The organism is Anaerovorax odorimutans DSM 5092 (assembly GCF_000426305.1).
Lineage (GTDB): Bacteria > Bacillota > Clostridia > Peptostreptococcales > Anaerovoracaceae > Anaerovorax > Anaerovorax odorimutans.
In genome coordinates, this window is record NZ_AUFC01000009.1 from 57,672 (window position 1) to 115,342 (window position 57,671).

Genomic DNA, 57,671 nt, shown 5'->3' on the forward strand with positions numbered 1-57,671 from the left:
CAATTGAGAATAGCCCTTATGCTAAATTGGAGGATGCTTATCTTTGGTATACAGATGAGGAGGTATCAGAAAATGAAAACCTTTAATACAATGCTGAAAACAGAAATCAAATTATCACTTCGTGGTATGGATATGTTTATTTTCGCTATTTGCATGCCTATTATTGTTCTTGTGATGCTTGGTATTATTTATGGTAACAAGCCAGCCTTTGCAGGTGCTGACTACACGTTTTTAGAGCAGTCATTTGGAGCGATAGCTACTATTGCTATTTGTGCAGGTGGATTTATGGGATTACCTTTAGTGGTGTCGGATTACCGCAGTAAGCATATTCTGAAAAGGTTTAAGGTAACACCTATAAAACCTACAATAATTTTGCTTGTGCAGGTTACAATCTACGCACTGTATTCTTTAGTATCGTTAATTACACTGCTTACTGTTGCAACTATATTTTTCAAATTTCGTATACAAGGTAGTATTTCTCAATTTATTATCGGTTGGCTATTAGTTATGGTTTCTATGTTTTCTATTGGCATGATGGTGGGAGGTATTTCAAAGAACTCAAAAACAGCAGGAATTGCCGCAAGTCTACTATACTTCCCCATGCTAATTTTTTCCGGAGCTACACTTCCGTATGAAGTGATGCCGTTGGCTATGCAGAAAACTGTTGATATACTCCCTCTTACCCAAGGTATAAAGATACTTAAATCGTCCACTCTTGGATTGCCAACAGTCAGCATTATATTTCCAATTTGTATTTTGGCTATAATTACTGTAATCTGTTCTACGGTAGCAATTAAGTTCTTTAAATGGGAATGATTTAAAAATATTGCGTAAAATTACAAAGAACAAGTTAATAATTCTTTCATCCGTCTCGCTCTTGGAATTTACACCATTAAAGCCAGACTGCCCAATCACCGTAATTAAAAGTACCGCTACCATGATGTAGTCTACCATCGACTTTCAACTGTCGAAAAGTGTTTCTCATACGAATCAGAATTTCGGGCTGAATGTCCAGACTGTGATGAGCAGGAAATACTCCTTTAACGGGCAGCAACGCAATCTTCTCAAGCGACGTAAGATATAACTGCGGATCGGTGGAAGGATAGTACGCAAACAACGTGTCCTTGTAGACAAGATCTCCGGTAAATAAATATCCCCTTTCCGATTCCCAAAAGCATAGATGCCCCGGAGAATGTCCCGGTGTATGCAGTACAGTGATCATGCGCCCACCCAGATTAATGGTCTCTCCATCATGTAGTACCTGCGTCGGTATTCCCTGAAAGAACTTATAAGTATTGACGTCATAGCCCTTCGGTAAATCGCAACGGTCTATAACCATATTACGGATAGTATCTATCGTCAACGGAAATTCACCATTCAGCCAGTTTAATTCCGCCTCGTGTGCGTAGAAATCTGGATAGTATTCATGCCCTCCAATATGATCCCAATGGATATGTGTTGCCACAGCAGTCACTGGCTTGTCCGTTAGTTTTTTAACTTCTTCGGAAATATTGCAGATGCCTAGCCCTGTATCAATGAGCAAACACCGCTCTTTCCCTTCAAGCAGGTAACAATGCGTTTCCTCCCAATGGCGGTATTCGCTAATAATGTGAGTATTTTCATCAATTTGATCAAGTGTAAACCAATTCTTCATTTTAATTATTCCCCTTAAATAAAATTGTCAACCCAATATAGACTTCATCTAACGTGTAGTTTTCTATGTACAAAACAGTAACAACACTACTTGATGTTTATTGTTAACATTCTTGAAACTAAACACTCTCTTGAAACTAAAACATATACTATTATGTATTTTCAATGAAAGGAGTTATTGATATGTCTATTAAGTATCCTTGTCCCTATTACATTAACATACCAAAGGATATTATTACAAGCCCAGCGTTGCCGCCAAGTATGCAAAGATGGATTCATGAACCTAGTAACAACCTTGCTCTCTTGGGAGATTTTAATGCCAGCTATAATACTTTTCCTTATACTGTGAATCCTAATGTTGAGATTGTAATCAAAGGACAATTCCCCTATGCAAGATATTTAGCCTATAGTGTAATAGGTAAAGCTGACCTTACTATAGCTACAATACCTGACCGAGACCTGATTCCTGATCCTGGAAGTATAAATCCTTTTTTACCAGGTGCTAATTGGAACGCCAAAAATCGTAATTATACTTTAAAAATCCGTTTTACCCCGCCACCAGAGGGAATTGACCATTTCATTCCAGGTGCAGGTAATAACATCATTTATGCAGGGACCTTAAAAAATGGTTTACAAAATACTCATGGAACCATAGGTCTACGAATTTATGCTCCAAGTATTGGATATGATGACATCACAGGAGGTGTAGGCTTTCCTATAATCATGTATAATAACATACCAAATGATAACAAATTTTCATTTATCACTGAACCAATAAATCAAACCCTTTTTAATATTGCATTAAAACAAAAAAATAATTTTGAACATAATAAATGGTATATTTCTACTCATGAAAAGAATCATGAAGAAAATTGTGACCTATCTTGGAGTACCCTAGGCCGTGCATCCGCACTTATACAATATGATTATAATGATGCCTATATCATTTCTAATGAACTTCAAAGAAACCCAAGTAAGTTATTGTTTCTTCGTTGGAAAGCCCCTACATTTCCTGATACTTATCACAATATTGGTATCTTAGGAAATGAAGATATGAGGTATTGGAGTATGTCGTTTGTATCCCCAGTAGGCTTATTAGGGCTTTATACACTTGCAGATTTTGAGACAGTTATTGATAAAAATGCTTATGTCAACCTAATAATCAGTTTTGGTGCATCGCGCCCATCTTGCGTAACAACAGAAAATGGATTTACTTGGATCGATGCGAGCCATCTGCCTTTAATTCCCCTTAAACTTTTTTATAGAAATAAAATAGTCTCTCAAGACTTTCCTTATTCAGCAAATAATATTCCAGCTGGCGATATTGTTCCACCTGAAGTTATGGGAGAGTATTATCCATGTGGCAAATACATCACTCCTACTTATTTTAAAAAATATTTCTGCGATTGAGCTGGTTTGTTTTTAGCCTTTACAACATACTCACTACTTGTAATACATCAAATTTTTAGCTTAAATATATCCGCAGAACCACTTTGTTGAATCAACGTCACTGAAGACACTTTTCCCAAAGGATGTGTGCATGTCTCACATCCTTTAATTATTATTGCTTAAACAATACCATTAGTTTTATATTAATGATAATTGATTAACTTATAGAGCTTAACAGTCAATTTTTAAAATTTAAACCTTACAATATTGAATTCTTTCTTTCATTTATATTGCTTATATAAAAAAGAGCCACTTTTTAAGTGACTCAAATTCTTTAATTTCCATATAGATTTATAATTTGCAAATTTTTTAGTTCTGCATATTTTACAGTATATACTGTCTTTCTTTTGCTGCTATCATAGTAGCAAATCATTTTACTGCTGCGATCCACCATATATCGATTTTGATCTTTATAGCAGCCTTGTCGATAACATGTATTCAGGGTAATGACTTTATCACACTGTGAAAGAATGTCATAATAGTTGTCACGATTTACCTCATCCCAATTTTTGGCTTGCTCTTCGAATGGTATCACAGCAATTAATGTGATTTCTTTCATATCTTTGTATGTGATATCTTTTTTTAGTTTCAGCACAACGTCTGCACACAATAAATCAAATCCATAGCATGCACCAAAATAAAAGGTATCTACACCATCTAAAATTGCCTTATTGATTTCTTCCCATAGTATTTCTTTAAGTTTTCTCAGTTGCTCTTTGTTTTGCGGCAGCCTTTCACTTCTATGACCGCTAAAACAAATGGCGTTTTCTTTGTTATTCATATTCAGCGTCCTTTCAAGCATCATACTTATAATGATTATGGATATAATCCATATTTATTATAAATTATATGACTAAATTAGTCAAATAATATTGATAATATTTATATTAAGAATTGAGGTGGTAAATATAGAACGTTTAAAAAAATTACGTGAAGATAAAAAAATGACACAAGTTCGACTTGGAATAGAGCTTGGTGTCTCTCAAGAAACTATAAGCGGTTATGAAATCAATAAAGCAGTTCCTCCCGCAGATATGCTTGTTAAACTTGCTGACTGTCTTGATACATCAATTGATTATCTTCTTGGTAGAACTGATATTAAAAAATTCAATACAATAAATAAATCTGATCTGTCTGAAACGGAAACTGAGCTTATCAGCAGATTCCGTCAATTATCAGATACTAAAAAAGAAAGAGTAATGGGTTTTATTATGGGTTTATCTGAATAAACAGATAAGAGTCTGTTTTACAGCAGGCTTTTTTCATTTTAATACTCAAAAATTCACCGTCATATTTTGATATGAGGATTGCAAATTATTATCACATACGAATCGACTAAATACAAGACACGGATTTCTAGGGCTTACCTTACTAATAATAAACAAAAAAACTTGAGCATAATTAGATACTCAAGTTTTTTTATTCATTAATTTTTAGGTTCGTTCACAATTTTAAGTATATTATTTATTGATCAGATTTGACTCCACCAAGAGACTCTGATATCATAACAAACTTATTACCATCGAACTTATAAATCATTGTATTATTTCCTTTATTTTCTTTTAAAGTAATACCATCAAGTTCATATATGTAATCACTTGACCATGCATATAGAAGATTATTATCATTATTAAACTGATAATTACCTATTTTTAAATAATAATTCTCCTTGAAAACTTGTATATCCTTTAATACATGCTTCCAAGCAATTTTAAACTTACCGTTATCCACATACCACAAATATGCAGTATTACAATCAGCACCGGTACCACCTGATGAATCTATTGTCTCATATAGCTTTATACCATTGAGCTCTATAGGTTTTGACAAATTTAAACTTTCTGTATTCCAATTCTCTTCTGCAATCAGCTTAAATGCATTATCTTTTAATTTAAATATATAAAATTCCCCTATATGAACGCCTCCCGTATTCTTAACTACTAATTCCAGATCCTTATCATCATCTACATTGACCAATTCATACACAAGCTCATCATAATAACTCCCTTGCTTATCTTTACCTTGTTCTTCTATTAATGCTATTACATCTTCTTTGGTAATTTTATCAATATTGGTATTTAATAATTTACTATCCGCTTTAGCTGTAATATTTTGCAATGTTAAACCTACAATAATAAAATATACTAGGAACAACAAAATTGCAAACCTTTTGGTTTTCTTAATATTCATACTCCCTACCCCTTTATACCATATCGTACTCTTTAATTATTCTTACAGTCAGCATATTAATATTTAAAATATAGCTATTTATTATTATACACTTTTTCCCATTTTCGTCTATATCAAAATCATTTTATTTTTTTAGTAAAACTATTACATTTGAACTGTAAATCTATACCCACATGATGGACGAAGTTACTATTTGGTATTTTTGCATGAAATTAAAAGCCGAGAGTCTCTTTAATTAACACAACTTCCATTTCAATAAAACGCATCTTCTGATAATAGATCATTTGACCGCAGCAGATCCGATCTGGGCTTTTGCAGTCATAACAATGATCCTGCCTAATGGCACACGGTGTCTGAAACCCATGCCGAGCAGCATTGCGCGGCGCTGCCACATTCTGAGCACGCCATATAGCATCGTCCAAAGTTGAAACTACTTTGTTTGCTCCGACAATGAAATACACTTTTTCATGACCAAAGAGAGAACCAGCAACTCGGTTTCCTGTACCATCGATATTCACCATCTCTCCGGTTTCCGCCAAGGCATTTACAGAAGTAAAAAAAATATCAGTTGTAAGGCATTGTTTTGCGGTTGACCAAAAATCCATACCTGGAACACAATGAATAGGATCTATCACCTTATTGTGAGATGAAAGTACGTCATATAGCTTCATGGAACCCAGTGTTACAGAGTCTCCAAAGCCCACCGTCCTTCCATCTACTTTACAATCAATGTATAACTTAGCCTCTTCTGCTGTTTCAAAGCAGGAAACCTCATAGCCCTTACTTTTTAGAGCATTAATGGCTTTCTTTAATTCCATGGTCTCTCCCTCCTGTAGTCCAACTGCGTATTATTGTTATAATCTATAACTTCAATTATACAACAAATTTCACTTTTTTTCCAAAAAAAGTATATACATCAGCACTGATCCATTATCTGCTTTGCCTTGGCATTTCATCTATCTCTTTTCACCATCACCATATCCATAAACTCCTTTGCTGTCATCCGTACACAGCCTATATTCCCTCTACTAAACAACAGATAGCCGCCATCAGTGTGAACGCTTTGGAATACTGCATCCTCCTGAATGGCGACTATTTTTTATTCACCATCTATACGGATGGTCTTTAACCTATTTAGATAGTGTACTTCTTAGCAGGTATTTAAATGCTCCTAATATTCCAATATTTCTACCGCCTTTGGGAAAACATCATTTAACCTCATTTTATACAATACGCTTTCCCAAAATATCTGTCCAAAAAAGTACGTGCTAGCACCAATTACAAATGAAATTAACAAAAAAATCAGCATTGCCCTTGCTAAATTACGTTTGTTTATTTTACGACACCCACCACAGGCCCACACAATAGTAAGAATCTGCCCCATAATGGGAATACACATCAGAAAAAATATTCCCATATAGCCTCTCGTAGAAATTGACTCATAGCAACTGCCTTTTATTGGTTTGTCTGTACATGTATGTTGTGGTTCTTTAACTGATGTAGGGATAGCCGATGCCATAGTAGTAGGCGCAGTTGCTATTATTTGAGGTTGAACAGGATGCAGATCAGTTTGCTCATACTGTACAGGTACTGACACTCCACACTCATTACAAAATTTATTTCCATCCTTTAAAGGCATGCCACAACTGACGCACAATCTTGTTGACATATATATTCAACTCCTCTCAATTAATAATAATGCCTTTAATCTAAACTAGCTGTATATATAACCTCAGCATTGTCATATATGCCTGCTGCCTCTGATACCCTCCTTTGGGGTCAAACTTGTTGCTGCCAACACCAGACATAATTTTAGCGTCGAACACATATCCGATATACGGCTTTGCCCAAGCTGATATCATATCTGCATCATTAAACACAGGAAAATCAGCCATTGTATCTTTGCCTAACGCATCAGCTGTCGCTGTAAGCATTTTTGCTGCCTGCTCTCTTGTAATCTGATTGCTTGGATCAAATGTGGTAGCAGAGGTTCCGCTTACAATTCCAAGGGCATAAGCTGCCATAATATCTTTTTTTGCCCGTTCCGTAAGTCCACCAATATCGGTAAATGGAGAAGATTCAGGAATTGCAATGTTCTGCGTGGCAAGATAACTTTCTATAGTCATCTGCTTTGCCTGTTCTATGCAAGTGATAGCCAACGTACAGAACTCGCTTCTATTGACAATTTTACTATAATCACTTTGCATTGCTGGAGGTACTAGCTTTCTATACTCTGCTTCACGTACTTCTGCCAAAGCCCACGCCGCCGGTGCATCTTGCAGGTTTTGTGCCGTCAAGCGCAGTCCATTATGGCTGTTTTTTTCTGCATGATAAACACCATCCTTGCTACCGCCGGTCCACAGGGTGTTGTCAGTTTTGATTGCCGCGATATGTCCTCCTATTGTAGCATAAAGCACATCAGTTGCCACTTTCTCCGGTTCCTTCAAAGTGCTTCCAAGTACATTTGTACCCCACACCCATAAAGCATTGTCTCTTGTAACAGCCATAAATCTAGCATCATACATAGCAACATGTAGTACATTGTCCATCACCTTGACCGGAGATAAGACCGGTCCGTCCACTGTGCCGTTTGCAGTATAAAGCTTACCACTGACACCGTTACCGCACATCCACAGAGCACCATCCTTTCGAAGAATCATGGTGTTGCTGCTATAGGAGGCAACATACTGCACGTCGTCCATGATTTTAGTAGGTGATAGAACCGGCTCAATATGCCCAACACCAAGTGCTCCGCTACCTACACCATCCTTATCGGTACTCCATCCCCATAACTCGTCACTTTCATTTATAAAAAAATGACTAGAGCCGCCTGTGGCCACAAATTTAACTTTTTGTGGGTGTTCCACTTGTTCAAATTCTTTACCAGCCAACTCATACAGTCCACCGGCGGTGGTTGTAATCATCATAATATTGCTGTAATAGGCCTCAATAGCTACAGAGGTGACATCATCTCTTAGCTTGGTAGGCTGTGCTACCTTGCTCAACCCACCGATTCTGCCCCAGTACCAAAGAGAGGCATCTCTTTTGATGACTACAACCGCATATCTGTTTGCACAGACACTTTTGACATCACTCATGATTTGTACCGGCTCATCAACCGAGTCTCCGCTACCAGGAATTAAGTCTTCCACATTTTTGCCAAATCCCCAAAGCGTTCCATCCTTTGTCACATAAAACGTAGTACCCCATCCAACTGCGGTGGTACCGCTTTCACCCACTGCATAAGCCGGTACACTAAAACCCACAAATAGTGACAGCATGACAGAAAATGCTACCAACACACTCAGACATCTTTTTATTATCATAATTTTCTCCATTCCGCGCCGCTTCGCTTGCGGCACAAATCATTTAATCCTTTACTATTTACGAAATCCCCATAAATGCTTGTATAATAGCTTCTTTATCAGGGTGAGTCATCCCATAATCCTCAGCCGGAAAAATCAAGACCAAAGAATCATGAAACGTGCAATTGGCCTTCGGTGTTTTCCCGTTGATTTCCACACCAAAGATGGTAATATACCCGGATTCTTCAGCAGTTTTCAAATTTTCCTTTGTTTTTTCATCACTGCTTGTCGGGTCAAACAGATACACTTCCAACGGTGAGCCGTTAATATTAAATCCGTAACCCTCTAATGCACCTATTGATACCGCATCCTTTACCGCTTTGTCTTCTAATTTAAGTCCAATCGCTTCAAGCTGTGATTCAAAACTTGTCAAATAACGATCCATTGCACCATCGTTTTGAATACCAGAATCGCCAATCATTTCAGCAGGATCTATCGAATCAGTTTCAGAAATATTATTTTGCGATAGTGTATTTGTATCGTCTGCTTCTTGCTCTTTCTGACAGCCTGCTAACAGTAGTGCCATTATTAAAAGAAAGCAAATTATATAAATTGGTTTTTTCATGAGCCTATCATTCCTTTCACTAATTTCTTGGGGTGATGGTTAAATCATATTTATCCAATACACCGGACTCGCCTTTACCCTCATAATGGAGTGAAAAAGGCTTTCCACCATAAATTGCGTTGAATTTCTTCGTGTTTACAACTGAGCTGAATCCCAGTGCACCATGGTTATTTTCTTCGTAATCCTCTTCTAAATACATGGATAGAAGCGGCATCTCAAATCCTGGACCCAACTCGAAATCTGGCATGGCTTTAAGTACCACATCAAATTCGCTCACTAGCTCTATAAAAATAGTTCCCTCAGGAAATACAACCCCAGCGCCTGCATTAAACCCTCCTTCTCCTGCACGTAGGATTTTCAAAGAAACCGGAGGGTCAAATTCGTCTATGGAGATGGCATAATCCTCCTGTCCCGGTTGGGATATAGCATGCCAACTTGGGGATAAAAACACACCGTTCAACTGCCCTGTAAAATGTTCAAACTCCTTTAAATTCACTTGACTATCGCTGTTTAAATCTAACGTATTAAAATCAATATCCTCATCATAGTCACTCCATTCATCCTGTGTGATGGTATCTGAATGGTTAAGATCGCATTCAGAAAACATTTCTGTTGTTCCGTCCAATAAAACTTCTATTCCAGATTCGTACGGGGTAGTTTCTGCTTTTATTTCTACATCACTCCATTTTGCCTGAAGATCATACTGATAAACTTTGTTGATATAGGAAAACTCAATATCAAATTGTTTACTAAGCCCTGTAACCTCTGGTAAATCAGATTCCATTTGATTTTTTTTCGTATCCGCCTGAGATAATGTGTCCGAATCCGAAGGCCCTGTACAACCAGATAGCAAGAGAAGCAAAACGAGAGATAACATTGCTATTTGTTTCATAATTATCCTCCATATATTGATAATAGTTATTTTTCATTTAATGTAATTTGTACGAATGGATCATTCCCCGTATTTAGTAAGTGACTAATGGATACTGCAACTTTTATATTGTCGATTTCACCTTTGAACTGTACTGCTTTCTGGACTGAAGTGTTATTCTTTTCTGCTTTTAATCCCAGTTCATCCGTATAATAGAGCACTGCATCCTCAAAGGCATCTGCCGGTAACAAGAGGTCTACAAATCCACTGCTTTTCCCAGGAACCATAGAACATCCAATAACCTTTGCATCCGGATAAATTGGTACCACATCTTGAGGATAATTTTTATCCAAGTTTACTACTTCAGCGGTGTCATACGTCATCACATTGGAATCAGTATACTCGCTAGCGCTATTGTCCTCTTCTGAAATTTCCTGCCCGTCATTTCGAAGTGTCATATATACGTTTACCGCATCGCCCGTCTCTTCTATCGTAAGCCCTTTAATAAAGACATCACCAAAATCTACTCCCTCAAAGTAAGATTCCGTTTCGCCCACACCGGATTTATCTAGATTGAACGTATCAACATAAAAATCCACAATTTTATCATAATCAGCATCTACGCTGTAAAGAATGGTATAGTTGTTACCGTTAAAATTGTCTGCTTCGATAACTTGTGCGCCGGTGTAAATGGGGATTTCCTTTGGAAAGCCCTGCGGCATCCCTGCCACGACATTCTCTGACTTATTAGCCATGCTTTTTGAACCTTCTTGATTTGTATGACTTGATGAGTCGCAACCTACAAGCCCTATTAAAAGTACTATGGCAAAAATTGGAACTAACCATCTTACAATAATTTTTTTCATGAGTAATATCCTCCTATTCATCATTTCCGATTTCCCACCATGGGGGCATATGCTCCCCTGTGTATTTGTAGGAAAATTCTTCTTTTATATATCCTTTCGGATATTCAAAAGCTGTTATATCTAATAGTTCCTGTTGAAACTTTGAAAATTCATAAGTACTACCCTCTTCATCGCCTAATGATATTGTTAACTTCTTTAACATTCCGTCCTTCATATAGAAGCGATACTTGAACTGTAAGCTCTCATCCTGTTCAAAAGGAAGAGTGTGTTCATATAAGAAATACTCGTCAGTCTTGACAGTTAAGTCTGGGACAGTTTTAGCTGCTATCAACATCTTATATAGCAGAAAGTCCTCTGCCGGAGCTAGATAGGTTTTGATAATTTTGCTATCATCCATTATATAATGTACCTTTCCAGCTTTTTCAAGTTCTCTCACAGGCACAGCATTTTCATTCATATCATGTGCTATAAAAGTTTCTACCGATACATCCCCTGATTTTTGAAATGTTCTCATCGTGTTATCAGTACCCACAACAGAGTAGGTAAATGACAACTCTTCTGCGTTTGCACAAATCAGATTTAAGAATTGATAGGGCGTTATCTCATTATTTCCAAAATCAACCAATGTTGTATTGTCAGAAGCATCTGAAAGAGCCTTCTCTTTAGCAGCTATTTGTTCTGGATATATTGTATTTGATGTGTTATCCTGTTGCTGTAATATAGAAGAACAACCTGCCAATAAACTAGCAATAGTAAGTATAAAAAGGACAAATAAACTTCTTCTCAAAGTACTTCCTCCTTTATAATTTTTCTCCACAGGAACCACAGAACTTTGTTCCATGCTCATTTTCTGTACCACATTTTCCACAAAATATTGGCTTCGCTTTGGCAGTTTGCTGTAATGATTCATTTATCGTATTTATATCCGTTCCTGCGGAAGAAGACTGGTTTGTAGGTTTATCCCGCTGTGCTTTATTTAAAAGCTCTTTAAACTTGCTTGATATCCCGCACATCTTTTGATAGAGATCAAAAGTAATATGAGTTGTGGGTGCCACCTGCATATATGAAGTCATCATTTGAATCATTATATAGCTGTCAATAAAAGCAAATTTGATTGTCCAAGCAATCAAGCACGCTAATAGAAAGGCAACTAGAGGACTCCAATGTAATAGCTTAAATAGTAGTCCTACCGGTAAAAACACTGCCAGTGCAATGATAAGCATAAGTAATAAGACCTTCAGCATGGTCTTTGCTGCACTCTTCAAAAGAATTTCCCAGTTCTGGGCATAAATAACTACTCCATCTGCCGCGCTTTGGAATTCACTCTTATCTTTTTTATAAAATGTATATCCCAAGCAACATTCATCAATGTATCCAAGAGAAATAGAAACAAAAAACTGAGCTAATCCTGTTATCGCACCCATTCCCGGAATAAAGTCAAATGCCTCTCCTACTTTTCCAACCCCTCGCTGAATCTGTTTAACCGAGCCAGTAACCAGCTTATCTACAATAAAATATACACTTGATGTAACAAAGCGCTCTGTCACCATCTGCTTTCCATATTTAACCTGATTATTGGGAATTTTGCCAGTGGTAACTGCCTCTGTAATAACCGCAACATGTCCGGCCTTAATCAGATATCCCATATAATGCATTATAATAAAGCGTATTACACCTGTTCCACACAGCCAAATGATAAAGGTGATTCCCATGCCACCCTCGCCAAACAACCAGCCAATTCCCATAAGAATGGCAAATAAAATGGCAGATAGTAATACAGTCGCTATGCCCAACGCCAACTTTGCCATATTAAATGGCATTGTTTTTTGGAAAATTTGTTTCGCATTCATAAATATTACCTCCCTTATTCCATTTTTGTACCACATTCACCGCAGAATTTTAGTCCATCTGTCACAATCATGCCACAAGAAGGACAAGTTTTGTGCTGCGGTTGTTCCAGCTTGTTACCACATTCTTGACAGAACTTGGTTTCGTAGGCATTTTGCTTGCCACAAATTGGACAAATTATGCCGCCTTCGACGGTCAAATCACCCGAATTAGAGTCAACTGATGCTTGCACCTTGATTGCGTCTAACTGTACTTCTGCCTCTTTTATGGCATCATAATGTTGATCAATTTCTAACATCCTCTCGTAAACCTCTGTATCAACCGTATCTCCCAAGCGATGCTTTTCATAATAATACTCGCCAATTTGGCATATCAATTCATTTATTGCATCCCTTTCATCAGTTATTCTGCTATTTAATTTGTTTGTCTCGATTGCATCGTTTGTCATGTCTCCAATGCTTTTTGCAATATCATTCAGCTTATCAAAAAACGCCATTTGTTTACCTCCTATTCATTTTGTTAATCAATTGTTAGATCTACTATGCCTGCTCTTTGTGATGAAACTTTTAAAGTGCTAATTGCCTCTTTACACTGCATTTCACTTAAATAGGGCACACTGCTAAAAATAATTTCACCATGAAATCCAATCAGTGAAAATGTTATCCCTTCTTCATCACTTTGCATTAGAAAATATGGAGGTATGCTACGCTGTTTGCCACAGTCACAAACATCAGCAACCATTGCCGCATCTCTAATATGGGCAAGGCAGGTCTCAAGCTCTGCACGATTGGAGAAGCTACGTGATATTACGGTAGTTTTGCATTGTGAATCATTAAAAGTAAAATAATAATTTCCTATTGAATTCTGTTTAATCTCAAACACAGCACGCTTGTTAAACATTCATCCGCCTCCTTATCTTCAATATCTTCTGTTCAATTATATCTACTATTACGGTCATATAAAAAGTGTCAAAGGTCATGCGTTAGGTCATGATTTTTCACTTAAAGTAATAAAAAATGCCCTGAAGAGCAGCAACTAAGTGACTCATAGGGCATTTCTTGTATTTATTTGTATGATATAAATATGATATAATGATTTCTATGATTGAGACAGCGTTGCTGCAAGGTAGAAATCATTGAATCATGCTTGGTTGCTTGTGTCATGATATAATGATTTCTACGATTGAGACAGCGTTGCTGCAAGGTAGAAATCATTGAATCATGCTTGGCATCTTGTGTCATGATATAATAATTCATTACATTAGAATGGGCATTAATCATAAAAAGGAGGAAGCAGTATGGAAATATCTGAAAATCTGGCGGTTGAATTCAATTCCATAATCCTTTCACATATTCTTACACTTATGCTGCTTATTTTATTTACTTCTTACATTTATTTCAGAGCAAAAAAGTCTCCATTATTGTTTAGCTATCTTTCAGTTGTTGGCATGATTACACTTTGGATAATATCTAAAATTCTCAAAACGATATCTCCAATCATAGAACTTAGGTGGTTCTTCATTGTAACTCAATACTTTGCAATTGATTTTCTTAGCATCTGCTTTTTAATTTTTGCATATACTCATTCAAAAAACAGGCTGCCATCAAAAAAACAAATTATCATGTGGTCAATTTTACCAATGGCTTCATTCATAGCCATTGTTACGAACCCCTTACACATGTCTTTCTATTCTTATTTTGATATTTATAAGGATCGCTTTGGTATAACATTTTATGTCGCACAAAGCTTTCATTATATCTACCTTATCATCGGAATCTACTTGCTTGCACATGAGTTTACAAAACAGTCATTTTTCGCTGGAAAAAAGAGTCTGGGAAATATGTTTGCAATATTTGTACTCTTACCACTATCTGCTAATGTTTACTACATATTGTTTAAAATAAACCTGTTCCCATGGATTTTTCCGTTTCCGATTTTCGATTTCTCACCGATTGCCGCTTCCATCTCGCTGATATTGTTCATGTTTCCTGCCCTAAAATTCCGGTATTTTGACATGTCTCCGGTTTCACTTACTAGTCTATTTAACCTTGTACCACAAGGAATAATATTTGTTGACAAAGAACACCGATTTTATGGAGCTAACAACACCCTTTTATCCATGCTAAATCTGAACAAAAAACAGCTAACACTTAAGCAATTGGTTGAATACACAAAAGACTTGATGAATATCCCTGAAGGGTTGTTTTCAGAATTTATCACAGATAGCAAAAAATGGGATATAGAGATTATGTTAACCGATGATCGCTATATCAAGGTCACAAAAACCAACTTAAAAAACGGACATCTTCTGCTTAATTTTCATGATATTACTGCAATTAACAAAAACCATCTTCTACTTTTAATGCAAAATGAAGATCTTGAGAAATCAAACAAACTTTTGGATCAAATGGCAAGGGATACTAAAGAATTAGCTATAACCCGAACAAAATCTAAAATAGCTCAAAACGTCCATGATATTTTAGGACATTGCTTAACCGTTGTAATAGGTACTGCTGAACTTGCATCAGAAGAAACAGCTCAACAAGCAAAAAAGAAAGCATTACAAATAGAAGAACTTCTAACTGGAAGCCTCAATGATCTACGCAACACTCTCAGCGGAAACGAAATGAAGTGGGGACAAACGACCTTAACAAAAGCAATTGATTTTCTTAAAAACGATAATATCCATGTAGATATAAATATTCATGGAAATCCTTATGAACTAAGCAGTATGCAGACTGAAGCCATATATAGGTTATGTCAAGAAGCAATCACCAACTCAATTCGTCATGGCAACTCTAGGACCATCTACCTTATTTTATGGTATCATGCACAGAAGGTCGAGATTTATGCCGTGGATAATGGAAAGGGCTGTAAAAATATAAAAAAAAATTACGGTCTTACAGGCATTGAAAAAAGATTTACAGATCTTTGCGGGAATATAAGCTTTGCCTCTGATGGCGAATCCGGTTTTACGATTCACGGAATTCTCCCTAGAATTGTAAATGTTAAACCATGGCATGATTAATGGCAAAAACAGAGAGCTCTGTTCGGTCGGAAAATCCCGTTACAGAAAGAAGCTTAGATATTTTATTTTTAATGGTACCTTCACTGTAACTCAATATGGCACCAATTTCTTTATTAGATTTTCCCTGTACAATCAGCTGAAGAATTCTTATATCAACCGTATCAAACACCATATTATCAATTGTTACTTTTCTGCTTTTTGTTCCGTGTACATCTGTAACTGCTGTTTGCAGCAATTTATATGCACCTTTATGAAACAATACCATGTTATTATAAATGCACTTTATTGACATAATTAATGTTTCAGGCATCATATCCTTAATTAGATATCCGTCGGCTCCAAGTTGTACAGCCATCTTAATATTTTCATCATCCTCAAAGGTAGTCAGCATAACTGCTTTCACCTGTGGAAAAGATTCTTTAATATCTTTCAAAACTTCTATACCACCTTTACCAGGCATTCCAATGTCTAACAACGCGATATCAAGCGTTTGTCTTCGGCAGCATTCTATTACTTCATTACCATTGGAGCAGGAAGCAAGAACTTCAAACTCATCATCACGCCTCAACATTTCTTCTAACATAGAACGAAATAACAAATGATCATCAGCCACTAAAATACGAATCATATCTTACACTTCCTTTCCTGCTATTTTGCTAACAGCATGCCGCACAGTACAATATACTTCACGCAATTGAGTTGCTAGATTTTTCATAACAACATGATATGAGCAATCCTCAAAGCAATTTTGTTTAGCTTTCCCAAGGTTTAGTAATATCTTTTCAATATCATAAATCAATGTTTCTTGCACATGTTTTAGAATTATCAACCGTTCTTTCTCAGCATCTAAGGCACCTGCAACACGCACATAATTTGACAATCTTTCATTTGCCTGTTTCAGATAATAATTGCGTTCCTGTAAAAGTTTTTCACTTTCCTTCATTGTGGAAATATCCTCAAGCACTGCTGTATATCCCAATTGGCTTCTGTCATTAATTACAATAGGAGTAATTTTAAGAATATAGTATTTTTTTGCATCATGAAATGTAAGCTCACATTCTGCAGTGCCTTTAATTGCGTCAATCCCCTTGCCGTTTTTCCAACATGCAGAACAATTTAACTCCATAAAAGAAATAAGCTGGTTTATTTCCTCAATATTCCCGAACAAATAGGTATATTTTTTAGGATGATTAATATGAGTAATGTCACCATCTCGGTCTACCACAAAAACGATGTCATCAACACTTGACAAAGCTTTAAGTATATTAGGAGACAAATTTTGATAATTATTCTTTCTACTCCAAACAAATATTACAATCAGTCCAACACTGATACTAGCCCACATAAGCATGAAGGATAACCTTGCAATCTGATAATATACTTTGGATAAGGAAAGCACAAATACAGCAGAACTCATCATATTAAAAATCAACCAGCTTACAGTGAATAATGATACGATATATATATTAGCAGTAAAATAGCTTCTTCTATGCCTTACCGTCATATACATATTGAAAGAACAGATTGCTATGATTGCGGTAATGGTAATGACTGCTGTAAAAAACGGATAATAACTGAGCGTCCTACCCATAGGGAATTCTCCTCTCCATTGATCATCGTCTGAATGGTTAACATGATTTTTATTATATCAAAAATTAATGAAAACTTCATCTGATTTTTAACACTATGGCAGTACGATTCTTTTACAACAAAGATGACAAATCAGGGCAAGGTGGTATATATTCTTGCGTTTTTGCTTACGGTCTGCCACAATTTTTGTAAAGAGAAAAAGGTTTAGTATCATCCATACATTTACTATATTTCACTTCTCAATAACTTTTCCTTTTGTAGTCCAGTTGCATATTATTTATAATTTGTAAATTTAATTATACAGCAAATTTGAGTTTTTTCAATGATATAGGTTTAACTTTACTTGGCTCCAATAATCGTACATGAAAACTAGAATCTTTAGCTGTCATGGGCCAAATATTTAGATTTTGAATTTTTTAACTTGTCAATCTTGACAATTGTATTTGGTTTTCTTAATTAACTTGGGCCAGCCCTGTAAGCCTCCCGAATCATTGCAAGGTACAGAATTCTATGATTTTATATCTCTTGTTATTTTTTCAAGCAGCTTAATTACTTCATGACCATTTCTCCCATATTCCATACGTTCAGAATTACTAATTAACTGGATGAAATATTCTAGTTCATTTTTTAATGGTTGAGAATAGACATAATCTATTTTCTCAATTCCTTCATTTTTACTTTCAGGGCAGCTCCCTTTCATCTCAATTCTTTTTTTATGCAAAAAAATACTTTTCTCTTGTGAACAATCATCAAATGAAATCATGGCTTTATCGCCAACTATAATAATCTTCTGCTCTTTTATTGGATATAGCCATGAGACGGTTATAAAAGCTTTAACATTTTCAGGATATGTCAGCTCAACATTGGCCATATCAAGGATATCTGGCTGCAAAAATGATGATCCTAATACTTTTGTTTCTATGGGAAGCTGTTCAGTAAGATAATTTATCAGTGATATATCATGTGGTGCAAACGACCATATAACATCCTCCTTTTGTCGAACAGTCCCTAAATTTAACCTAGATGTACTGATGTATCTAATTTTTCCTATCACTCCTTTATCAATCAGTTCTTTTATTTTAATTATGGCCGGATGAAATAACAGTTGATGCCCAACCATTAGTTTTCCGCCATATTGTTCCGACATCCTTATTAAAGTTTCTGAATCCTTTGATGATAAGGCCAAGGGTTTCTCAATTAAAACATTTTTGCCTTTTTCCAGCAGCTTTCTTCCCAATTCAACATGAGTTTTCGCAGGCGTTGCAATCACATATCCATCAAAACCACCGGAAATTGCTTCTTCCAAACTGCTGAAACCCTTAATTCCGGTATATATACTTTTAAGGGATTCCAGCCGTTCAAGATTTACATCAACAATTCCTACAAGATTGCCCATATCATATAATGTTCTGATATGGTTCTCTCCCCATCGTCCTCCTCCAACTACGCATAATGAAATCATATTTTCCCCTTTCATCCTCCTTTAAAACTGAACCCTATAATGCGGATAGTTATACTGAGGATATCTATACTGAGGTCTTATTTTAATACCTTCTTCAATATTGTCGACAATGTTCACTTCAATACACTTTATACCGCAAACCAAACAACATATCTGTTCATTTGCTTCCATTAAAATTTGGGTTGATTCATTTCTTTCAATTAACGTATCCAGATAATTGGCTTGTGTATATAAAATGCTTGCCACTGCTGTTTCAAATTGTGTAGCTGACACAATTATATTTTGGCCTAAACCAGTTATATTATAATCCACTTTATTTTTCCTCCATGCGCTGTCCAATAACAAACTATATCTACACATTCAAATATACAAATTATGAATTCATGTATTTCTAAATTATAAAAACGGTAGATCAGTAGATTATTAGGATGGCTTTTTTGTTTTCTATTTAAATACCTATCCCCCTATTCAAAAAATATTTCTAATTTATCTTTGAAATAGAATCGTAGGTTTATAATTAAATGGTTATAATATATTATGAATGATTTGAAAACTAGTGCCATAATATCTACTTTTTAGCAGACTCTTATTTTGTAATAGCTCAACCACAGGATTTATTTATAAAAATAGAAAACTAAAGAGATCTTTTTACCGAAATACTTTATTACCAACTTAAATTCTTTCTATATTATCTCTAATTTTAATATGCTCCATGGCATTTTGGGTGTCAAAAATCAGTTTCGCATTATATTGAATGAACTCATAATCATAGCAGCTATGCTTCGTAGATATAATAATCATATCCGCATTTTTAATTTCGTCAGCGGTAAGCTCCACGCTATTTAAATCAATCCCTTTCCATTTAAAATCAGGGATATAAGGATCAGAATAGCTTACGATTGCCCCTTGCTCAATCAGTTCTTTTATAATTTTCAATGCCGGACTTTCTCGGAAATCACGAATATCCGGCTTATATGCAACACCTAATATAAGTATTTTAGAACCATTTAGTGCTTTTTTATATTTGTTTAATATTTTCATAGCTCGTTCTACTACATATTGCGGCATATAAGAATTAATCTCTCCGGCTGCTTCTATCAGACGAGAATGGTAATCGTACTCTTTTGCCTTCCAAGTCAAATAGTAGGGATCAAGAGGAATACAATGGCCACCTACTCCCGGTCCTGGATAAAATGCCTGAAAGCCATATGGCTTTGTTTTTGCAGCCTCAATCACATCCCATACATCTATTCCCATTTTGCTGCATATAATACACATTTCATTTGCTAGTGCAATATTTACATTTCTATATGTGTTTTCAAGAAGTTTTTCCATTTCTGCAACTTTAGAACTGGACACCTCAAATATTTCCCCAGATAGAACATTTTGGTATAATGCAACAGCTAATTGTGTGCTTCTTTTACCAACACCACCTACCACCTTAGGAGTATTTTGAGTTTTATAAATCAGATTTCCAGGATCAACCCTTTCAGGAGAAAAAGCAAGGAAAAAATCTTTTTCACATCGCAATCCTGATTTTTCTAATAACGGCTTCACCAGTTCATCTGTGGTTCCCGGATAGGTAGTACTTTCAAGTACGATCAACATCCCTTCATGGAGTCCCTTGGAAATATTTTTTACAGACTCTTTAATGTAACTTAAATCCGGCTGTTTATGTTCATCCAATGGAGTGGGTACACATATTGCTACACAATCTACATCCTTAATAAAGTTCCAATCATTCGTAGCACTTAATAAACCTGACGTAGTAATTTCAACGAGATCTTTATTAAATATGTCTCCAATGTAATTAACCCCATTATTAATCATATCCACTTTCTTTTTTTGAATATCAAATCCAATCGTTTTATAACCTGCTTTGGCTTTTTCAATAGCCAAAGGAAGGCCTACATAACCCAAGCCCACTATACCAATAACAGCCATTCGGCTCATGATTTTATTCATGAGATCTTCTTGTAATTCTTCATGTTTTATGTTTAAAATATCCTTGATATTATCCTGATTATCTAATTGCATTTATTACACCTCAGTTTTTATAAACTTATTTTTTTAAATAATCCTATAAATAAAACATTTATCAATTTGCAGTATGCTTGAGAGTTACGAGGAGTATATTAGCAACTGAATCTATCTCTTCTTCTGTCAAGTATGGATGCATAGGTAAACTTAAAATTCTTTTGCTTATATCTTCAGCAATTGGAAAATCATTCTCTCTGTAACTTAAATGATTAAAAACAGGCTGCAGATGCAATGGAGTTTTGTAGTAAATTGCAGTAGATATGCCCGCTTCTGCCAGTTTATTCTTCAATAAGTCTCTCTCCTTTTCATTTTGACTCAGAATAGAGTATTGTGCCCAACTGGATTTGTACCCTTCCTCTACAGATGGGGGACGAACCACGCCCTGTAATTTCTTACTGTATAATGATGCAATGCAATTTCTAAGATCAAGCTCTTGATTAAGAATCGGCAATTTTGATAGAAGTACGGCGGCTTGTATTGTATCAAGACGGCTGTTTAAACCTATCCTCACATTGTTATATTTGTCTTCGCCTTGCCCATGAATACGAATCGATTTAAGGATTTTATACAGTTCATCATCATCGGTGAATACAGCTCCGCCATCACCATAGCACCCTAACGGTTTTGCAGGAAAAAAAGAGGTAGCTGCCGCATCTCCCATGCTTCCGGCTTTTTTGCCGTTTAAACTGCTTCCAAAACTTTGTGCTCCATCTTCAAGGATTTTAAGATTATATTGATCCGCTATGGACTTAATATTTTCATAGTCAGCTGGTAATCCAAACAGATCAACAGATAAAATAACTTTTGGCTTTAATACGCCGATCTTTAAAACCCTGGTAATCTCTTTTTCCAATTTCATTGGATCTAGATTAAAACTATGACGATCAATATCTACGAAAACCGGGGTTGCCCCTAAACGAACAATAACCTCTGCCGTAGCTACAAAAGTAAATGGTGTAGTAAATACAGCATCCCCAGGACCTATACCCCAGGCCCGCAAAGCCAGCAGTAGTGCATCTGTACCACTTGAGCAGGTCAAAGCATGTTTTACACCTACATATTGCTCAAGCTGACTCTCCAATTCTTCTATTTCAGGTCCCATAATGAATTTTCCATGTTGAAACACTCCGGCTATACGTTTTTCTACATCCTCCTGAATCGTATTATATTGTTTTAAAAGATCATTCATCTGCATAATCAAGTACCTCGCTTAACTTCCCATCACTTTCCACATATTTTTTATTACATTTATTACACTTCCATTCATCATCAAGTTTATTCCCGCATTCACAGATCCATCCTTTACGTTTGGCTGGCACTCCAATCATAAACCCATAATCTGGAACATCAGAAACAACTACCGATCCTGCAGCAATAAACGCATGTTTTCCTATAGTATTTCCGCACACAATCGTACAATTAGCCCCTAAAGAAGCTCCTTCCTTTACCAGTGTTTTTGCATAAAACTCAGTTCCCTTTTGAGGATATTTACTACGGGGAAATTTGACATTGGTAAAAACCGAAGATGGTCCGCAAAAAACATAATCCTCCAATTCTACTCCTTCATAAATAGAAACGTTATTTTGAATTTTTACGTTGTTGCCAATTTTTACGTTTAATGCAATATTTACATTTTGACCTATACTGCAGTTTGTACCTATCTCTGTGTTCTTCTGAACATGACAAAAATGCCATATTTTAGTTCCCTCTCCTATTTTCACATTCTCATCAATATAGGAACTGTTATGAACATAATAACTTTTTTTGTCAACCAGCAAATTCCCTTCGGTATTGTGCAACTCTTCTTGACTATATAAGTTTTTATGAGCATTTTTATGATCTTCCATAGCGTTATCATTTTTCTTAACTAATAATTTTTTAACTACCATATATGCTCCTCACTATTAAAGTATTGTTTGTTTATTATTCATTAAAAAAGCCGGCAATGCCGGCATTTTATTATAAACCAGAAGTATAAATGCTCGTTCCAGCTGCAATCTTTCTTACGATTGTACTCTCAAGAGTTGACAATGCGCTCATCATAGTGGATATTTGCCTATTAACAGTAGTAAGTGCATCTATGCTTAAGCTGCCTGCAGAGTAAGCAGCGATAATTTTCTGGAGTTTACTGCCTTCTGCACCAATAATTTCAGCAGAACTGGCTTCAAAGTATGCTGCTGATAGCACCAATTTTGCTCCCAGAGTAGTTTGGGCCGTAATATTTAATGCTGGTATGCCCATGTCGACACCCCTTCCTTTTTTGATACTCTATATTATGCATATATTTTTGTTATTGTTCATTGATTAATCAATGCAGAGACACACATAACATCTATAGCCTTAATATATTGTAATAGTAGAATTCTTGCAGTTGCTTGTCCTGTTATTTTATAAATTTTTTAATCCTTAGGAGGAAAATGTGAAAGATTTAAGTATTGTTATCTTATACCGAAAGAATTACATACTTCCATGTATGGAAATTCTTAAGCCCATTATGGAAGCTTATGACACTGAACTTATTATAATCAGTAATGAAAGTATCCATGAGCAAATTCCTTATAAGTACGATAAGATAAAATTCAGTCAGGAGTATAGGAATTTCAAAGAATTTTGTATATCTTCCTGTCTTGGTAAGCGAATTATGCTAATTGAGTGTGGTATGACTTTTACTCCCACTTTGATAAATTTCATTATGGAAAACCTGAAAAATGATGATTACTTTAATATTTCCTGCACCATTAGAAGTTTCTTGTCTTCCGATAAGAGGGACGTGTTTATACACAATGAAGTCATTCTATATAATCGCGGAATTACCGGATTTAATCAGTATTATACAGACGATGTCGTTTTGGATGTTAGTTTTATACAACCTGGCACTCAAACTATTGATCTTTATATAAGTAGATTAATTGAAAAAAAAGCTTTTAATGAGCTATACCTTTGGTTTTCACTTTACATCAAGGATCTGAGTCGTGAAGATCAAGCTTACTGCTACACCAGACTTGAAAAAATCAAATCAGAAATGCCGGAAACAGATTGGCATACACTTGAGAAGCTTTTCATAAATTCAGAAACTGAAAATATTTATAATGAATTTCTTACATGCAGGAATGGCTATTTATCCCAAAGTATGAGTATCTGGGATATTATCAACAAAATTGAAAAAATCAGTATCTCCCTTGATGACAACTATTTCAGCTGGCTTTTAAAAGATTTTATTATCCAAGAAAAAGGTTCTTTGGATCTCATAAAAAATTTACCGGAAACAGTATTAAAAAACTGCCTGCTATATCTGCTTGAAAATGATCCAGATTCTTGGGAATATCTGAATACCTTTCTTTCAAACCTGATGAATACTCAAAGCACACAAAGCTCTGCTAAAAACATAACTGAATTTACAAAAAAAGAAACAGCTGCTTTTACTAAATTCACTGCCGTATGCCTTGAATATATGAATAATCACGTTTATTCTCAAAGAAATAAAGATATCATGATGAATATTTTCACCAAGTATACGGCTCTTGGCGAAAATCAAACGTTTATGCGAAAATTTCCCAAAGGATCAAGAATTATAAATACAAGGATGGAAAAGAAACTGATCGTCGCAATGAACAAAGTGCATCACATGGATGCAGATCATGCAATTGAACAGACCTCTCATTTATGTAAAAAGAATATAAACAAAAACAATATACTGCGATATTATATCCAAAAACTCAGATATACCAATACGATCTATAGCAAAATTTTAAGTATATGCATGATCGTAAAGGATGAAGAGAAAAATCTTTCAAGATGTTTATCCAGCATACGCCCCCTTATGGATTGCGGACTGGCAGAGCTGATTATCGTTGATACAGGTTCGGTTGACAGCACCGTTAAAATTGCTCGCAGCTATACCGATAAAGTATATCTTCATGAATGGGAAGACAACTTTTCTAAAGCAAGGAACCAGAGTGTGATGTACAGTGATGCTGAATATATATTTATCATGGATGCAGATGAAGAGCTTCGCCCAGCAGATACTGAAGCTCTTAAGGTAATATTTTCCGGTGATGATTACCATCAACTTAATACCTTTACTTTAAACATCATCAGCTATACAGATACAGAATTACAAAATTACGCAGTAATGGCGCAGCCTCGAATATTTAAAAATGATTATTCATTCCGTTATTCAAGCTCAGTTCACAATCAGCCTCTCTTCCGTAATCCATTAAAAAATCTAGAAATTGGAGTCCTTCATTATGGATATATTATGACACCGGATATCAGAGAGAAAAAATATCAGCGGACGACCACATTGCTAAAAAAAGGAATCCAGAACAATCCACGCAGTATTTATTTTCATTTTCAACTGTGCAACAGCTATGCTATGTATGGAGATCTAAAAAATGCCTTAAGGCAAGTAGAAATTTATATGCGCTTGATCTCAGAGGAAACTGAACTGCACGATAATGTTCTCATGTACTACAACAACGCCGCCGCAGTTTATATCAACTGTTATAGCTACGATAAGTCCGAAAGAATATGTGATAAAGCCCTTGATATCGAACCTGATTTTATCGATTTTATTTATTATAAAGCATTTATTCGTTTTGAGCAGGAGGATTATGAAAATGCATTACCCTATTTCAAGCAATATCTTTCCCTCATAGATCATTATGGTCAAATGAAAACAAGTAATGACGGACGATTTGCCTTTTACACAATATGCTCACATGAGGATATTAAGAGAATGCTGCTTCAATCACATTACAGGCTTCATCAATATGAAGAATGTATAAATGATATGTATACGATTAATTCTGAAACGGTACGGATAAACTGTATTTACGAGTTCATGAGTTCCTGTTTGAATACAGGGAATACTTTAACATTAGCAAATTTCTATGCAAAATATGCAGCTAGTTCTGCTAACCAATTATTTGAAAAGACCTTTCGCTATTTTGAGAATGTACTTCAGAATGAAGCACCTAAAAATACATTTTACGAGCTGGATAAATACTCATGGGATGCCTTAGATTTTGAAAGTTTCTGGCCGTTTTTATATGAAATACTTCTAGAAATATTGAAATTGGAAGCCGAAAACATAGAGGAAGAGCAGGCACTGATTCGATATAAAAAAATTTTACAGCTGATCCTTCATAGAACAAAAAAGCTACTATATGGCTATCTTTCTGCAGAAGAGTTGGTTGATATATATAGTAAATATATGTTTATCTGTTCAAGACTTACTGCTCTAGGAAATGTTGATCAACTTGAAATAAGGGAACGAGCTTTTATAAAAAAAATCCTAGAGGCATATAAAGTAACAGATTCTGCCAAGGCAATAGAACTTTTACAGGATGCCATTTTAGAATACCACGAAATGAAAGGAATCGTAGACTTATCTATTGATATTCTTTTTAAACCTTCCTCTGCAAAAGATACAAAAGTGCCACAAGACGTAACTGTAGAATCGGATGCAAATAATGTTGAAAAAGAGATCCATGACCTAGTGGATAAAATAAATGAGGAGATTTTACAATTGGAAACTGTATCAACAGAAACTAGTGAAGCTCTATGCCAAAACATTTCTGACATCAATAATCTGATAACTGAACTGGAGAACTATAATAATTTACTTCCTGTACAAATATATTTATGCCGATTTTACAGTTTAACAAAACAGTATAAAAAATCTATGGAAGCTTATTGCCGCCTTAAACTTCATAATCCATCAGAAAACTCCGTTCAAAAAGAGAAACTGCTTATACCTCCTAGTTTATTACAATCGAATCCTGATCATTTGAGAATTCTTCATGGAACGATGGATAATACTGAAAAGACAATCCGAACAGTTAACCTGTTAAAGGAAAAAGGATTAGATGCAAAAGCATTAAACTATATTCCCAGACAGTGTAAGTATACTTGTGATTATGAAATGGATGTCAATCAATTTGAAAATGGCGCAGTCATTTTAGATCGGACAATTGATGCCACCGCAGTACTTATTCCTTCCTACGATATTTTTCATTTTCATAATGCAACCTCTCTTCATTTTAATCATGATGACCTTGCCATACTTCAAGAATTCAATAAAAAACTTGTGGTAGACTATTGGGGGCAAAGCGTGCGTACTAGCACTAAAGCCGCACAGTTAAGCCCATACATTCAACTTTCACCGGAAAATGATTTAGAAATATTAAAGAAATTGGAGCTTTTTTCAAAGTATGCATCATGCTGTATTGTAGAAAATCATGAAGTGTATGAATATGCAAAAGACTTCTTTGAAAACATTCAAATTATTTCACCGTTTGTAAGACCCTCTGTTATTGCAAGGACTTATGTTCCTTACAAGATTAATAGTAAGTTCACCATTATCCATTCACCGGAAAACCGCAGAATAGCCGGGACAGAATATTTGCTAAAAGCAGTTGAAGAATTAAAAGAACAATATTCGTTTGATTTTCAGCTTACTGAAAATATTCCTATTGACCAAGCTCAAAAAATTTATCAATCTGCCGATCTCATAATTGATGAGCTTTTGGTTGGTTCATATAGCAGGTACGCTATAGAAGCCATGGCCATGGGCAAGCCTGTTATGGGATATATCAGTGATTTTATGAGAGATAAATACCCCAAAGAACTACCTCTGATTTTAACTACTCCTGAGAGTGTGAAATCAGATCTTGAAAATATTCTGCAAAATAAAGATATGCTAATAGACATAGGAAAAGCCGGCTCAAGCTTTGTGCAGCAATACCATAATGCAGATACACAGATCGACAAACTAATTAAGCTTTATCATGATTTAGTATGAATGTAAGAACATCCAATCTGCCTTTTAATAATGAAACCCCTCTGCTTAAACTGCCCTCCCAGAAGTTAGATTTTTAGTTCTAACTTCTGGGAGGGCAGTTTAACTGTATGGTTGGCTCTTTTTAGTATATTTATTAATTTACTATTTACACGAAAAGGAGAATTATTTTAAGTTGTTTTACCTTCAACCAAATGTATATATTTTTTTGCATGAGCCTTATAGCTATACTGATTTTCTATATCAAGCCTTGCCTGTGCCCCTATTTTATTGTAACGTTCATCTTCCATACGAAATACTTCCGCAAGCCTATCGGCCAATAGTTCCACATTTTCTGGCTGCACTAGAAAACCATTTTTACCATCCTCAATGATTTCCTTCATTCCTCCTAGTGAAGAAGCAATCACTACCTTACCGCAAGACATACCCTCCAATAGCGAAATTGATGTAGCTTCCTCAACATTGTTTGATTTAATAGATGGAATCAATATAAATCTTGCTATTTTATAAAACATTTGAATCTCATCATGAGAAATATTGCCAAGCAGATGAACAACCTGCCCAAGGCTATCTTCATCATATTTACCATCGTCTACTATATGGGAAGGGTTATGGGAGCTTTCACCGTTTTTATCGATATATTCCTGAATTGCCTGACGCTCTATTCCATCTCCTGCAATAATCAATCTGAAATCCTTTATTCCTCTCCTTATTAATTCACTAGCAGCCCTCACAGCAATCATTACACCGTTTTTAGGAACCAATCTTCTCGGAACTAAAATAATATTATTATGTGAAATTTCATGAGCATTTATTATCTTATTTAAAATATTATTTGCACAGTTTTTATCGCTCTGATACATTTCAGGGCAGAAAGAGATATCATCTGCAGCATTCTTCAAGACAGTAATTGGGGTTGGATTCTCTAGTTGAATATTTGTAACATACTCTTTTATTCTTGTATCAACTGTGATTATTTTATCTGAAATTTCATAAGCTCTCTTTTCATAGTGAATAAAATATTTATATACGGGAGTACCTTTTAATAATAATCCATAATCTACATTTTCATCGGTGAAGTATCCATGCAGAGTAGTCATAATAGGCATAATAAATTTGAGTCGTTTTATCACATTATATGCAGCCATAGCTGCCACTACATCCTGGCAGCTTATAAAGCTATAGTAATTTGCCATTAATGCTTTCTCAATTTTTTCCTCCAGTTGTTTTTGAATGGCGTAAATCAAATAAGCAAATGAAACGTCTGAAGAATCTGACAGCTCTTCCACAGAAAGATTTTTCAGTAAATCATCCTCAACTTGACCCTGCAGATAATTCATAGCCTTCTTACTATCAATTGTTGCCTTAGAATCATACTGATAGGTTACTAGGCTGCATGGAATATTCTGCTCTTGGATACCTTTCATTAACAGATGAATATGAGTGTGCTTTCCACCAACCGCTCTGCCTTCTGCCGGATCATCGGTAGACACTACAAGCACTCTTTGATTCCTATTATCTATCAACAAGTTCTTTCCTGTCCGGTCCTTATCTAATGGGTTTATTTCATCCAACTGATTCCTTTGATTCTCCCAGTATATTGTCTCTTCTTCAAACAGTTGAGGAATGACTTGTTTCTTTTCATCACCTGTTTCCATTTGTTCATAATATTGACTAATATTAGTAAAATACTCTGAAATCAGTTTATAATAAGTACCTTGATTCGTCAGGAAATCACGATTCAGATCCATTTGAATAAAATATCTTCGAAACAGCAGATCTTCAAACTTAATCTTCCCTTCAACAACCTGCTTAAAGTTGTCATTATCTGATGCAAAATTAGCCTCATGCTGTCTATAGAAATACATGGGCTCTTTTATGTGCAGGAATTCACAAGTAAGAATATTATCAATATAGAAAGGGACATTTTGCTCTGTATAATTCAATATTACATTGGAAATATAATCTCTTCTAAAAAAGGATACATCCGGTATGACCGAAGAAAATCCAGAAAAGGTATCCATCAATAGCATGATAGGATGTTCATAATCCTTGAATCTTGTTTCACCTATAACATTACCATTACTGTCTATGAGGGTAAAATCCATATAAACAAATTTTAATTTTGATTTTTTAAGCATGGCTTCAGTGCAATCCATTATATACTCCCTATGGATAAGATCATCACTGTCTACACGAGTTAAAAAATTACCCTCAGCTTTTTCCAAGCCATACTTTAATGCATTAAGCTGTCCTGTATTTTCTCTATGGAAATATCGAATTCTCTCATCACTGAACCCTTTGACAATTTCTTCTGAACTGTCCGTAGATCCATCGTTGACTATTATAAGTTCTATATGACGATAGCTTTGGTTCAGTACACTTTCTATCGCCTCTTTAAGGTATTTTTCCCTGTTATAGACGGTCATAACAATACTGACCATAGGTTCCTTTGGGTTGGTCTCACAAAGCTGGTGTAGTTCCTCGATAAGAATTTTGTTTATGGAATCCATATTATACTTTTCATTTACAAATTCCCGGTATGTCATGGAATCATAATCCTGTGAAAGCATGGCCACAGCCTCACTTATGGTGTTAAAAATAAGATGCTCCAAATATATTTTGCGAGCACCTACAAAGTTGTGAATGATGGGCTTTATACCTTTTGCCATTGCCTGCATAACGCTCATATTCTGAGATTCCAGTATACTGGTACATAAAATATAATTCTTATCTTCCAGCCATTGGTCCAGATCATCCTGCCATCCTTCATAAATAATGTCTTTCTCAAAACCCCATTCCCGAATCATCTGCCTAAAATACAATATATCTCTGTCATCTTGAAAGCAGCCTGCTATATGAAGCTTATACCTGGGATCCTCATCATGTATAGCCTTAAATGTTTGAAGCAAAAGCATAGGGCCTTTTTTATAATTTATATATCCTACATATGCAATATGGAAGCCAGGTTTTCTCTCATTGAACTTAAACCTCTTCATGTCAATGCCATTTGGTATAATCACTGTTTTTTCTCTGGCAATACCAAACTTTTCAATCCCTTGCTCTCTGATATGTGATGCAACAAAAATAACTTTATCTACTGTATCCCAGTTTACTTGAGACGGATAATCGGTGAAAACCTCATAGCTGTGAATTCTGCATATGATTTTCTTTTTTAATGCCATAGGGTGTCTGCTGCCATAGACAATAAGCTCATCACACCATTCAAACCAGCATATTTCCCCCCACTCCATCTCCTTATCAATATCATTACATACTTTTCCATTGTTACAATCTACTGCATTAGAGATACGAACTATTTTAGTATCATAAAATCCTGCAAGATCAGCAGCTATTTCTTTTATAAAACTGTCCATACCCTCTTTTACAAAAATCACAAGTCTAACAGATTTATTTTCAGCCGATTTATTTTTATTCATTTGAATCATTCCCTGCCCCTTCATATATTCTTATAGCAAATATATGTTTGTGCTTGATTTAAAATGCCACGGCACTTTTTGAACGTTTGTTAACTCTTAATTTTTAAGTATCCTTTTTCTCTAATATATATAGTACTTATTTTTCGTCTTATATACTAACATCGCATGTTAATTATAAAAAAATTTATTTCACTAAATCTAACGCAGAGGTTTCACCAAATAAAGCGTAATCAAACGTAAATAATTTTACTATTGAGTACGATACCGAATAAACTGTGATTCGAATAAAGGATAATGATCTTTTACATTACTCGTATAGTATGTCCTCAATATTTTAAGGTCTACAGCGCCTTTCTTGACGATTACAAATAACTGAGGTTTTTCATTTTATACCAAATCAATAGTAGCTTTAATCAAGTCATATCATCCCGAAGAGCATCAATAATATTTTCTCTTTTTATCTTCCTGACGGCATACATCATAGTAACAAAAATTACGAGAAGTACACTAAACACGCTGATTCCCATACTTGCCCACGGCAATACAAAATTGATGCCATCCGCTCCGCCGACAAACATCCCTTTGTAAATCAACCAGGAAGAGAATAATGCTATGGGAATTCCAAAAAGTAACGCCCTTATACCATAAAAGGCACACTCAAAACGCATCATTTTATTGAAATCGGCATCAGACATCCCCACAGAGCGGAGCATAGCAAGTTCTCGCCGGCGCAACTTGATATTCGTGGAAATCGTATTGAACACATTGGCCACCGCAATCAGTGAAATCATAATGATAAACGTATATGCGAATACGTTGGCAATGAAGATATAATTTCGGCTCTCCTCAAGCATTTCAGACGTATTCAAAATAATATATGAGGCAGTCATTCCAACGCTCTGAATCATGGTTTTCATTTCTTCCATAGACTGCGATGGATTCTTTGACTGAAAGGTCATGCCCTTCACCATGATATTCGACGAGATATGGGAGGTAGCAAGTGTCTCCATGCTCGAATAGGGTGCCATCACCTGAAAAAAGTATGGCTGCTGCTCAGAGGTTTCCACAGTTGGGGGTGTATCCGGAGGCGTGATTTCTACACAGGTAATACTTACATTTTTCCCATATTCTGTATTTAAATCGCCATCTGCTTCGGGCGTAACGCTAACATCCAGGAAAGAACTTGTAAACATGTCATTAAGCTGGCTGACCCCATCCACCTGACTGCTGTTGTCCTGCATTTTAGCAACTGCAATCAGTTTTCCATTTTGCCCCATATATTCCTCAGCGGGTAAGCCCAAATCTTTGATCATTTCCAGATAAGTATTACCATCCAGAAACTGGATTTTTATTGGCAGATTCACAGTTTTGTCTGGTGGCTGTACTCCAGCAGATTCCCAGTAGCCATCTGAAAGCTTGTCTGTATGAACCGTACAGATATACTTCATCACAACTTGATACGAACTTTTGGTAATACCATCGGCGATTTTCAGTTTGTCGTAAAGGTTCATCATTTCGGCATCGTCCATATCCTGCGTACCAAAACCAATATCATAGGTAGTAACCGCTTTCGCCTGCGCAGATGCCATCCTCAAATCCGTTACAAAAGCACTTGTTGATACAAACAACACAATGCTTAGAACAAGTGACAGAACAATGCTGCGATAGCATTTCTTGTTCCTTTTAAAATTCTTTAGGGCAAGTGTTCCCTCCAAACCGTAAATTCGCTGTGCCAGTTTCGATGTATTCACGGCTTTGGATTCCACTTTAACCGCATTTGTCTGGCGAATACATTCCATTACCGGCATGCTGGCAGCCTTGCGAGCCGGAATATCAGCTGAAATCAGGATCGTTACCATGCTGACCACCGCTGCCGCAAGGATTGCAGGAGCTGATACCGTCAAGGTCAAAGGTACACCGGCGTATAGAAGATTTACGAAGTTTTTGGCAACGATGCCAATCACAAGTCTGATACCGGCTATACCGACGATTACACCAATCGGAATGCCCACTGCACCGATACAAAGCCCTTCAAAGAGTACTGAATTTCTCAACTGCTTTGCAGTGGCTCCCACCGATGAAAGAATACCAAACTGATGTGTGCGCTCATTCAAGGAAATGTTGAAAGAATTATAAATGAGAAACACTGATCCGATCATGATGATAAGAATTACAATGCCACCAACTGAGTACAGAAGCGTGTTGAATATCTTATCGCTCGAATCGTCCGAAAGGCCCATGAAGCGCAATACAGCATTATTTAAGATGTAAGAATGGCTTCTATCTATACTTTTTACATAATCATGAACTTTACGTGGATTTTTTAGCTTAACAAATAAGCTGAGATCCTCCGCCGTGTCTGTAGTATCTGAGGTTGTGATTACCGTGTATCCCGGCGCAAAATCTTCCTCAAAGTAAGGAGTTTGGCAGATACCAACCACAGAGTAAGTTCTCTCGCCTTGCGGTACAAAAGTTTCACTCTCGGCAGTGTACGTATCACTCTGGCCAAGCTTCTCGTTTCCATACATGCGGTTACCGGCAGCAAGTGTAATGGTGTCACCCACATTGAATTGAACTTTGCCCTTTGTCATGACACTCCCTGAAACAAGAATTTCCCCGCTATTTTTCGGCAGCCTGCCAGATAACAGAGTGATAGGCAGTGCATCAAAGGATTTCTCGCTGAATCCTGCGATAAAAAGATACGGTTTATTGGGATTTTTCCCACCATCAAGTTTTGCGTAACCGATATTTTCAAATGTTACTGTATTTGCAACTTCATCGTTGTTGGTCTGTTCTTGTACAAAAGAGGAATCCTCATCCAAAAACGCAACATGCCAATCACCGTATTTTTGAGCAGCACCGTTTGCCATATAGTTCAGCAAAGAAACGCCAAAGGTGGTAACTGCAGTAATCATGGCGGCAGACAAAACAACTCCGATAATTGTTACGAATGTGCGCGTGCGGCTATTTTTCAGGCCTTGCAGGGCAATCTTATTAAATATATTCATTATCGTGCCTCCTGCCTCTCATCCTTTACCACTTTTCCGTCTCCAATGGTAATAATGCGATCTGCTTGCAAGGCAATATTTTCATCATGGGTGACAAGCAGCAAGGTCTGCCCATATTTTTTATTGCTTTCTTTCAGCAATTTAATGATTTCATTTCCATTTCGGCTGTCCAAACTGCCTGTAGGTTCATCAGCCAGCATGACGGCCGGGGCGTTCATCAAAGCACGTCCTATGGAAACACGCTGTTGCTGACCGCCCGAAAGCTGATTTGGTAAATGTGTTTTACGATCTTGTAACCCAAGCATTTCGAGCAGATCATTCAGCCGTTCCTTGTTAACTTTGCGCTTGTCCATTAAAATAGGTAAGGTGATATTTTCCACTACATTAAGAGTAGGAATTAGATTGTGAAATTGATAAATCAGTCCGACCTGGCGCCTGCGGAATATGGCGAGTTTTTCATTGCTTTGATTATATACATCCAACCCTTCTAAATACACTTTTCCCCTTGTGGGTACGTCCACACCGGCGATAATGTGAAGTAATGTGGATTTACCAGAGCCGGAGGAACCGATGATTGCGGTAAAATCCCCTTTTTCGATTGTAAGTGAAACATGGTCAAGTGCGGTAACTTGATTTTCGCTCTTACCGTAGACCTTGCTTAAATCTTCTATTTTTAAAAATTCCATTATATGAGCCTCCTCTTTTATCTTTTACCTATATAATAAATTTTTCAACTTACATATCTGTGACTTTAAGGTGAGAGATTCGTCACTTTGGGAAACGAATGGAAAATATAGCGCCGCCCTGCGGGTGATTTTGGGCAGTGACCGTCCCACCCTGCCGTGTTATAATCTTCTTGCAGAGAGACAATCCAATCCCGTATCCTGTAGTGCCTGCGTTTTTACCACGATAGAACCTATCAAACAAGCAGGGTAAATCTTCTTTTTTAAAGCCCGCGCCGCTGTCATGGATGGTAATTTGGGTAAATAATAAGTTGTCCTCACAAACAATCTTAATTTTCCCGTTATCACCTGTGCTTTCCATACAATTTTTAAGAATGTTTTGAATTGCTTCCGAAAGCCATCCAAAATCGCCCTGAATAATTATTCCTTTTGGCACGTCTATTTGCAAAGCAATATTATGCAGCTCCATTGGAATTAAAAACGGGTGAATCGCAGTGCTTATCAAAATATTCACATCTATCTGCTCGTCTTGAAAAACTACAATACCAGCATCCAGGCGAGATAATTTCAACAAAGAAGTAAGCAGCCAATCCATTTGTACAAATAATTCTTCTGTTTCCCGCAACAATGATTTTCGGTCATTTTCATCAGGGTTATTCTCTAACAATGACAAAATAAGGTTCACGGATGTGAGAGGGGTACGAAGTTGATGAGCTATATCAGCCAGCGAATCAGCAAGATGTTTCTTTTCTTTTTTCAGTGCGTCGTTTTGCTCCCTAATACGAAGTGTCATTTTAGTTATCTCGCTTTGCAAAATAGACAGTTCGCCTTCGTCCGATTCACCAATATACAGATGATCAGAGTTATGAAGCACAAGATCGATTTGATCTGATATCTGCGCAATACTTTTATATCGTGCTTTAGTAAACGCGAAAAACATCGTACCAAAGGCGGCAGCAAAAGCAATGGCAAGGATTCCTGCCGCCATATTTATTGTAAATCCAAGAATTACAGCAGCGGCGGCCATTAAGGACAACAAAATAACAAACTGTCTAAATTCTCTATTCCGAAGCATACTCGCCACCCAATCTATACCCCATACCACGAACGGTCATAATTATTTGTGGGCTTGCTGGTTCACTCTCTATTTTCTCACGCAAGCGTTTGATGTACACAGTCAATGTATTGTCATTGACAAACTCACCCGCCGCATCCCACAATTCATCAAGTAGTCTGCCCCTCGTAATAATACTTTTAGGATTGCTAAGAAACACCAGCAACAAACGGTATTCTAAAGCTGAAAGGAAAACCTCGTTGCCGTTCTTTTTCACTATGCCGCTTGCCGTATCTACATAAAGTCCATGAATTTTAAAAACCGACCCGGAATGCCCGCTTTTTCGCAAGGCAGTTCCAATTCGTGCAATTAATTCACGCGGACGAAAAGGCTTTGTGATATAGTCATCCGCGCCCATGTTCAGCCCGGTAACAACACTTGCCTCATCGCCAGAAGCCGTCAAAAATATAACGGGAACATTTTGCATTTCTTTAATTTCTGTACAAACCGTAAAGCCATTTCCGTCTGGCAAAGAAATATCAACAAGCGCCAAGTCAAATTTATTCCCGGCAATCTCAGCAAGGGCTTCATTCCGAGTAGAGGAGTGTATGACTGTAAAGCCCTCCGATTGGAGTAGAAGCACAAGATTTTTGGTGATTGCCTTATCGTCTTCAACCAAAAATATCCGTTTCATTTATTTTCACCATCCTTTACTTTACTGCTCCTATATCGTCCGTCAGCCGGTTTTTCAGCATCAACCGGAACAAGCCATGTATTTCCCATTTTTTTTGCTCCCTTAATCCGTCCAGCAGAGCAATGATACACTACCATTCTGTCTGTAATTCTCCAATTTTTTGCTACTTCTTTTGTAGTTATATAATCCATGCATAATACCTCCATAATTTCATTATATTTCTTTTGACGGAAATATACAATCCAATGATTTACAGTTCCGTTATAATAAAATAGACCCAATCACAAACAAATGCTGGGTCTACAAAAATTAAGATTTAATTTAATTTATAATACACTTCATCCTCCACAGGTTCCCAAGAACTCCACATTATTAAATCGGTAAATTAAATTTTATATGTGGGAATTGTACTATAAACAATAACTACAAAGCGTTTTTCTATCAATCACATATATGTCTATAAAGCAGATAGTCCAGAAATTTTGCAACTTTAATCTCTTTCACCTTTTTAGTGTACTATACTGATCGAAAACAAATCCCCACAGACTATCATCATTAAATCTTATTAAAGTAGATGATAGTTTTATGGAAGAATTAGTACCTTTTTAATAATAAACATTAAACGAAATTCAAGATCTTATCCTCTATTTTAGATTATTAGAAGTTCGATACTAGTTCTTTTAAACTTTTTTTAACATCTGAATTGTAAAGTCCACCATGATAACAAATGATTTTCTCTATATCATAGTTTAGAAGTTTTAGAATTGAGTCTTGTGCATCCTGTACATTCAAAATGAATTGTGGCATTGCCATACATAACTCTTCATTTTCCACCACTAAGGCATCCCCCGCGATGAGTGTCTTTGCTTCTTTAAGATATAAAGATATGTGCCCGGGCATATGCCCTTTTGTATCAATTACCTCAATGCCGCCGCAGAAAGGAAGTATATCCCCGTTGTTTATTATACTAACTTCGTCAATACCAACTTTTTGAATAGAGGCTATAAATTTTTGAAATTGCATACCCCCTTCTTTTTCACTTTCCGGCAATTTCTCCTGAATTTCTTTGGCTTGCTGTAATCTTAATGAATCGCGCTGTCCTGTTATATATGGAGCCTCTATTTTTGAACACAGAATTTCTACAGCCGGATAGCTTTCTTTTATCTCCCGTAGAGCTCCCATATGGTCGTGATCATGGTGTGTAATAATTATTTTTGTCAACTGATTAAGTGATAAACCAATTTTATTCATCTCTTTGTCTAGCTTCGGCACAGAATCCGGATAACCACAGTCAATTAAAATCAATTCGTTATCATCTTTCAGAAGTGTAGGATATATAATAATATCCATTTTGTCTAAATGAAAAGTAATCGGTAACATGAATATGTTGTTCATTTTTTTAACTCCTTCATCCAAAATTAAATCATTAATTCTTTTTTATAGCAGTAATAAACATAATATGAATTTGGCTACAAGGTATGCTCATTATTGCTAAAATGCTTACTATTTTTCTCTTCATACTTTATCGCCATATATTCAATCTTCTAATCCTTTTTTCAATATAATTGCTAGTAATTATACCTCTTTTGTCAAATTATTTCCATAATTCTCCTAAAAGAAAAGACTATGTTTATGAATAATTTCTTTCAAAAACCTTCTTTTTCTTCCCGTTGAGCCTGCAATCAAACCCTGCTCAATTGGAAGATTCTCTTCCTTTCTTAAATAATCAACTCGAAAGTTACAGGATGATAAATTTGAGTAATTTCTCTTTTTATTGCAAATCTTGCGACACCGTGCTAACCTTCACCAACGATTTTAGATTTAATGCCATTGAATATAGTAATGAGTAAGAAGTGACAGACTGCCAATGATGGTGAACATAATTGCACCGATAGGTAAGCCAATATACACTTGCCCGTTCATAGATGATTCCTTTCTTTTTTAATTATTTTGCAGTATAATTATTAAAATCGATTGTTATTGCATGGAATTCGACTAGTAGTTTTAATATTATCAGTCGAGAAAGGAGGGTTTTATATGTCTAATAAATCAATAATCAAGAATCTATGGAGGGTTATACCTCAATAGTCGGAGGTAAAAATGAAAGTTGAAAATATAAAAATAAATAATATTCCTGCTATTCTGTGGGGAGAAAAAAGTACCAAATTATTTATTGGGGTTCATGGTAATATGTCTTCAAAATCTGATATTCCTATTTCAGTTTTAGCAGAAGTAGCAACACAACTTGGTTATCAAGTTTTAAGTTTTGATTTGCCTCAACATGGCAACAGAAAAAATGAACCAACACTTTGCAAAGTGCAAAATTGTGTTTCCGAACTTAAAACAATAATGGGGTTCGCAAAATCTCAATCACAATCTATTTCATTAATGGCTAACAGTATGGGAGCATACTTCAGCCTACTTGCTTATAGAAAAGAACCTTTAAAGCAAAGTTTATTTCTTTCACCCGTTGTTAATATGGAACGAATTATTTATAATATGATGAATTGGTTTAATATATCAGAAGAACAACTTCATAAAGAATATGAAATATTAACCCCAACTGGTCAAACTATATATTGGGATTATTATCAATATGTTAAAAGTCACCCTATAAATGAATGGAATATACCCACTTCAATTTTATATGGAAAAAACGATACTCTATGTGAATACGATTTTGTTTCTTCATTTGCAAAAATGTTTGGATGCAAATTTGAAGTATCAGATACATCAGAGCATTATTTTCACACTGAAAAAGATATCAATATTTATCGAAATTGGTTAATGACTAACATAATTAATTGAAGAGCATATCTTTAAAGAATTTATTTTATATTATCACCCGAGGGCAGTTTACTCTCGGGTAATTATTTTTATGTCATCTCCATTGGCCTTTGCCATTTTCTATGATATGTAAGAACCATTTTCCTATTCATAACTGGTGGTTCCTTAGAGGATTAATTAATTCAACCATTTCAATTTTTTGACTGTCTTTACTTAAATAATCCATAGAATAAACTTCTGCTTCTTCACGTTTCACAAAGTCAACTGTTAAAAATGATTCTCTTAGATTTAAATATAATGTAATAACCAGGTTCAAAGATTCAATACAACTTTTCTTACTATATAACGGAACTGTCGCTTTAAGTATATCTGCCATATCTGGAGCAAGAAATTCAATCTTCCTTATCAAAGTCTATTTTTATAACCGTTTTCTCTTTTTCGGTGTTTTCTTATTCTCAAAGCCTTTCGTACAAAGCAACATAATAATTGATAAAGCTGCCATAAGAAGCATTACAACAATTTCCACAAAAAAATTAAAGATAAGAGTACCATCTCCCGTAAATTTAATAATTCCAAGACCAGCAGTTATAGGATAGTAATCAGTTAATGCTCTACCCGCGATAAAGATTCCACAGAAACCATAAACAAACGCCAAACCAGTTCCAGCAAGAAAACCATTTTGCTTTCTAGTAAAAAATATAATTATAGGCAGCACGGCCAGATAGCAGCAAAGTCCCAATCCAACGAGCTGAAAGAAGGATTTCATTACAAGAGCCGAAGATATATCTCCATGACAAAACATTGCACCTAGGACAAATGTACATAGAAAGCTAAAAAAACCATATAATGCAGCAACAATCCCAACTGTAATCGCTTTTCCTGCCAATAATTTACGAAATGAAATCGGTACAGTTAACATATTTTTCAATGTATGATCCACATACTCACGGTTTATGATATAGCCTCCGATCAAAACAATCATAAATGGAAAAGCCATGCTGAAGTTATTCCATATGACGCTGTTTGTATAACTTTCATACTGCATTATTTCATTACCACTGCTCTGCTGAAAAACTGCTAAAAGTGCTGAAAACAATACAGCTACAATACCGATCCAAACAATACTGTAGCGCTTAAGTTTTTGAAATTCTGTAATAATTATATTAATCATAGTTTCCTCCTAATCTTCTTGCTTTTTAAATATGAATGAAATCAGCAGAATTGATATTACCGCTATTAAGAACAGTATTCCTGCACAAACGGGAGTGGACAGCATATAGGGCTTTCTCATTGCAAGATATTCCGCGGTAAGTCCGTTCCAATAGGATGTCCACCAGCGCATAATGACTGGTGCGGGCAACATTGTAATAAGAGCATTGTTAGGAGCAAAGTTTAACATGTTAAGTGATATGCCAAAATTTAAGAATGAATAAATAAAGGCAACGATAATAGAAAAAATATAGCTTTTATTAAAATAGACAATAAGAATAATCACAGGAAGAACTGAAACAAACAGCATAATACCAAGGATTGTACTTAATCCTAATTTAAAAGCAACTCCTTCCACAGAACCCACAACTAGTCCACCGATGATTGTAGCTCCTAAGCCAGCTATGGAATATAATACGGCAACAAGCAAAAGTACAGACAATTTTGCTGCTACAAGTTTAGTTTTGGGAACCGGTACGGTCATCAGATTTTTTAACATGTCACTGTCTCTTTCCATGAAGAACAGGATGCTTGCCACTACACTTAGTACGCATGGTAAAAGGAGAAAATCTCCAAACGTAACGACCAGCTTAAAAAGCTGTTCAAAATGCAGACTATCCTTTGCTACTAATGCGGTCAGGGGGATAGGAAAAAGGCCGGCCGCTAACAAACAAAAGAGAATAAACTTCTGCCGTTTGATTTTGGCAAATTCGCAAATAATTAAATCAAGCAATTCCCTCACCTCCGGTGACATGTTTGAAATAATCCTCCAAGGTATCATTTTGGGTATGCGCTTCTGATATATTAAGACCACTTTCAATCCATTTACGGGTAATAGCAGCCACTTCTATTTCCGTATCGTAAAGTCGTAAATTATAGTCGTCATCAATATGAAAATTGGAGGTATGAAATTCAGTCTCCAAAATTCTGGAAGCCTGAGATGTGTCCGTTACGATAAAATGAACATATCTGCTGTTTTTCTTCTCTAATTCGGAGAGGCTTTCTTCTTCCAGTAAAACACCGTGATCAATGATGCCAATATCGTCTGCCAACAAGGCCATTTCAGATAAAATATGGCTGGAAATTAAAATAGTTTTACCTTGTTCCGTGCTAAGCCGCTTTATGAAATCACGGACTTCCACTATACCGATGGGATCAAGTCCGTTGATAGGCTCGTCCAAGATCAAAAGCTCCGGATCATGTAAAATAGCATTTGCAATACCAAGCCGCTGCTTCATACCAAGCGAGTACTGCGAGAATAACTTTTTATCTTTATAAGGCAGTCCCACCACATCCAATGCTTTTTTAATAGCATTGCTTCCCGGTACTCCACGGAGCCTCGCCATAATCTTAAGGTTTTCCGTGCCAGTAAGGTTAGGATAAAAGCTAGGCGATTCAATCAGGTTGCCAATTCGGGAAAGAATTTTCTTTTCATTCGTATGCATATTTTTTCCGAAAATACGTACTTCTCCAGATGTAGGACTTGTCAGTCCCAGCAGCATTTTCATAGTGGTAGTTTTTCCTGCACCGTTACGTCCCAATAGACCGTAAATCCTGCCTTTCTTCACATGGATACTTAAATTAGCAACACTCTTTTGTTCACCGTACTGCTTTGTCAAATTATTTGTTTCAATTACAAAATCACTCAAGATGTAAAATCCTCCTTTATTTTTATAAATTTAATTTTATTCCCTCAACCTTGAATGAACCTTGCACGAACCTTGAATTAACCTTGAATCTTACAAGAGAAGTAAAAAACCTGCCTTTCGTTCAGCAGGTTTTTTCTTCAATCAATGGAAATCGTACGATAAATTCTGTTCGTTGATACGGTTCACTTTGGACTGTAATAGAACCGTCCATCTTTTCTACAAGCTGCTGTATAATGGACAACCCTAAGCCGCTTCCTTTTTCAGAACGTGCTGTATCACATTTATAAAGCCTCTCAAAAACATGAGGCAGATCCTGCTTGGAAATTCCCTTACCATTATCTGCAACAGAAATTATTATACTAGCGGTAAGGAGAGAGATCTTGATTTTGATGTGACTTGCCCGACTATGGGAGATTACATTCTGAATTAGGTTATTTATAATACGAGCATAGGCATCTGTATCTAAATTAACCTTGATGCGTTTTTCCGGGATTTCTATATCAAAATCAAGTCCATTGTTCTCAAAAATTGGAATCCAGTCTTTTAATATGTTTCTGGTAGGTTCTGCAAGCTCTACTTCCTGAATAGCAAAAGTTTCTTCATTGGAATTCAGTTTAAACCATTCAAACAGCACATCTACATAGTCTTTCATATCATGTGCCCTCAACCGGGCAGTTTCTATATATTCTTCCCGTTCCGTGCCAACTACAATACCTTTCTGCGCTGCATCTAAATATCCAATTAGAGTTGTCAGCGGAGTACGCACATCATGGGAAAGACTTGTCATCAATTGACTGTTGGTTTTCTCCGCTCTTTTTAAGTCAATGACCTGTTCCCGAAACTCAAGAACAATATCATTCATTTTATAGCAGATCATAGAAGTCATATCACTGGGTTTTGCTAAAAGTTTTCGATTGCTGTTGCCATGTGCAATGTCGTCCAGTGTCTCGGAAATATCCTTCAATTTCAACTTGAAATTGCGCATTTTTCGGAAAAGCAGAAGGGTAGAAATGACAGCAATAATGGCAATTACAACTACAGTAACAAGCAACGGGAGCTTCACATAAATTCCATCCATTTTATACCTCCCGGCTAAATCGGTAGCCTACACCTTTCACTGTTTGAATATAGATAGGATTATTTGGGTCAGGCTCTATCTTTTTTCGCAGTTTACTAATATATCCCATGATGTTGTTATCATCATAGGCATAGGGTTCTTGCCATATTTCTTCATATATTTGCTGCTTGGTTAAAATTCTACCTTGGTTTTTAGCAAGGTAGCAAAGAATATCAAATTCCTTTGCATGAAGCTCAACCTGCCCATCTTCAATATAAATAATCCGAGTGTCCAAGTCGATTGTAAGCTTCTCAAATAAGAGCCTATGAGGTTCTTCGCTGGCATTGTTATTTAAGGTCGTATATCGTCGGATCAAAGACAAAACGCGAGCAATAAATTCTTCCACATCGAAAGGTTTTGTCAGATAGTCATCGGCACCGGAACGGAGTCCGTTAACTTTGTCGGTACTGGTAGTTTTGGCAGTAAGCATCAACACTGGAACAGCGCTCGTTTTTCTTATTTTTTGAAGCACCTGAAATCCATCCATTCCCGGCAACATGACATCCAAAACAATAAGGTTATAATTATTTTGTACTAACTGATTTAAACCGTCCGTTCCTGTATGGACAAAATCAGCGATTACATTTTCAGTTTCTACGCATTTTTTTAATAATTGACATAGCTCTATATCATCATCAATAATCAAAATGTTATTTTGCATACTATTACCCCCATCATCTATAAAATTTCTCTTTCTCTTCCCATCTTTAATAAGTATCCTATAGAAGTCTTAAAACTAGTTAGAATTACACTTTGTTTATATCAGTTTACCCTATGTCATCTATATTTTCACTATTTTTTAAAAATTGTCTCAAAACACACCAGATTGTGTTCAAGTCTACTTTTATCCTCCGAACCGCATTTCATCATCATTATTATCTTCTTAATATTCTCATCTGCCTTTTTACTTATTCCAAAAGATTCATAAAAACTAACACGCTTCATTAATCACAAGCAACATTAATACTATTTTTTTCTCACAAAATTGTAAAATAAAACCCATTAAAAAAAATTCATAATAATTTCCATGATTCAATTATAGAGGAGTCAGTTTACATCTGAAAATTTAAAAAGTTTCAGTAAGAAAAATCATGTACAGCAGAATAAGGGCCATGCTGATTGTCCTTATGATAATGCTAATTTTTCATGATCTAAAACATCCAGCTCTATGTGTATATAGATATTATTAGAATTTTTTAATTAAATACTATTGATAACAAAATCCATATTTCTATTTATTTCCTCTACACTTAACTGATTTAATTTTGCAATGACTCTTTGTAATCGCTTAGAAACTTGGTGTCTTGTATTTGTTATAGCCGATTGGCATATGTCTCTGGCATCATTATTCGTTCACTTCCTTTCTTCAGTATTCGTATTCCGTCAGCTCTACTATATAAGTAAGAGTACTGGCTAATTTCGTTGTTCTACATATTCTGCAATAGTGCCGTCAAGGTGTTTTACAATCATATTGACCCCTGTAGGAGTCTCTTTTATATCTTTCATTATCATGGCACCATTCTCTAATAGGAAATCTTTAAATTCTATTATCGAGTCAACAATAAATACTGCTTTTGTATCTCTAAATGACTTTAGTACTTCGTCCGAGCCGCCAATAATAAGAATGCTGCCTACTTGAGCTACTTCCAAATGAAACTGCTTGTGTTCGAATCTCATACTACATTTTTCCCTTAGAAGGTTTTCATAGAATGTTACCACCTGATCCATTTCATTAACATAAATTCGATTTAAAATCTGCTTAACTTTCATTTTCATTTCTCCTTCAATTTTTATATAAGTTCTTTATATTTTTAGGTTATATGTTTTATTATAAAGTGTAAACACCATGACTATTTACCAATTACATTCAAATTTGAATTAGATACCTGCGATACCTGCACTTTTGCAGAATGCTTGATTTCTCCATTCATTTTTATTGCTAAAATTCCCATGATGATAATCGTAATAATATCAGCAATCGGCTGAGCTACGATTACTCCATTTAGTCCCATAAATTTAGGCAGAATCAAAATAATAGGAATAAAGAACACGGCCTGACGTCCGGCACAAAGTACCCAACCACCTAATGGCTTACCAAGTGCCATAAATAGCATACAGTAAATTGCTTCTATGCCATAGAAAATGAATGTTATGATATTGATACGAAGTGCAAACGAGCCGATTTCTATAACTGATGCATCGTTAGTTGTGAATAAAGAAACTACCGGCTGTGGTAATGAAATCATGAATAGCGTCATTAAAACACAAAAGATGGTAGTCCATTTCACTGCGGTCTTTGTTGCACTCTGTAACCGTTCATATTGTCCCGCACCATAATTATATCCGGCAATGGGCTGAAAGCCTTTTGCAAAACCAAATACCGCATAGATGCCCATAGAAATCACACGGGTCACAATTCCCATTGCAGCAATAACAGAATCCCCATATGGCTGCGCTACCATATTTGTTAAGCTAATAGCAACACTGGTTGCAAGCTGAAAAACAAGAATTCCTATTCCAACTTTAAAAATTTCCTTGAAAATTATACCTTCAAAACGGATTTCTTTTGGAAAAAAGCTAAAGATACTTTTTTTCTTTACTATATAAAACAAGTACATAATTGATGTTACGATTTGAGCAACAGCCGTTGCCAAACCTGCTCCTATAATCCCCATATGTAGACCAAAAATGAAAGCAGGAGCAAAGATGACATTTAGTCCGGCACCAAGTAACATAGCAGTCATAGAAACCTTAACTGCACCCTCGCTTGAAGCAATATTGTTCATGGTAACATTAAATATGTTGAAAATTGAGCTGGCTATATAGATAATGGTATATTGTTTTGCATAAGGAAAAATTGTTTCCGTTGCGCCTAACCCCCATAATACTTTGTCTAAGAAACACTCTAACAGAATAATTACAACAGCCCCAATAATAAGGCTTGAATAAAGAGCCGTTGAGGCTACCTGACTTGCTTCTTCATTTTTCCTTTCTCCCAACAGTCTGGATATATATGCCGCTGCACCGCCGCCAAACATAACTGCGATACCAACAATCGCTTGTCCAAGAGGGAAGGCAATAGATATTGCTCCCATTTGGCTTGTCCCAAGTCCTCCAACAAAGTAAGCATCAATCAGATTATAAAACCCTGTTACCAGCATGCCGATCATTGTCGGCAATCCCATTTTCAATAAAAGCTGAGGGATTGGGGCTTCCCTTAGCATTGTGATACGTTCTTCCTTGTTCATGATAAAAATCTCCTTTAGTTTAAAATTTGTGTACATTTATGAATGAAATTGTGGTATTACTTTTTTTAATGTAAGGCTGCAATGACTATCTTCGTGATCACCCTGCAATTGCTATTGACTGAAAGTATTGATTGATTTAGCGCTTCCCTGACTTGATCTTGTTTCTTTTGCAGCTTTCTTGATCCTGAAACTATGAATAGAACATTTTTATGTAATCCCGATTTTACGATTCGCAATGTTTTTATCTTTTCATTCGCCACGTTTTGAATGAATAATTTTATTCATTCATATAATAAACCCTTCTGCCAAAAAAGTCAATGAATGAATTTATTCAATAAATTGCTAATAAAAAATACATGATAACCAATAGCCTTTTCATGTATTTTTTCTTTCACATATATTCTATTTTATATTCTAATCTGCCTTGATTCCTAAAACACGTACTAGCATATCTTGCGTAAAATCGAAAAAGGATTGCATATATTCCTTTGCATTTTCCTCCGGCATTTCTGCGTGGAACGTGTGTACCAGACCTGAAATCAAAAACTGAGCTGTTCTTGGAGCATTGCTACAACTAAAAGTTTTTTCTTCCATTCCCTGTTCTATAATTGGTATCATTACAGTCATCCATTGATATGCTACATCATCTAAGAGAATTGCCCTAATACTTGACCCCTCATTATATCTGGACTCAAACTCATGGTGATTCACCGAAAAATCAAACATACGGTTTATAACAAGATTCAGCTTTTCAATGGCCGAAATATCCTGCGATATTGGAATTTTCATTTGTTCTACCACTTGTATTGCATAATATTCTGAAGTTGCCGCAAAGATTTCCGTTTTCGATTTAAAATACCGGTAGCATAAACCAGGAGATATATTCATTCTTTCAGCGATATCTTGAATTGTTGTATTTTCATAACCTTTTTCAGAAAACATCTCTAATGCTGTTTCTACAATCTCTTGACGTCGTTCATCTGGTTCTTTTGATATACGTATTTTACGGGAACGATCCTTCTCGTCCTTTGAGAATTTATTTTTAGACAATGCCATATTTTTGCCTCCGTTTAAAATCATTTTATGAATGAATATATTCATTATCATCCATCTTTGATTTTTTGTCAAGACAACGGTATTTTTATTTACGATAAACTATTTTTTCTACATTTAAGCCCTTTAAGTTTTTTTAATTATAGGAATTTGAATTTCCGAAATGTATTCATTCTCTGAATCCGAAAAATCGTAATCCACTATATTTTTTTCAATGGAGTCTCCTGCGATCTGATATCCATTTTCTTCAATCCAATGTATAAGTAGTTGATAATGCTTCCCCATATCCCTATAGGGTCCTAAAAACGTAATACAAACATATTCATTTTCAGGAATTATCTTCAATTGCTTACAAAACTCCGAATCGACGGGCACAATTTCAATAAAATATCTGAATTTATTAAAAATCCTCTTGTCCATATTTTCCTTTGATAATGAGGTATATATCTGTCCTTCAATAAGCCAGGAACTTATTTTTAAATAATTTTCATTCCTCTTTAAATTTTGCTTAATTTCAAAATCACTTTCAACATTATTCATATCTATAAACTCCCCTATTCTTTGGGGAATTTTCTTAATAATTATTTGATCTAACTGACCCTCTATATTTTCTAAAAGCTCAAGCTTTGTTTGAATTTTTCTTTTAAGATTTACCAGCTTGTTCATTTTTATATCAATTTCCTCTTCCTTCTTTTTCAGCAAGCAAAGTAGATTGTTTGTATTCTTGTTGCTCATGTATTTTTTTATTTCACTCAATGAAATATCAAGATTTTTTAAGAAAAGAATTCTACTTAACTTGAAGAAATTTCTGATGCTATAGTATCGATAGTCATTATTCTCATTGTGCTCAGGTTTAACTAGATTGATTTTGTCATAATACCTCAGTGTGTCGGTACTGATATTAAATAGTTTTGACAACTCTCCAATTAAAAATTTATCTTTCATAAAAATCTTCCTTCATTTCTTTTTAAAATCCTATGTGAGTTAAAGGCTATTATACCGTAGGACTCCTATTTCAGCAATACTTAAGAATATTTTTTCACTTGGACCAAAAATTTATTTTGATAATAGTAAAAATACCTATTGACATTGGAACTAGTCCAAGGTTTATTATTCACTTAAATGAATTTTAAGATTCAATCAACAAAACAAAGGAGAATACTATTATGAGCGATTATAACGCAGTATTAGCAAGAAATACAGAAAATGCACCAAAAGGTATCGGTCCATATTCACAAACTGTAGCTTTTTCTCATTACAATAATCTTTCAGCTCAATTACCTATCGATTCAAAAACTGGTAACTTAGTAGCTGGTGGTATAAAAGAGCAAGCGCAGCAGTGCTTTAAAAATATCAAGGCAATTTTAGACAACATTGATCATGTTATGAGCGATATTGTTAGAATCACTGTATTCGTTAAGAACATCAAAGATGTTGACGCAGTAGACGAAATTTATAAAACATTCTTCCCAACCTATGTTCCTGCACGGACAACAGTGGCAGTTGCAGCTTTACCTATGGATGCTTTAGTGCAAGTTGAAGCACTTGTTTCAAACGGTGAAGGTACAATTCCAAACGCACCACAAGCAGGCGACCTTATAAAGCTTACAAATAACACAGCAAATGCACCAACTAGTGCTCTATCTACACAAACAGTATCTTTCTCTCATTACAATAATATTTCAGCTCAATTACCTATTGAGCCAAAAACTGGTAGATTGGTGGCTGGTGGTGTAAAAGAGCAAGCTGGACAGTGCTTAAAAAACATCAAGGCAATTTTGGAAAGTATTGACGTTCCTTTTGACGATATTGTTAAAATTAATATCTTCCTTAAAAACCTCTCGGATATTGAAACTGTAAACGAAGTTTATACTACATTTTTCCCAGACTCGGCTATAGCTAGAGCCGTAGCCTATGTCCCTGCACTGACAACAGTTGCAGCTTCAGCTTTACCTATGAATGCATTAGTACAAATTGAAGCAGTGGTGTCACACGGAGATGGTACACCCCCACAAGCTGTTGAAGATAGGCATGGAATCGTCATAAAGGCAAACAACACGGAAAATGCACCAAAGAGTTCTCTATCTACACAAACTGTAGCTTTTTCTCATTATAATCATATTTCGGCTCAATTACCTATCGAACGAAAAACTGGTGAAATGGTAGCTGGTGATGTAAAAGAGCAGGCAAGACAGTGCTTAAAAAATATCAAAGCAATTTTAGAAAGTGTCCACCACGTTATGGACGATGTAGTTAAAGTAAATATCTTCCTTAAAAATATCGCAGATATTGATGCTGTAGACGAAGTTTACACAACATTCTTTCCAGGTGGTATTCCTGCACGAAGAACAGTTGGCGTATCAGCTTTACCTAAAGATGCTTTAATCCAAATCGATGCAGTTGTATCAAACGCTGAAGGAACATCTCCAAACGCATAACAAGCATTTGTTTATAAATACAGGAACTATCAAAGTATATACATTACAATTCTTTTTAAGGATAAGCAATGCTATCGTTTCAATATACGTTGAGTAAACAATAATGATGCCATGAGAGCCTACTGGGTCATAGGCCAAATGGAGACAAATACGTCTCATTATAAATTATATAGAACAAATGTAAAACGAGAAACGTTGATTTAGATACGTTTCTCGTTATTATTATCTAATTATTTTCCGTTTTATTAATGCGTTCTAATATCGATCAAATCAGATTTTGAAGCAATCTTTCAAGCTTCGTCTTTAAATTCAGCGTGATACTGCCACCGTTGGTCAATCGTACCTCCAACTGATAATCCTCTCTGGGATGCACTTCTATTATCATTGTCATAAAATCACTCCAAAACAAAAATAACTACTGTATCATTGTACAGTAGTCCTTTCTTTCTATAAGCTACCCACCAGGTAGTTTTTCGTCATTTTATTAGTCATTTAGGGTTTCAAAATATTGCTCCAGCAATGCACGGCTTCATGAGGTTCTTTAATCGATGCAATCCCCTTTGGTATCCCTTCTCATTGGCGAGCCATCCAAGAATATGCTTAACACCACTTAACTTGAAAAATTCATGCCAGCCCTATGGTTTATAATAGTGAAATGGAGTGCTCCAATACGGAACACTCCACATCCTTTAAATCAGTTCTGCTTTCTTCAGCAGCTTTTGAACAATCGACGCAACTTCAGCCCTCGTTATATTGTCTTTTGGCGCAAGTTGTTTTCCGCCTCTTCCTGAAACAATTCCAGTTTCAATACAAGTGGCAATCGATGCTTTGGCATAGCCAGCTGCATCCGTTGAGTCTGCGAAACCAACCAGAAGACTGCTTATTTCAGCATCCATCAGCCCTGACTCCGGTCCGGTCAGTTTCATGGCTCTGGCGATGATCGTCATGGCTTGTTCACGGGTTATATTGTCCTCAGGTATAAATTTGCCATTACCATACCCGGATATGATGCCATATTCATACGCGATGGACACTGCATCATAATACCATTCATTTTTGGAAACATCGCCAAAGGAATCTTTTCCAACTCCAGTACGCATTAATCCTAACGCCCGCACCACGATTGCTGCAAATTCTGCTCTGGTGATATCCCTGTCCGGCTCAAATCTATCATCTCCAACACCACTGATGACCAGCCTTGAACCCATGTCATTCACCGCATCCTTCGCCCAGTGCTTTTCAACATCTGCAAAATTCTTCGGACTGTAAATAATAGAGTAAACACTGTTAGTTAGGCTATTTATCTTTGCATAGTATTTACCGTCTACAACAGTAATTCGAGTTGGTACGTGGCTAAAGGTGCCGTCTGCATTAAAGACAATACCCGTTGTGATCTTACTTGGATTAATCCCATCAGGAATGGCAACCGTTCTTTCCACATAACCGTTGAATTTTGAAACCTCAACTGTCTTATCTCCATTGGTGCAGGTTATTTCAAAATCCACAGGTTTCACGACAATGTTGTAGTTGTCCCTGCCTGCCATATCCTCAATGATTTGAACAGTTTTGGGAGAAGCAGCAGAAATCGCTACATGAACTTTAATGTCCTGCAATGCCACCTGCTGACCTATTTGATCCGATACCGCATCAATATTAATTTCTGACGCAGGCAGCTTATAGGTAACAGTATCTTTTTTTATTTCAAGAACTGCCTCCTTGGCTTCCATATTCTTAACCATTTGTCCTGTCAGTTCGCCTATTACCACATCCGCTTTAGTATTGACAGGTACCGTCACAACAGAACCCTGTCCCTCTGCCTCAAGCTTTTGTTCAAGCTTTTTCGGGTCAATCACCATAGTTGTCGTTATCACATTATCTTTTTCAACGGTCATAGCAACCGCGGAGTTTTCATGAACCTGACCGTTGACAATGATAGCAGCTCCTTTTTCATCAGCAGTCGCCTTGGTGTTATGGGCATTCGTATGATGATTTGAACCACTTGACTGTCTGTAGACGGACAAGTTATACGTTTTCGTTGTTCCATCCGATGCCTGTACATTAATCTGTAATGTATTTAATCCATATTTCAGACTGATGGACTGCCCTCCCGGGCCTGCATAAGGGATGCCATTTATGGTTACTACTGAATTGGTATCCGCCTTAATCGGTGTTACCACCACCACACTGACTGCCGTATCCACATCCGCACTGTAGGATAAAGTCTCCGCATCAAATGTTGGTGCAAGTGAAACACTTTGTTCCCCAACCGTCAGTGTCAAGCCAGACAAGCCATGGGCTATCAATGTGTTATAGGATGGACAATCTATGGTAAATGACTGTGTTGTCAAATTATTTTTGGCTCCTGAAATCTTTGAAGCCGCAATGGATATAGACGCTAATCTAGATGCCTTGTTCATTACCGCTGCATGCCCAGTAAATGCAATCGTCAATGTCGTATTATCCACTTTTGTCACCTGATAGTCTAATCCTTCTGGTAAATTATTTATTCTTACATCCTCTTTGGTTACCTCTAAAAATACGCCATCTGTCAGTATAATCGTCTGTTGATCCGTTATACTTCCGTCCTGTGCCAATGATTCAGTAATCAAATCTTTTTGTGCTGTAATATATGGTGGTGGGCTGATAAATCTAATTGTAAAGCTATTTGAAATAATAGGAAATACATTATTTTCAAATATTAAATTGTCTGGTATTACCTTTTCTGCAAAGACTTGAACACATGCCTCTTCTAAGCTATCTTCCTCTTCATGAGACAGAGCATTCCCTGAAAATTCAAAATGAATTTTGGTATTGCTTTCTCTTGTAAAGTTTGACAATTCAACTCCTTTAGGAAGTCCTGTAACCGTTACATCTGCATCACTGATATCCTGAGCAAATATCCCATGAATAAGCGTCGCTGTTACTGCACCCTCTAAACTGCCGTCATTAGCCTTAGATTCACGAATAACACTCACATCAACCTGCATAATAGGTTCCGGCTCATTAAAGTTTATCTTAAATGTATTAGAAGTCATTGGATTATCAGTTCCCATTACATGATCCTGATACACTGTCACTGTTGCATCCGGTACATCATTCTCATTATCATGTAAAAGTGCTGCTCCAGTAAAATTTAGAACCAATTGATTCGATGCAACACTCTCTAAAGCAAAATCCAAATCATTTGGGAGCCCATTAAGTTGAATATCGTCAATTGATATGTCATTACTAAAACTTCCGTTTTCAATATAAACCGTCAAGCTTCCTGCAATCGTACCGGTATCATAATTCGGTCCTGGTTCCATAACCTCTGCCTCGCCTAAATAGATACGAGCTGGGTCATAATAATTTATTCCAAAAGTTTCTGTTGTTAAATCAGATAAAGTACCGTTTACTTTGTCTTTAGCTATTGTAAAGGATACATTTTCCACCGAACAATCTAATCGATGGTCGGCCGTTTTGCCTGTAAATCCGATGGTCAATTGTTGTGCATTATCACGTGTCAAGGTTATGCAAAGACCTGCTGGCAAATTATTTGCTGTCACATCTGCTGCAGATATATCCTCAACAAAGCTACCACCTGTGATTGTTACCACTTGTGTTCCTTCAATAGAGCCGTCATTATTGGCTGACTCATTGATCATGGCAGAACCAAGCGTCACGGTTGGTGCCACATAAATGGTCTTACAAACATTTAACTTGAAAGTCTTTGTCTGTGATTCACTATTTTTATTGATAGTTGCTGTTAGTGTAATCACGCGATCACCGGTAAAATAATCCGGCCTCACAACTTGTCCCATTGTATTAATAACGGTATTATCATCACTTTCCCATGTAATGGTGCTTCCATCTTCTCCCGATGATGGTAAAGTGACAGTTCCTGTGACATGCGATGCATCATCCCCTGGCGTATAGATAATTTGTACATTCTCTGTATCAATAGGAGAATCACTTCTATTTACAACAATGGTATACTCTTGTTGAACACCATTTTGAGCAGTCGTACGAACCATTATAGTATTATCCCCTACATTTAAATCAATTTCCCCAGAGGTTCTTCCAGAGGCCATCACTGTACCATTCACAGCCACAGTTCCATGCAAATCAGATAATGTCGGAATAACTTGAATTGACGTAACATCATTTTCTACTGAAGCTGTATAAGAATAAATATTAGGGGCGAAAGTCTCGTTTAATGAGGCTATTTTAAGCGTTAAAGCGGATAATGTATTATCTGAGGAAGCATTTCTCTTAACCGCGACTGAATAAATCTTAGTCGTTGTGCCATCCTGTGCTGTTACCACCAAAGGTACATTTCGTGTCTCCCCTGGATTAACCGTAATACTTCCCGATGCATGACCGCTTTCAACTCGTTTTCCATCTACAGATACAACAGCTCCTACATCAGAAGTTGTCGGTGTTAAAGTTGTTTCACCTTGATCTCCTAAATCTAACGTATAGCTTGTTATTCCACTATCAAAAGTAGGCAATAAAGTTCCCACAGAAGATACTAACCCTGTTAAATTTGCATCTTCCGAAGCGGCACGATAAACCATTAATGTATATGTTTTTGTTGTTACGTTATCTTGTGCTGTTACAACAATATGAATTGTGTTGCTTCCCACATTTAGTGAAATATTTCCTGAAGCATTGCCACTAGTACCTGCCTCATTGTATCCTGTTGAACTATCATAATGCAAACTTGCCGACGAATCAGAAGTCGTTGCTGTTATCACCAAAGATGAAACATTATGAGCAACATTTAATTCATAACGTCCTTTTAAATTACTTATGTCATAAACGGGTGATATTGCCCCATTATTTGTTGTCAAATTTGATAGCAGTGCATCATTAGATAAGGAAACACTCAGTTCTTTTTCATCATACAAATTAATAGTTGGATCACTTGGCATTCCGCCATATTCAACAATGTAACCTCTAATAGAGCTATTATTCCATTTATAATCATTCCAAGTTCCTTTGCCAGCATACATATGCCCGCAGTTTTCACCGTTATCCGTATTACTTGGGTAGTTGTTTGGTTCTCCTGAAGCCCAATTATTATAGGTATTACTAACAGGATCATATCCACCATTTTTTAATGGCTGATCCCATTGGTCAGCTATTTTTGTTCCAGCTTCTGGACCAGTCACCCAATACCATTCTCGGTCATGACCTTCATCGGTTAACCCCAACCAGCCATTTCCGGTAGTTTTTTTAGCCACAAAATCATTTTCTACTTGAGAAGTAATCGTAGCCAAATAGCCTTGTAATCCATATAAAGTTCTTTGCTCTGCTGCGGTCTTAGCATCATTCCATGTCATTCCCGGTGCAGCTACAAATTCATAATAATGATCCTTATAGCCTACCGCTGTTCCTATTGAAAACCCTATCGTCCTTGTTCCCGTCACAAGTTTTGAAGACATATTATTAAACGTCACACTGCGAAGGGCTGTCTGATAATGAGCTGCTGTAGCAGTTCCTGATAAGGTTAAAATACCTTTTGTTTTATCATAAGAACCGGTTATACCGTTTTGGTTTTCAAAAGAAAGCATATCCCCCGCTTCAAATCCATTGGTTATATAAACCTTGGCACCTTCTATATTATCAGTGCTAGTTATTGTTAAGGCGTTATCCACCACCACAGCCGAACCCTTTGTGAAATCTGTTGTACCCGTAGAAGCTGTTAAATTAGGGGCTGGTTGACTCTCCGCATTTGAGAAGATGAAAGAAAATGTTCCTGAACTAACGTCTGACGATGCGCCAACAATTTTTGACTGAGCAATTGTCACAGAAGCATTATCAATGCTGTCTGAAGACTCATGATTTGTAGCATTGCCAGTAAACGCAATTGTCATTTGTGTATCACTATTTCTGGTTACACTGATACCCATCCCTGCCGGCAAGTTATTGACTGTAACACCGCCATTCAAGTCTTCTACAAAAGTTGCATTGTTAAGTGTTACCACCTGTTTAGCTGTAATGCTTCCGTCATTGTCAGAAGCCTCGGGAATTTCCGTACTTCCAAGAGCCAGGGAACTCGTCAATCTTTGAATATCATTATTACTCATCCCTTTACTGATGATATAGCAATCATCCATGAGTCCGGTATAAGGGTTCCAACCGTCAGGCTGATTGTCCCTCGTCGCTGAGTCATTTGTTCCGAGCTGATTATAGCTCATGTCAAAGTAATTCAATGTATCTGACGTGCTTTTGCTTTCAACCAGCACGTCATCAATATAAAGAGCAAGCGTCGTTGTCGTTGCCGACAATGCAACTTTATGCCAGTTTCCGTCATTGACAGTTTGGGTCGAGACGATTGACATCTGCTTACCACCTTTTTTGCCAATCCAAAGTTCTGCGTATAATTTGCCATCATTTCGAACGCTTAAAATTGGAACAAACGCATCTGGCGTTCCACCTATTTCGGCATTCTGATAACCTAATAGTCCCCCTGAGTTTGTTGTCTTAAATCTCATAATCAAGGTAAAATTAGGATTCTCGTGAATTAATCCATAGGGGAGTACAATGTTTCCATTTTCAGCTCCATCAAAGTTTGCTGCCTGACCAGAAAATCCACTGACATAACTTACTCCGGTTCCTGCTGTACCGTCTTTTCCGTTTCCACTACTGTCAAGCGCATTTCCCTCAAATTTGTAATAGGCAATTATGTCTGTTGCTATGATGACTTTTTCCGTAGTCTGCTGTAAATTCGGTGTCTCTTTATCGTCTTCCGCCACGAGATAGACATTATAAACCGTCGTAGAGGATAATCCGGTCAGATCAATTAATGCTTCTGTATCCGCAGCCAATGTGATACTTCCTTTTTTGATAGCGGAAATACCACCTTTGCCAGTACCCGCTTTAACCTCTGCAGCAGATGGCCCAGAAGCACCATCGGAAAGCACCACATAATAGGCTTTTCCTGGTTTATTTGTTTTCGTTGCAATCTGAGCTGTTGTGCTTCCAACGGTTACTTTCTTAGGATATCCACTTGCCCATTTAGGAGACTCATCGACGCTCCACTTGGCATACAGTGCTGTGTTCTTTGCAATTGGCGTGTTGAAATTGAAAGCTGAATTGAGCGTTGCATCTGTATACCATCCACCGAAAATATATCCTTCTTTGGTTGGTAAAGAAGGTTCAGTTGCTGTGTTTCCACTCAGTACCGTCTGTGGAGCAACAGCCGATCCGTCGTTTGAATTGAAGGATACCATGCATTTTGCCGTGTGCACAACAACGTTATCAAACCTAGCTGGAGTACCATTTGTTCTTAATCCAATTTTACCACTTGTGAAAGTACTATCATTAATATCAATGCTTGGATTAGGAGAATTGTTGAAATAAACCTTTATATTTGTTCCTTCTAGCACAATTTTATAATGATACCACTCATCATTTGCGATAGATGGTGTTGTTGATATCTTCAGTGGGTACCATGAACCCTCAGTTCTTTTATATAATTCAATTTCCTCACCTTTTCTAACTGCAAGCATATAGAGGTTGTTTTCATCCGTAACTCTAAAGGCGATTCCCGTATCATCCCCACCTCCGGAGATGAT

Annotated in this window: 49 protein-coding genes (2 of these 49 cut by a window edge); 8 read left to right on the plus strand and 41 right to left on the minus strand. The window is 36.3% G+C overall.

The genetic code is table 11. The features are described 5' to 3' along the window. Window positions 1-86: the end of an ABC transporter ATP-binding protein gene (locus K292_RS0104975; protein WP_027398910.1), read on the plus strand. Its footprint begins 649 nt before the window's first position; the window shows 86 of its 735 coding nt (coding positions 650-735); its start codon lies beyond the left edge, outside the window; its stop codon occupies window positions 84-86. Beyond that, window positions 73-816, plus strand: coding sequence for an ABC transporter permease (locus K292_RS0104980; protein ID WP_027398911.1), 744 nt, complete (start codon window positions 73-75; stop codon window positions 814-816). Before K292_RS0104975 ends, K292_RS0104980 begins: the two co-directional genes overlap by 14 nt. Before the next feature lie 76 nt (window positions 817-892). Here the strand turns inward: K292_RS0104980 and K292_RS0104985 are convergent, their stop codons facing one another. Further along, the gene (locus tag K292_RS0104985; RefSeq protein WP_027398912.1) at window positions 893-1,654 is read right to left on the minus strand and encodes an MBL fold metallo-hydrolase; all 762 of its coding nucleotides are present in this window, start codon (window positions 1,652-1,654) and stop codon (window positions 893-895) included. A 182-nt stretch (window positions 1,655-1,836) separates the two neighbouring features. Between K292_RS0104985 and K292_RS0104990 the strand changes: the two genes are divergently transcribed. Next, window positions 1,837-3,063: a hypothetical protein gene (locus K292_RS0104990; protein WP_051280348.1), complete on the plus strand. Its 1,227-nt coding sequence runs from the start codon at window positions 1,837-1,839 to the stop codon at window positions 3,061-3,063. A gap of 313 nt (window positions 3,064-3,376) precedes the next feature. Here K292_RS0104990 and K292_RS0104995 read toward each other — a convergent pair whose 3' ends face one another. Next, on the minus strand, window positions 3,377-3,883 hold the full coding sequence (locus K292_RS0104995; RefSeq protein ID WP_037372548.1) for an SLOG family protein: 507 nt from the start codon (window positions 3,881-3,883) through the stop codon (window positions 3,377-3,379). Between the two features lie 118 nt (window positions 3,884-4,001). On the opposite strand from K292_RS0104995, the gene K292_RS0105000 reads away from it, so the two are divergent. Continuing rightward, window positions 4,002-4,331: a helix-turn-helix domain-containing protein gene (locus tag K292_RS0105000; RefSeq protein WP_037372551.1), complete on the plus strand. Its 330-nt coding sequence runs from the start codon at window positions 4,002-4,004 to the stop codon at window positions 4,329-4,331. A gap of 235 nt (window positions 4,332-4,566) precedes the next feature. Here K292_RS0105000 and K292_RS0105005 read toward each other — a convergent pair whose 3' ends face one another. From K292_RS0105005 to K292_RS18500, 12 genes are all read right to left on the minus strand, one after another. After that, the gene (locus K292_RS0105005) at window positions 4,567-5,292 is read right to left on the minus strand and encodes a hypothetical protein (protein WP_027398916.1); all 726 of its coding nucleotides are present in this window, start codon (window positions 5,290-5,292) and stop codon (window positions 4,567-4,569) included. A gap of 212 nt (window positions 5,293-5,504) precedes the next feature. Further along, window positions 5,505-6,110: a lactate utilization protein gene (locus K292_RS0105010; protein ID WP_027398917.1), complete on the minus strand. Its 606-nt coding sequence runs from the start codon at window positions 6,108-6,110 to the stop codon at window positions 5,505-5,507. 353 nt (window positions 6,111-6,463) lie between these two features. Continuing rightward, a complete protein-coding gene (locus K292_RS16035; protein ID WP_051280355.1) occupies window positions 6,464-6,961 on the minus strand; it encodes a zinc-ribbon domain-containing protein in 498 nt (165 codons plus the stop codon). Window positions 6,962-7,001: 40 nt separating this feature from the next. Then, entirely contained in the window at window positions 7,002-8,297 is a 1,296-nt protein-coding gene (locus K292_RS0105020) for an S-layer homology domain-containing protein (protein ID WP_169515427.1), read from the minus strand. 379 nt (window positions 8,298-8,676) lie between these two features. Next, complete coding sequence (locus K292_RS0105025; RefSeq protein WP_156900476.1) at window positions 8,677-9,183, minus strand: hypothetical protein; 507 nt, start codon at window positions 9,181-9,183, stop codon at window positions 8,677-8,679. 58 nt (window positions 9,184-9,241) lie between these two features. Continuing rightward, window positions 9,242-10,114, minus strand: a complete 873-nt coding sequence (locus K292_RS0105030; protein WP_027398920.1) for an EF-hand domain-containing protein — start codon at window positions 10,112-10,114, stop codon at window positions 9,242-9,244. 26 nt (window positions 10,115-10,140) lie between these two features. After that, window positions 10,141-10,983, minus strand: coding sequence for a hypothetical protein (locus K292_RS0105035; protein WP_156900477.1), 843 nt, complete (start codon window positions 10,981-10,983; stop codon window positions 10,141-10,143). After that, window positions 10,973-11,746 (minus strand): hypothetical protein, encoded by a 774-nt coding sequence (locus tag K292_RS0105040; protein ID WP_207637157.1) that lies wholly within the window; start codon window positions 11,744-11,746, stop codon window positions 10,973-10,975. The genes K292_RS0105035 and K292_RS0105040 overlap by 11 nt, the downstream gene beginning before the upstream one ends. A 13-nt stretch (window positions 11,747-11,759) precedes the next feature. Continuing rightward, the gene (locus K292_RS0105045; RefSeq protein WP_027398923.1) at window positions 11,760-12,809 is read right to left on the minus strand and encodes a zinc ribbon domain-containing protein; all 1,050 of its coding nucleotides are present in this window, start codon (window positions 12,807-12,809) and stop codon (window positions 11,760-11,762) included. Window positions 12,810-12,823: 14 nt separating this feature from the next. Continuing rightward, the gene (locus tag K292_RS17730; RefSeq protein ID WP_027398924.1) at window positions 12,824-13,303 is read right to left on the minus strand and encodes a zinc ribbon domain-containing protein; all 480 of its coding nucleotides are present in this window, start codon (window positions 13,301-13,303) and stop codon (window positions 12,824-12,826) included. Between the two features lie 23 nt (window positions 13,304-13,326). Next, the gene (locus K292_RS16045; protein ID WP_037372553.1) at window positions 13,327-13,707 is read right to left on the minus strand and encodes a YegP family protein; all 381 of its coding nucleotides are present in this window, start codon (window positions 13,705-13,707) and stop codon (window positions 13,327-13,329) included. Window positions 13,708-13,871: 164 nt separating this feature from the next. Further along, window positions 13,872-14,048 carry a hypothetical protein gene (locus K292_RS18500; RefSeq protein ID WP_156900478.1) on the minus strand — a complete coding sequence of 59 codons (177 nt, stop codon included), beginning with the start codon at window positions 14,046-14,048 and terminating at the stop codon, window positions 13,872-13,874. 56 nt (window positions 14,049-14,104) lie between these two features. Between K292_RS18500 and K292_RS0105060 the strand changes: the two genes are divergently transcribed. Beyond that, window positions 14,105-15,835 (plus strand): histidine kinase N-terminal 7TM domain-containing protein, encoded by a 1,731-nt coding sequence (locus tag K292_RS0105060; protein ID WP_027398925.1) that lies wholly within the window; start codon window positions 14,105-14,107, stop codon window positions 15,833-15,835. On the opposite strand, the gene K292_RS0105065 is transcribed toward K292_RS0105060, so the two are convergent. The 8 genes from K292_RS0105065 to K292_RS0105100 all read right to left on the minus strand — a co-directional run bounded on the left by K292_RS0105065 (window position 15,816) and on the right by K292_RS0105100 (window position 23,168). After that, complete coding sequence (locus K292_RS0105065; protein WP_037372554.1) at window positions 15,816-16,463, minus strand: response regulator transcription factor; 648 nt, start codon at window positions 16,461-16,463, stop codon at window positions 15,816-15,818. The genes K292_RS0105060 and K292_RS0105065 overlap by 20 nt on opposite strands. A 3-nt stretch (window positions 16,464-16,466) precedes the next feature. Beyond that, entirely contained in the window at window positions 16,467-17,426 is a 960-nt protein-coding gene (locus K292_RS0105070) for a transcriptional regulator (protein WP_027398927.1), read from the minus strand. A gap of 507 nt (window positions 17,427-17,933) precedes the next feature. Continuing rightward, window positions 17,934-18,902, minus strand: coding sequence for a Gfo/Idh/MocA family protein (locus K292_RS0105075; RefSeq protein ID WP_027398928.1), 969 nt, complete (start codon window positions 18,900-18,902; stop codon window positions 17,934-17,936). Window positions 18,903-18,908: 6 nt separating this feature from the next. Beyond that, window positions 18,909-19,199 carry a hypothetical protein gene (locus K292_RS0105080; RefSeq protein WP_027398929.1) on the minus strand — a complete coding sequence of 97 codons (291 nt, stop codon included), beginning with the start codon at window positions 19,197-19,199 and terminating at the stop codon, window positions 18,909-18,911. 360 nt (window positions 19,200-19,559) lie between these two features. After that, window positions 19,560-20,924, minus strand: a complete 1,365-nt coding sequence (locus tag K292_RS0105085; RefSeq protein ID WP_051280357.1) for a nucleotide sugar dehydrogenase — start codon at window positions 20,922-20,924, stop codon at window positions 19,560-19,562. A 61-nt stretch (window positions 20,925-20,985) separates the two neighbouring features. Beyond that, window positions 20,986-22,122: a DegT/DnrJ/EryC1/StrS family aminotransferase gene (locus tag K292_RS0105090; RefSeq protein ID WP_027398931.1), complete on the minus strand. Its 1,137-nt coding sequence runs from the start codon at window positions 22,120-22,122 to the stop codon at window positions 20,986-20,988. Beyond that, on the minus strand, window positions 22,109-22,816 hold the full coding sequence (locus tag K292_RS0105095) for an acyltransferase (protein WP_245570825.1): 708 nt from the start codon (window positions 22,814-22,816) through the stop codon (window positions 22,109-22,111). The genes K292_RS0105090 and K292_RS0105095 overlap by 14 nt, the downstream gene beginning before the upstream one ends. A 70-nt stretch (window positions 22,817-22,886) precedes the next feature. Then, on the minus strand, window positions 22,887-23,168 hold the full coding sequence (locus K292_RS0105100) for a hypothetical protein (RefSeq protein WP_027398933.1): 282 nt from the start codon (window positions 23,166-23,168) through the stop codon (window positions 22,887-22,889). 178 nt (window positions 23,169-23,346) lie between these two features. Between K292_RS0105100 and K292_RS17735 the strand changes: the two genes are divergently transcribed. Continuing rightward, the gene (locus K292_RS17735) at window positions 23,347-27,732 is read left to right on the plus strand and encodes a glycosyltransferase (protein WP_051280359.1); all 4,386 of its coding nucleotides are present in this window, start codon (window positions 23,347-23,349) and stop codon (window positions 27,730-27,732) included. Between the two features lie 167 nt (window positions 27,733-27,899). On the opposite strand, the gene K292_RS17740 is transcribed toward K292_RS17735, so the two are convergent. From K292_RS17740 to K292_RS0105140, 7 genes are all read right to left on the minus strand, one after another. Next, window positions 27,900-31,169 (minus strand): glycosyltransferase, encoded by a 3,270-nt coding sequence (locus K292_RS17740; RefSeq protein WP_169515429.1) that lies wholly within the window; start codon window positions 31,167-31,169, stop codon window positions 27,900-27,902. 413 nt (window positions 31,170-31,582) lie between these two features. Beyond that, on the minus strand, window positions 31,583-34,177 hold the full coding sequence (locus tag K292_RS0105115; RefSeq protein WP_027398934.1) for an FtsX-like permease family protein: 2,595 nt from the start codon (window positions 34,175-34,177) through the stop codon (window positions 31,583-31,585). Next, entirely contained in the window at window positions 34,177-34,863 is a 687-nt protein-coding gene (locus K292_RS0105120; RefSeq protein ID WP_027398935.1) for an ABC transporter ATP-binding protein, read from the minus strand. Before K292_RS0105120 ends, K292_RS0105115 begins: the two co-directional genes overlap by 1 nt. Window positions 34,864-34,945: 82 nt before the next feature. Next, window positions 34,946-35,935, minus strand: a complete 990-nt coding sequence (locus tag K292_RS0105125) for a sensor histidine kinase (protein ID WP_027398936.1) — start codon at window positions 35,933-35,935, stop codon at window positions 34,946-34,948. Beyond that, window positions 35,922-36,608 carry a response regulator transcription factor gene (locus K292_RS0105130; RefSeq protein WP_027398937.1) on the minus strand — a complete coding sequence of 229 codons (687 nt, stop codon included), beginning with the start codon at window positions 36,606-36,608 and terminating at the stop codon, window positions 35,922-35,924. Before K292_RS0105130 ends, K292_RS0105125 begins: the two co-directional genes overlap by 14 nt. Beyond that, on the minus strand, window positions 36,605-36,799 hold the full coding sequence (locus K292_RS0105135; RefSeq protein ID WP_027398938.1) for a MerR family transcriptional regulator: 195 nt from the start codon (window positions 36,797-36,799) through the stop codon (window positions 36,605-36,607). Before K292_RS0105135 ends, K292_RS0105130 begins: the two co-directional genes overlap by 4 nt. A 466-nt stretch (window positions 36,800-37,265) precedes the next feature. Then, complete coding sequence (locus tag K292_RS0105140; protein ID WP_027398939.1) at window positions 37,266-38,003, minus strand: MBL fold metallo-hydrolase; 738 nt, start codon at window positions 38,001-38,003, stop codon at window positions 37,266-37,268. Window positions 38,004-38,708: 705 nt separating this feature from the next. On the opposite strand from K292_RS0105140, the gene K292_RS0105145 reads away from it, so the two are divergent. Then, window positions 38,709-39,416, plus strand: a complete 708-nt coding sequence (locus K292_RS0105145; RefSeq protein ID WP_027398940.1) for an alpha/beta hydrolase — start codon at window positions 38,709-38,711, stop codon at window positions 39,414-39,416. Between the two features lie 127 nt (window positions 39,417-39,543). On the opposite strand, the gene K292_RS0105150 is transcribed toward K292_RS0105145, so the two are convergent. The 10 genes from K292_RS0105150 to K292_RS0105200 form a co-directional block, all read right to left on the minus strand. Beyond that, entirely contained in the window at window positions 39,544-39,804 is a 261-nt protein-coding gene (locus tag K292_RS0105150) for a hypothetical protein (protein ID WP_027398941.1), read from the minus strand. A 9-nt stretch (window positions 39,805-39,813) separates the two neighbouring features. After that, complete coding sequence (locus K292_RS0105155; protein ID WP_027398942.1) at window positions 39,814-40,566, minus strand: ABC transporter permease; 753 nt, start codon at window positions 40,564-40,566, stop codon at window positions 39,814-39,816. A 9-nt stretch (window positions 40,567-40,575) separates the two neighbouring features. Continuing rightward, complete coding sequence (locus K292_RS0105160; RefSeq protein WP_245570828.1) at window positions 40,576-41,346, minus strand: ABC transporter permease; 771 nt, start codon at window positions 41,344-41,346, stop codon at window positions 40,576-40,578. After that, the gene (locus tag K292_RS0105165) at window positions 41,330-42,253 is read right to left on the minus strand and encodes an ABC transporter ATP-binding protein (protein ID WP_027398944.1); all 924 of its coding nucleotides are present in this window, start codon (window positions 42,251-42,253) and stop codon (window positions 41,330-41,332) included. Before K292_RS0105165 ends, K292_RS0105160 begins: the two co-directional genes overlap by 17 nt. Window positions 42,254-42,374: 121 nt before the next feature. Then, window positions 42,375-43,331 carry a sensor histidine kinase gene (locus tag K292_RS0105170; protein WP_027398945.1) on the minus strand — a complete coding sequence of 319 codons (957 nt, stop codon included), beginning with the start codon at window positions 43,329-43,331 and terminating at the stop codon, window positions 42,375-42,377. A gap of 1 nt (window position 43,332) precedes the next feature. Further along, entirely contained in the window at window positions 43,333-44,031 is a 699-nt protein-coding gene (locus tag K292_RS0105175) for a response regulator transcription factor (RefSeq protein ID WP_027398946.1), read from the minus strand. A 752-nt stretch (window positions 44,032-44,783) separates the two neighbouring features. Then, window positions 44,784-45,140, minus strand: coding sequence for a glyoxalase/bleomycin resistance/dioxygenase family protein (locus K292_RS0105185; RefSeq protein ID WP_027398947.1), 357 nt, complete (start codon window positions 45,138-45,140; stop codon window positions 44,784-44,786). 80 nt (window positions 45,141-45,220) lie between these two features. Further along, window positions 45,221-46,618, minus strand: coding sequence for an MATE family efflux transporter (locus K292_RS0105190; RefSeq protein WP_027398948.1), 1,398 nt, complete (start codon window positions 46,616-46,618; stop codon window positions 45,221-45,223). A 414-nt stretch (window positions 46,619-47,032) separates the two neighbouring features. Further along, the gene (locus tag K292_RS0105195) at window positions 47,033-47,719 is read right to left on the minus strand and encodes a TetR/AcrR family transcriptional regulator (RefSeq protein ID WP_207637158.1); all 687 of its coding nucleotides are present in this window, start codon (window positions 47,717-47,719) and stop codon (window positions 47,033-47,035) included. 78 nt (window positions 47,720-47,797) lie between these two features. Next, window positions 47,798-48,616: a MerR family transcriptional regulator gene (locus tag K292_RS0105200; RefSeq protein WP_027398950.1), complete on the minus strand. Its 819-nt coding sequence runs from the start codon at window positions 48,614-48,616 to the stop codon at window positions 47,798-47,800. A 221-nt stretch (window positions 48,617-48,837) separates the two neighbouring features. On the opposite strand from K292_RS0105200, the gene K292_RS0105205 reads away from it, so the two are divergent. Continuing rightward, window positions 48,838-50,109, plus strand: a complete 1,272-nt coding sequence (locus tag K292_RS0105205; protein WP_027398951.1) for a RidA family protein — start codon at window positions 48,838-48,840, stop codon at window positions 50,107-50,109. Between the two features lie 265 nt (window positions 50,110-50,374). Here the strand turns inward: K292_RS0105205 and K292_RS18995 are convergent, their stop codons facing one another. Together K292_RS18995 and K292_RS0105210 are read right to left on the minus strand one after the other, a co-directional pair. After that, entirely contained in the window at window positions 50,375-50,500 is a 126-nt protein-coding gene (locus tag K292_RS18995) for a DUF2442 domain-containing protein (RefSeq protein ID WP_216858783.1), read from the minus strand. Window positions 50,501-50,798: 298 nt separating this feature from the next. After that, window positions 50,799-57,671: the 3' portion of a cadherin-like beta sandwich domain-containing protein gene (locus tag K292_RS0105210; RefSeq protein WP_027398952.1), read on the minus strand. The gene runs 483 nt beyond the window's last position; the window shows 6,873 of its 7,356 coding nt (coding positions 484-7,356); its start codon lies beyond the right edge, outside the window; it ends in the stop codon at window positions 50,799-50,801.

What these genes read in the sequence shown, in the direction of transcription:
- K292_RS0105075 (WP_027398928.1), bottom strand. Translation starts at nt 18,902, where the DNA reads ATGAAAGGGGAAAATATGATTTCATTATGCGTAGTTGGAGGAGGACGA.
- K292_RS0105060 (WP_027398925.1), top strand. Translation starts at nt 14,105, where the DNA reads ATGGAAATATCTGAAAATCTGGCGGTTGAATTCAATTCCATAATCCTT.
- K292_RS0105005 (WP_027398916.1), bottom strand. Translation starts at nt 5,292, where the DNA reads ATGAATATTAAGAAAACCAAAAGGTTTGCAATTTTGTTGTTCCTAGTA.
- K292_RS0105170 (WP_027398945.1), bottom strand. Translation starts at nt 43,331, where the DNA reads ATGGATGGAATTTATGTGAAGCTCCCGTTGCTTGTTACTGTAGTTGTA.
- K292_RS0104985 (WP_027398912.1), bottom strand. Translation starts at nt 1,654, where the DNA reads ATGAAGAATTGGTTTACACTTGATCAAATTGATGAAAATACTCACATT.
- K292_RS0105175 (WP_027398946.1), bottom strand. Translation starts at nt 44,031, where the DNA reads ATGCAAAATAACATTTTGATTATTGATGATGATATAGAGCTATGTCAA.
- K292_RS16035 (WP_051280355.1), bottom strand. Translation starts at nt 6,961, where the DNA reads ATGTCAACAAGATTGTGCGTCAGTTGTGGCATGCCTTTAAAGGATGGA.
- K292_RS0105120 (WP_027398935.1), bottom strand. Translation starts at nt 34,863, where the DNA reads ATGGAATTTTTAAAAATAGAAGATTTAAGCAAGGTCTACGGTAAGAGC.
- K292_RS0105130 (WP_027398937.1), bottom strand. Translation starts at nt 36,608, where the DNA reads ATGAAACGGATATTTTTGGTTGAAGACGATAAGGCAATCACCAAAAAT.
- K292_RS16045 (WP_037372553.1), bottom strand. Translation starts at nt 13,707, where the DNA reads ATGTTTAACAAGCGTGCTGTGTTTGAGATTAAACAGAATTCAATAGGA.
- K292_RS0105030 (WP_027398920.1), bottom strand. Translation starts at nt 10,114, where the DNA reads ATGAAACAAATAGCAATGTTATCTCTCGTTTTGCTTCTCTTGCTATCT.
- K292_RS0105025 (WP_156900476.1), bottom strand. Translation starts at nt 9,183, where the DNA reads ATGGCACTACTGTTAGCAGGCTGTCAGAAAGAGCAAGAAGCAGACGAT.
- K292_RS0105115 (WP_027398934.1), bottom strand. Translation starts at nt 34,177, where the DNA reads ATGAATATATTTAATAAGATTGCCCTGCAAGGCCTGAAAAATAGCCGC.
- K292_RS0105095 (WP_245570825.1), bottom strand. Translation starts at nt 22,816, where the DNA reads ATGGTAGTTAAAAAATTATTAGTTAAGAAAAATGATAACGCTATGGAA.
- K292_RS0105035 (WP_156900477.1), bottom strand. Translation starts at nt 10,983, where the DNA reads ATGATGAATAGGAGGATATTACTCATGAAAAAAATTATTGTAAGATGG.
- K292_RS0105155 (WP_027398942.1), bottom strand. Translation starts at nt 40,566, where the DNA reads ATGATTAATATAATTATTACAGAATTTCAAAAACTTAAGCGCTACAGT.
- K292_RS0105085 (WP_051280357.1), bottom strand. Translation starts at nt 20,924, where the DNA reads ATGCAATTAGATAATCAGGATAATATCAAGGATATTTTAAACATAAAA.
- K292_RS0105145 (WP_027398940.1), top strand. Translation starts at nt 38,709, where the DNA reads ATGAAAGTTGAAAATATAAAAATAAATAATATTCCTGCTATTCTGTGG.
- K292_RS0105065 (WP_037372554.1), bottom strand. Translation starts at nt 16,463, where the DNA reads ATGATTCGTATTTTAGTGGCTGATGATCATTTGTTATTTCGTTCTATG.
- K292_RS0104980 (WP_027398911.1), top strand. Translation starts at nt 73, where the DNA reads ATGAAAACCTTTAATACAATGCTGAAAACAGAAATCAAATTATCACTT.
- K292_RS0105045 (WP_027398923.1), bottom strand. Translation starts at nt 12,809, where the DNA reads ATGAATGCGAAACAAATTTTCCAAAAAACAATGCCATTTAATATGGCA.
- K292_RS18500 (WP_156900478.1), bottom strand. Translation starts at nt 14,048, where the DNA reads ATGACACAAGATGCCAAGCATGATTCAATGATTTCTACCTTGCAGCAA.
- K292_RS0105185 (WP_027398947.1), bottom strand. Translation starts at nt 45,140, where the DNA reads ATGAAAGTTAAGCAGATTTTAAATCGAATTTATGTTAATGAAATGGAT.
- K292_RS0104990 (WP_051280348.1), top strand. Translation starts at nt 1,837, where the DNA reads ATGTCTATTAAGTATCCTTGTCCCTATTACATTAACATACCAAAGGAT.
- K292_RS0105140 (WP_027398939.1), bottom strand. Translation starts at nt 38,003, where the DNA reads ATGAACAACATATTCATGTTACCGATTACTTTTCATTTAGACAAAATG.
- K292_RS18995 (WP_216858783.1), bottom strand. Translation starts at nt 50,500, where the DNA reads ATGACAATGATAATAGAAGTGCATCCCAGAGAGGATTATCAGTTGGAG.
- K292_RS0105205 (WP_027398951.1), top strand. Translation starts at nt 48,838, where the DNA reads ATGAGCGATTATAACGCAGTATTAGCAAGAAATACAGAAAATGCACCA.
- K292_RS17730 (WP_027398924.1), bottom strand. Translation starts at nt 13,303, where the DNA reads ATGGCGTTTTTTGATAAGCTGAATGATATTGCAAAAAGCATTGGAGAC.
- K292_RS0105195 (WP_207637158.1), bottom strand. Translation starts at nt 47,719, where the DNA reads ATGAATATATTCATTCATAAAATGATTTTAAACGGAGGCAAAAATATG.
- K292_RS17740 (WP_169515429.1), bottom strand. Translation starts at nt 31,169, where the DNA reads ATGAATAAAAATAAATCGGCTGAAAATAAATCTGTTAGACTTGTGATT.
- K292_RS0105190 (WP_027398948.1), bottom strand. Translation starts at nt 46,618, where the DNA reads ATGAACAAGGAAGAACGTATCACAATGCTAAGGGAAGCCCCAATCCCT.
- K292_RS0104995 (WP_037372548.1), bottom strand. Translation starts at nt 3,883, where the DNA reads ATGAATAACAAAGAAAACGCCATTTGTTTTAGCGGTCATAGAAGTGAA.
- K292_RS0105070 (WP_027398927.1), bottom strand. Translation starts at nt 17,426, where the DNA reads ATGGGTAGGACGCTCAGTTATTATCCGTTTTTTACAGCAGTCATTACC.
- K292_RS0105010 (WP_027398917.1), bottom strand. Translation starts at nt 6,110, where the DNA reads ATGGAATTAAAGAAAGCCATTAATGCTCTAAAAAGTAAGGGCTATGAG.
- K292_RS0105135 (WP_027398938.1), bottom strand. Translation starts at nt 36,799, where the DNA reads ATGGATTATATAACTACAAAAGAAGTAGCAAAAAATTGGAGAATTACA.
- K292_RS0105090 (WP_027398931.1), bottom strand. Translation starts at nt 22,122, where the DNA reads ATGCAGATGAATGATCTTTTAAAACAATATAATACGATTCAGGAGGAT.
- K292_RS0105125 (WP_027398936.1), bottom strand. Translation starts at nt 35,935, where the DNA reads ATGCTTCGGAATAGAGAATTTAGACAGTTTGTTATTTTGTTGTCCTTA.
- K292_RS0105200 (WP_027398950.1), bottom strand. Translation starts at nt 48,616, where the DNA reads ATGAAAGATAAATTTTTAATTGGAGAGTTGTCAAAACTATTTAATATC.
- K292_RS0105100 (WP_027398933.1), bottom strand. Translation starts at nt 23,168, where the DNA reads ATGGGCATACCAGCATTAAATATTACGGCCCAAACTACTCTGGGAGCA.